Genomic DNA, 47,007 nt, shown 5'->3' with positions numbered 1-47,007 from the left:
CAGCGACGCGGTCTCGGTCATGCCGTAGCCGTTGGAGACCCGCGCCTGCGGGAACGCCTTCTGCAGCGCCTGGACCAGGCTCGGCGCGATCGCGGCCCCGCCGTAGCCCACCCAGCGGACACCGCTGATGTCGGCCTCGGCGAACTCGGGGCGGCGCAGGACCAGCGCGTAGACGGCCGGCACGGTGACCAGGAAGCTGATCCGCTCGGTGCGCAGGGAGTCGATCAACCCCGGCAGGTCGAGGGCCGGCATGATCACCGCCGTGCCGCCGACGTAGAGCGCGGTCAGCAGCTGGGAGTTGCATCCGGTCACGTGGAACAGGGGGACCGAGATCAGCGTGCGCAGATCCGAGCCGATGTCGCGGGAGATGCTCATCCCCCGGATCATGTTCTCGGCGTTGCTGAGGAAGGCCTCGTGGTCGGTCGGCACGCCCTTGGGATGCCCCGTCGTTCCGGACGTGTAGAACATCCCCGCCGGGTCGTGCAGCCCGATCTCCTCGTCGACGTACGGCTCCCCGTCGGGCAGCGGCGTGTCCGCGGCCAGGTCGACGCCGACGCCGGCGTCCTCGAGCACGAAGGCGATCTCCGGGGGCGCGGAGCGGATGTTGGGGGCCACAGCGATGCCGCCGGCCATCAGGGTGCCGAAGAACGCCAGCGTCCAATCGATGCCGGCGCCGTAGCGGATCGCGACCCGGTCCCCCTTGCCGACGCCGGCGGCGCGCAGGCCGCCGGCCACGCGGGCCGAGGCGTCCCACAGCTCGCGGTAGGTGAGCCGCCTGCCCCCGAGCTCGACGACGGCCTCGGCGTCCGGCGTCTCCTCGGCCCGGCCGCGCAGCAGGTCGACGAGGGAGGTGGGGAGATCGTCGTAGCGCGGCACACCGTCGTCGCCGACGCTGACCCCGTCGCGCGCGAAGGGGTTGTGCTCGCGCGAGATGACCCGGACCTCGCTCATCAGGCCGTCCCTCCGAAATAGCGGGCCGGGTTCTTGACCAGCATCGTGTCGATGTCGTCGTCGCTGACGCCGAGCTCGCGCAGGGCGGGCAGCACGTCGTCGTGGATGTGGGTGAAGTGCCAGTTCGGCAGCAGGGTCGCGGGGCCGGACTCCGGGTAGAAGTCGGAGTAGCAGGAGGCGTCGTGGGAGAGGACCATGCTCTCGGCGTAGCCCAGGCGCACCATCTCGGCGACCGTCTTGACCCGCTCCTCGGTCGGGCAGAAGACATCGACGCCGAAGCGGTCCATGCCGAGGATCGCGCCGGTGTCGGCCAGCCTGCGCAGGTAGTCGATGTCGGTGCTGTCGCCGCTGTGCCCGATGACGACCTTGGACAGGTCGGCGCCCTCGGACCGGAAGACCTCGATCGCCTTGTCGCCCATCTCGCCGTGGGCGTGGGTGTGCACGATCACGGGGGTGCCGGTCTCGACGTGGGCGGCGGCGACGGCGCGCATCACGCGCTCGACGCCGTGGACCAGTCCGGCCTCGTCGATGGCGCACTTGAGCACGCCCGCCTTGACGCCGGTGTCGGCGATGCCCTCGCGGATGTCCTTGACGAACAGCGCGGTCATCGGCTCGGGCTGGTCGAAGGCCAGGCCCGGGCCGTTGAAGTGAAACTGGACCGGCTCGTCGTGGTAGGTGTAGATGCCGGTCGCGACGATGATGTTGAGGTCGACCTGCTCGTTGATGCGCTGGATCCTGGGGATGTAGCGGCCGAGCCCGATGACGGTCGGGTCCACGATCGTGCGGACGCCGCGGGTGGTCACCTCCTGGAGCTTCGCGACGGCGTCCGCGACCCGCCGGTCCTCGTCCCAGGGGTCCGGGAAGTCCGGATAGTTCTGCCTGATCTCGGTGCCGATCGTGAACACGTGCTCGTGCATGAGCACCTGGCCCAACTCGTCCACGGGCACGGGTCCGCGGACGGTCTCGACACTGGTCATCGCTTGCTCCTCGGGGTTGATCGACGAAAACAGGGGGGCGGTCGCCACGTCTCAAATACCGACTGCGCGGTATCTAAACCCTGAGGGTACCGCGATGATGTGACCGCCGACACACACTCTCACCTTCCGGAGGCACCCATGAAGACACGATCGCGGCTCGTCGCAGGCCTCGCCACGCTCGCCGTCGCAGCGGCCACGCCCGTCGTCGCCGGCGGCGGAGCCGGCGCGGACCCGCAGCCGCACGCGGTCGGACCGGGCTACGACCTGCTCTTCGTCCGACACGCCCACACGACCTATCCCGTGCCGGAGCAGGAGCTCTCCCCGCTGGGCATCCAGCAGGCGAACACGCTCGTCGACTTCCTGGCCGACGAGGACATCAGGTCGGTCGACTCCTCGATCATGGTCCGCACCTACCAGACCGCCGACGGCGTCGCCGCCGACCACGACGTCCCGGTGCTGGCCGACGAGGACATCCGCGAGGTGGAGTTCGACCTCGAGGGCATCCCGCAGGCCCAGTGGAACGCGAAGATCGGCCCGATCCTCGCCTCGTGGCTGCACGGGGAGGAGCGGGACAACGGCTTCGGCGGGGAGAGCTACTACGACGTCCAGGAGCGGTGGGACCGCTGGTGGACGCAGTACGTCCGCGAGCACCGCGACGACAAGGGCACCGGCGTCGTCGTGGCCCACGGCGCGATCTTCGCGATCATGCTCCCGACCGCGTGCACCAACGAGGTCACCGGCGACTTCGCCCTCCAGAACGTCCAGTCGAACACCGGCATCGTGAAGGCCCACCTCAACCCCAACGGCACGCTCATCTGCACCGAGTGGAACGTCAACCCCGCCACCGGCGTCGGCGTGCCGGTGCCGAGCGCTCCCTGAGCGGGCGAGACCCACACCGACTGTCCAGTCGTAGGTCGGCGGCGCAACCTGTCCGGGGGGACGGGGCGCCGCCGGCGTACGGCGACGGCCGCGGCTCTCCCTCCCGCTCAGCCACGCGCCGTCGCCCGGCGTCCGGAGCTCCTCCCGCTCTCCCGGACGCACGACGAGCCCGGATCCCACGGATCCGGGCTCGTCGGTCGTCAGGGGCGGGCCGCTCGTTGCCCGGCGACGAGACCGCCACCGATGATCAGGCGCTGGATCTCGCTGGTGCCCTCGTAGAGCCGGAGCAGGCGCACGTCGCGATAGATCCGCTCGACCGGGACCTCGCGCATGTAGCCGGTGCCGCCGTGGATCTGGACGGCGAGGTCGGCGACCTTGCCCACCATCTCGGTGCAGAACAGCTTCGCCACCGAGGGGGCGATGCGCCGGTCCTCGCCGGTGACGTACTTGCGCGCCGTGTCGCGGACCAGGGCCCGGCCGGCGAGCACGCCCGTCTGCTGGTCCGCGAGCATCGCCTGCACCAGCTGGAAGTCACCGATCACGGCGCCGCCCTGGGTGGCCGAGGCCGCGTAGGCGACCGACTCGTCGAGGGCGCGCTGGGCCGTTCCGACCGCCAGCGCGGCGATGTGGACGCGGCCGCGCGCCAGCGAGGTCATCGCGGCGCGGTAGCCCATCTCGCCGGTGCCACCGACCAGCGCGTCGGGGCCGACCCGGACGCCCTCGAGCGTGACGTCCGCGGTCCACGCGCCCTCCTGGCCCATCTTCTGGTCCTTCGGGCCGACGCTCAGGCCGTCCGTGTCCGCCGGCACCAGGAAGACCGCGATCCCGTTGCCCTGCTCGGGCGCCGGCTGGAGCCGGGCGAACACGACGAAGAGGTCGGCGATCGGCGCGTTCGTGATGAACCGCTTGCCTCCGTCGAGCACCCATCCATCGCCGTCCGCGCGCGCCGTGGTCCGCAGGCCCGCAGGGTTCGAGCCCGCCCCGGGCTCGGTGAGGGCGAAGGACGCCACGACGTCGCCGGCGGCGATCCCGGGAAGCCAGCGTGCCTTCTGCTCCTCGGTGCCGAAGCCGACCAGCACCTGCCCGGCGATGCCGTTGTTGGTGCCGAACATCGACCGCAGCGCGAGCGAGGTGTAGCCGAGCTCCATGGCCAGCTCGACGTCCTGCACGAGGTCGAGGCCCAGACCGCCCCACTCCTGGGGGATCGCGTAGCCGAACAGGCCCATGTCGGCCGCCTGACGGCGTACGTCGTCCGGGATGGCGTTCGCCTGGAGGATCTCCGTCTCACGCGGCACCACCCGCTCGCGGACGAACCCGCGGACCTGCGCGACGATGTCGGCGAACACGTCATCGGGCACGGCATCGGGTGCAGCGGTCATGGCCTCTCCCTTCAGTCGGTGGCCCGGAGCGCGTCGAGGAGCATCCGGGAGAACTTCTCGCCGACCACCTCGGGCGCCGGTCCACGCTCGGGACGCCACCAGGTCGGCAGGTGGTGGACCGCACCGAAGTAGTAGTCCACGACCAGGTCGGCGTCGATGTCGGAGCGGAGCTCGCCGGACCTCTGTCCCTCGATGACCATCTCTCGGAACATGTCGTGGTAGCGCCGGCGCTCGGCCCGCACCTGCAACTCGTGCTCGGGGTTGAGCTGGTGCAGGGAGCGGAAGAAGAGCGTGGTGCTGGGGAGGTTCTCGATGGTGGTGACCACGACGTCGGCGGCGGCCGCAGCGATCCGCTCCGTGATGGGGGCCCTCGAGGCGACGAACGACTCGAGCTGCGAGAGCTGCATGCGCAGCACCCGCGCGTAGATCTCGGCCAGCAGGTCGTCCTTCGACGCGAAGTAGTGGTACATCGCGCCCTTGGTGACGCCGGCGGCGTCGACGACGTCTTGGACCGACGTGCTCTCGAAGCCCTTGGCGGCGAACAGCTCCAGCGCCGCCTCGACCAGTCGCTCGGGCACCGTCATGCCGTTGACCGTGACCGGAGGACGGCCGATGCGCCGGCTTCGGGAGCTGGCCATGCACGCCTCCTGGGACGGGGGTCGGGGAGCCTCGGGTCGATTCAGCGTATCGCGCAGGTGCCCGGCGGCTCACGCACGCGGGCGTGTCGGGTCCTCCCCCACCCGCACGAGGAGCTTGCCGGTGTAGCTGCCGCGCAGCAGGCCGCGGAACGCCTCCGGGGCGTTCTCGAGCCCGTCCACGATGTCCTCCTGGTAGCGCACGCTGCCGTCCGCGATCCAGCCGGCCATGTCCTCGAGGAAGGAGCGGTGGTGGGTCGGGACGAACTCGTCCTGGATGAACCCGCGCACCGTCAGGCTCAGGGTCAGCACCTTGCGCAGGAAGGCCGGCAGCTGGTCGGGGCCCTCGGGCGCGGAGGTGGCGTTGTACCAGGCGACGAGACCGCACACGGGGACCCGCGCGAACCGGTTGAGACGTCGTACGACGGCCTCGGTGACGTGTCCGCCGACGTTCTCGAAGTAGACGTCGATGCCGTCGGGCGTCGCCGCCTTCAGGTCCTCGTCGAAGGTCGGTGAGCGGTGGTCGACGGCGGCGTCGAAGCCGAGCTCCTCGACGAGGACGCGGCACTTCTCCGCTCCCCCGGCGATGCCGACGGCACGGGCACCCTTCACCTTGGCGATCTGGCCGACGGCGGAGCCGACCGGTCCGGTCGCCGCCGCGACGACGACGGTCTCGCCCGGCTGGGGCCGGCCGATCTCGAGCAGCCCGCCGTACGCCGTGAAGCCGGGCATGCCGAGCACGCCCAGGGCGGTGGTGACCGGCGCCGCGGCCGGGTCGAGGCGCCGGGTCTCCCTGGCCTCGACGACGGCGTGGGTCTGCCAGCCGGTGTAGGCGAGCACGACGTCGCCGACCGCCCGCTTGTCCGAGCGGCTCTCGACGACCTCGCACACCGTGGCGCCGACCATCACGTCGCCGAGCTGGACCGGAGCGGCGTACGACTTGGCCGTGCTCATTCGGCCGCGCATGTAGGGGTCGAGGGAGAGATAGATCGTGCGCAGCAGGACCTGCCCGTCGCCGAGCTCGGGGAGGTCGGCGACGGCCGTCTCGTAGCTGTCGTCCCCCGGCTCCCCCACGGGGTACGACGCCAGGCGGATCTGGGTGCTCGTCGTGGCGCTCATGCCGACTCGGCCGGCAGGTCGACGAGCTCGGCGAGGCGCGCGCGGTGTGCGCCCGGCGTGCCGAGCGCGATCTGGTCGGCCTTGGCCCGCTTGAGATAGAGGTGCGCCGGGTGCTCCCAGGTCATACCGATGCCGCCGTGCAGCTGGACGGCCTCCTCGGCCGCGTGGACGGCGATGTCGCTGCAGAAGCTCTGCGCCACCGCGGTCGCCACGTGCTGGTCCGGGTCGTCGGCCGCGACGGTGGCCGCGGCGTACACCGCGGCCGCGCCGGCCGACTCGACCTCGGCGTAGAGGTCGGCGAGGCGGTGCTTGATGGCCTGGAACCCGCCCACCACCCGGCCGAACTGCGTGCGGACCTTGAGATAGGCGAGGGTCTCCTCGAGGCACCAGCGCGCGACGCCGGCCTGCTCGGAGGCGAGGACGGCGGCCCCGGTGAGCAGGGCCCGGCGTACGGCGGGCTCGCCGCCGGCGTGGACGATCGTGGCCGCCGCACCGTCCAGGACGACGTCGGCGATCTGCCGACTCATGTCGAGCGAGACCACCGGCTGCACGCTGGCGGCGCCGGCCTCGACCATCGCGAGCGCGATCCCCGACCCGGTGTCGACGAGCACGAGGAGCACGTCGGCCTCGACCGCTCCGGCGACGCTGGTGACCGTCCCGCTCACCGCTCCGTCGGTCAGGTCGAGCGGAGCGAGGGCGTCGTCGGGCGCCGTCGAGAACGGTACGACGAGCGCTGCCGTCCGTTCGCCGGCGGCGAGCGCGCCCAACAGCTCGGCGCCGGCCTCGGTGTCCGCTCCGAGCAGGGCGGTCGTGGCGACGACCGCGCTGGTGAGGAAGGGGACCGGTGCGGCGCCGCGGCCGAGCTCCTCGGCGACGGCGGCCGCCTCGCGGACGGTGGCGCCGGCGCCACCGTGGGCCTCGGGCACGAGGAGACCGGCCAGGCCGAGCTCCTGGGCCAGGGTCCGCCACAGCGGGGCGACGATCGCCCGGTCGCCGTCGTACATGGCGGTCACGGCGCTCGGCTCGCAGCGCTCGGCGAGCAGCGCCCGCACGGTCGTGCGCGCGTCCTCCTCGAACTCGGTGGGCAGCAGGTCGAGGTTGCTGGGCTGGGTCAGCTGGCTCATCGGGCGGTCTCCTTCCAGGGACGGTCCTTGTCGACGCGGTGCTCGCCGGGCAGGCCGAGCACGCGCTCGGCGACGACGTTGCGCATGATCTCCGAGGTGCCGCCCTCGATGGAGTTCCCCTTGGCGCGCAGGTAGCGGTAGCCGGCGTCGCGACCGGCGAAGTCGACCCGGTCGGGCCGCACCATCGTCCAGCCCTGACCGTCCTCGTAGCGCAGCCCGTCCTCGCCGAGCAGCTCGAGCTCGAGACCGGTGGCCTCCTGGGCGATCCGGGCGAAGGTGAGCTTCATGGCCGAGCCCTCGGGCCCGGGCTGCCCCTGGGCCAGCTTCTGGCGCAGGCGCTGGCCGGTGACCCGGAAGACCTCGTTGTCCACCCAGAGGCGGAGCACGCGGTCGTGGAGGTCCGAGGTCCTCAGCTCCGGGCGCTCGCGCCAGGTGCGCGCGAGGACGCCGACGACACCGGTCTCGCGGACGGCCGCGCGGCCGATGGAGACGCGCTCGTTGTTGAGCGTCTGGTTGGCGACCTTCCAGCCCTGGCCCTCGGCGCCGAGCCGCTGGGTGTCGGGGATCCGGACATCGGTGAGGAAGACCTCGTTGAACTCGGCCTCGCCGGTGATCTGGCGCAGCGGCCGGATCTCCACGCCGGGGTCGGTCATGTCGCAGAGGAAGTAGGTGAGGCCGGCGTGCTTGGGGACGTCGGGATCGGTGCGGGCGACCAGGATCGCCAGGCGGGCGTTGTGGGCGCCCGAGGTCCACACCTTCTGCCCGTTGACCACCCAGCCGTCACCGTCGCGGACGGCGCGGGTCGCCACGTTGGCCAGGTCGCTGCCGGCGCCGGGCTCGCTGAAGAGCTGGCACCAGATCTCCTCACCGGTCCACAGCGGCCGCAGGAAGCGCTGCTTCTGCTCGTCGGTGCCGAAGGCGAGGATGGTCGGCGCCGCCATGCCCAGCCCGATCCCGTTGGTCTCGGGCCGGTTGGTGGGAGCACCGGCACGGCTCATCGCCTCGTCGACGATGCCCTGCAGCTGCTGCGGGAGGCCGAGCCCGCCGAGGCCCTCCGGGAACCACACCCAGGCCAGGCCCGCGTCGAATTGCGCGCGCAGGAAGTCGAGGCGGTCCATGGTCGCGGGGTCGTGCTCGTCGAGGAAGGCCGCGACCCTCTTCTCGAGGTCCGCCGACGGCCCTGCGTGGACGTCGTGGTCGAGATCCATCAGTGGTTCTCCTTCATTGCGTCGAGCCCCGCGTCGAGCAGGGGGTGGATCGAGTCTCCGACCTTGTCGAAGCCCTCGCCGACGGTCTGGCCGTGGATGTGGCGGTAGTGGATGCCCTCGAGGATCGCGGCGAGCTTGAACGCCGACAGCCCGAGGTAGAAGCCGAAGCGGGTCATGTCGCGCCCGCTGCGCTCGGCGTACCGCTCGATGACCTCGCGCTCGGTCAGGAAGCCGGGTGCGGTGGGCACGTCCGAGGTCGTGGCGCCGCCGGGCAGGGCGCCGAGGCGGTGGTAGGTCAGCATCACGGCGAGGTCGGCGAGCGGGTCGCCGAGGGTGGCCATCTCCCAGTCGAGGACCGCGGTCATCCGCTCGCCCTCGAAGAGGACGTTGTCGAGCCGGTAGTCGCCGTGCACGATGGCGGCGCCGGACTCCTCGGGGATGTCGCCGGCCAGGCGGGCGTAGAGCTCGTCGGCCGCCGGCAGGTCCCTGCTGTGGGACGCGTCCAGCTGCTTCTTCCACCGGCTCACCTGACGAGCGAGATAGCCCTGGGCCCGGCCGAAGTCGCCGAGCCCGACCGCCTCGGGATCGACCCCGTGCAGGTCGGCGAGAGTGTCGACCAGGCGGGTCGAGATCACGCGGGTGGTCTCGACGCCGAGCGACTCGAGCTCGCTGGCGTTGCGGTAGGGCGTGCCGGCGCACCGCTCCATCACGTAGAACGGCGCGCCCACGACCTCGACGTCCGCGCAGAACGCGTAGGTGCGGGGAACGGGCACCGCGGTGTCCCGCAGCGCGGTGAGGACGCGGTACTCACGACCCATGTCGTGCGCGGTCGCCAGGACGTGCCCGAGCGGCGGGCGGCGCACGATCCACTCGTCGGTGCCGTCGCTCAGCACGTAGGTGAGATTGGACTTGCCGCCGGCGATGACGGTGGCCTCGAGCGGCGCGCCCGAGCCGAGGCCCTGCTGCGAGAGCCAGCCCGAGAGGCGGTCGATGTCGAGGCCGGGGACGGCCGTGGTCATCACGGGACCACGATCGCGAGCATGTCGACGACGCACGCCGGCTTGTCGCCGCCCTCGCGCTCGATGGTGACCCGCGTGGCGACCTGGTAGCCGAGCGAGCTGGGCTTGACGGCCGTCAGCTCGACACCGGCGCGCACCCGCGAGCCGACCGGCACGGGCGAGGGGAAGCGCAGCTTGTCGGCGCCGTAGTTGACGCCCATCTTCACGCCCTCGATGCGGTAGACCTCCGCGGCGAGCATCGGGAGCAGCGACAGGGTGAGGAAGCCGTGCGCGATGGTGGAGCCGAACGGGCCCTCCTTCGACCTCTCCACGTCGAGATGGATCCACTGGTGGTCGCCGGTCGCGTCGGCGAACATGTTCACCTGGTCCTGGTTCACCGTGTGCCACTCGGAGTGGCCGAGGTGGGTGCCGACCGCGGCCTCGAGCTCCGAGATGCCGTTGAAGACCATCATGTGCGTGCCTTTCGAATTCGTACGACGGGTCAAGATGCCGTCGCGACCTGGAGGGCCGCGGACAGGTCCGGCACCAGCGCCGACAGCGCGGCGCGGGTGCAACGGGGGTTGAGGTGCTGCAGGCCGCGCAGGCCCGAGGCCCGCGCGCCGATGATGTTGATCTCGGCGTCGTCGACGAACAGCGTGCGCCGGGCCGGAACCCCCATCCGGTCCACGGCGTGCTGGTAGATCTGCGCCTGCGGCTTGCGCAGGCCGATCTCGCCGGAGATGACGACAGGGTCGAAGAGCGCGTCGATCCGCTCGCGCGGATAGGTGTGCGCCCAGCTGTTGGAGAGCAGTCCGACGCGGACGCCGCACCGCTTGAGGCCTGCGGCGAGCTCGAACATGGTGTCGTCGGGACTCATCTGCGCGAACATCCGGGAGAGCAGTCCCGCGGGCTCGACCGGCGTACCGTCGAGCGTGCGGAGCTCCGCGGCGAGCAGGTGCTCGAACTCCTCGGCCGCGAGCTCGCCGGTCTCGAGCCGGTGGATGGGCGTGGCCCACCGCACGGTGCGGGAGAGCCATTGCCGCAGCACCGCCGTGAACGACTCGGGCTCGATCCCGTCGGCGGCATGCCAGTCCCGGACGACCTCGCGCAGCGGGTTGGTGAGGACGCCGCCGTAGTCGAACAGGACGGCATCGACGAGGTTCTCGCTCATCCAGGCCCTCCGGCGTCGCTCTCGATGAGGCGCTGCAGCCGGTTCATGCCGCCCAGCCAGCGGTCGGTGTCCTGAGCGCGGCTGCGGTAGTAGTCGGCGACCTGCGGGTGCGGCAGGATCAGGAACCGGTCGTCCTGGAGGCCCTGCCACATCGCCTCGGCGACGTCGTCGGGCGTGAGCGCGCCGTCGCTGACCAGGATGTCGCGCATCGCGCCGTCCCGGGCGAGCATGTCGGTCTGCACGCCCTGCGGGCAGATCGCCTGCACGACCAGGCCGCGGTGCCGGTAGGTCGCGGACAGCCACTCGGCGAACGCGACGGCGCCGTGCTTGGTGACCGAGTAGGTCGCCGTGCCCAGTGCGGTCAGCAGGCCGGCCGCCGAGGCGGTGACGACGAAGCGTCCGCGCCCGCGCTCGAGCCAGCCGGGCACGAGCAGCCGGGCGGCCCGGACGTGGGCCATGGTGTTGACCTCCCAGCTGGTCGCCCACTCCTCCTCGCTGGCCTCGAGATCCGTCCCGCGGACCACGCCGGCGTTGGCGAACCACGCGTCGATGGTGCCGAGGTGCTCGCCCGCCGCCGCCACGAGGGCGGCGACGCCCTCCTCGGAGGCGCCGTCGCCGGGGACGGCATGTGCGCCGATCTCGGCGGCCGTCGCCTCGGTGGAGGCCGGGTCGAGGTCGTTGATGACCACCCGGGCGCCCTCGGCGACCAGCCGGGCCGCGAGGGCCCGGCCGATCCCGCGGGCGGCGCCGGTGACGACGATGCCCTGGCCCGCGACCGCCGACTGGGGCGACGCGTTCACTCGCTGCTGCCCGACAGCGTCGCGCCGCCGTCCATCACGACCATCTGGCCGGTGATCCACGACGCCTCCGGAGAGAGGAGGAAGGAGACCGTGTCCGCGACGTCGGCCGGCACGCCGAGGCGGCCGAGCGGGTAGCCGGCGACGACCTGCTCCTCGCGGCCTTCGTAGAGGGCGCTGGCGAACTTCGTCTTCACGACGGCGGGGGCGACCGCGTTGACCCGGATCGAGGGTGCCATCTCGACGGCCATCAGCTCGGTCAGCGAGGTCAGCATGGCCTTGCTGGCGCCGTAGAAGCCGATGCCCGGCGCGGGCCGGATCGCGGAGACCGACGAGACGTTGACGACCGCGCCGCCGTTGTCCTTCATCCACGCCCGGTAGACCTTCTGGGTCCACGACAGAGCGGCGATGCAGTTGACCTCGACGACCTTGCGGGCCAGGCCCAGGTCGAGGTCCATGACGGGCCCGTACGCCGGGTTGATGCCGGTGTTGTTGACCAGCAGGTCGACGCTGCCGAACCTGTCCATCGCCTGAGCGACGGCGTCGTCCTGGTGGGCGAGGTCGTCGGCCTTGCCGGCGACGGCGATCGCGACGTCGGGCCCGCCCAGCCGGGCGACGGCCTCCTCGAGGGCCTCGGGCTTGCGGGCCGTGATCACGACCCGGGCGCCGTCGGCGACGAGACGCTCGGCGATGCCGAGGCCGATCCCCCGACTGGCTCCGGTGACGATCGCGGTCTTGCCCTCGAATCGCCTGCTCATGTCGCCCACCCGCTCAGCTCAGCCGCTCGAGGACCATGGCCATGCCCTGGCCACCGCCCACGCACATCGACTCGACACCGAACTGCTTGTCGTGCCACTGCAGCGAGTTGATCAGGGTCGCGGTGATCCGCGCGCCGGTCATGCCGAACGGGTGGCCCACCGCGATCGCGCCGCCGTTGACGTTGAGCTTGTCGATCGGGATGCCGACCTGCTGGGCCGAGCCGAGCGCCTGGACCGCGAACGCCTCGTTGATCTCGAACAGGTCGATGTCGTCGAGACCCATCCCGGCGTTCTTGAGCGCCGCCGGGATCGCCTGGACCGGGCCGAGACCCATGATCTCCGGCGAGAGACCGGTCACCGCAGTGGACACGATGCGGGCCAGCGGGGTGAGGCCGAGCTCCTTGGCGCGGGTGTCGGACATGATCACGAGCGCCGCGGCGCCGTCATTGAGCGGGCACGCGTTGCCGGCAGTGACCGTGCCGTCGGGACGGAAGACCGGCTTGAGCTGGCTGACCGCCTCGAGCGTCGTACCCGGCCGCGGACCGTCGTCCGCGGTCACCGTGCTGCCATCGGCAAGGGTCACCGGGGTGATCTCGCGGGCCCAGAAGCCCTCGCCGATGCGCTGCTCGGTGAGGTTCTGACTGCGCACCGCGAACTCGTCCTGCTCCTGGCGCGACATGCCGAGCACCTGCTGGACGTTCTCGGCCGTCTGACCCATGGCGATGTAGAGGTCGGGCAGGTTGCCGTCCTCGCGCGGGTCACGCCAGACACCGTCGCCCGAAGCGAGCCGCGCGGTGACGGCCTGGGCGTCCCCGAACACCGGGTTCTGACCCTCGGGGTTGTCGGCGAACCCGTTGGCGAAGCGGCTGACCGTCTCCACCCCGGCCGAGATGAACACGTCACCCTCGCCGGCCTTGATCGCGTGGAACGCCATCCGCGTGGTCTGCAGCGACGACGAGCAGTAGCGGTTGACCGTGACACCGGGGACGTGGTCCATGCCGGTCAGCACGGCCACCGCGCGCGCCAGGTTGTTGCCGGACTCACCGGCAGGCTGACCGACGCCCAGGATCAGGTCGCCGATCTCGGCGGCGTCCAGCTCGGGGACCTTCGCCAGCGCCGCCCGCACCATCTGGGCGGCCAGCTCGTCGGGACGCATGTCCTTCAGGGAGCCCTTGCCCGCGCGGCCGATCGGCGAACGGGCCACGGACACGATGACGGCTTCCGGCATGATGCCTCCTCTTTCCAACTAAGCGGTTGCTTAGGACTGATTGCGCCCTACTCTGCCCGAGGGACCACGCAACGTCAACGGTTTGCCATGGAGCTGGCGAGGTACTGGGCGAACTTCAAGCGTAGACATTCCGACCCAGTGGTTTGTAACCTCCGTCACAGCGATGCCTGCCTTTGGGTGTCTCCGAGCAGAAACGAGGACTCACCGTGAGTGAGAACATCGAGTACCGCGCCCCGAGCCGCGCCCTGTTGTGGACCGAGGCCGTGCGCGCGAACGTCGAGGCCCATCTCTTCGCCGCCGCCCTTCCGGCGCTGGCGGCCGGCCCCCAGGGCGACGGGCACCACGTGCTCGTACTGCCCGGCCTCCTCGCCGACGACCAGAGCACCCGGCCGCTGCGCCGACTCCTGCAGGCGCGCGGCTTCCAGGCCCACGCGTGGCGGCTCGGCCTCAACATCGGACCGACCCGACGCATCCACGAGGGCATGGTCGACCGGCTCCGCGACCTGCACGACCGTGACGGCGCGCCGGTGAGCATCATCGGGTGGAGCCTCGGCGGGCTCCTCGCCCGCGAGCTCGCGCGTCTGGCGCCGGAGCACGTGCGCTCCGTGATCACCCTCGGCAGCCCGCTGCGCCTCTCCGTCGACAGCAGCGTGAACGCCAGCCACGCCAGCAAGGCGTTCCACCTGTTCCGCCCCTGGCACGTCCCGCTGTTCGACGGCCCCCGTTCGGAGGAGGAGCGCACGCCGCTGACCATGCCCGCGACCTCCGTCTACTCCCGGCTCGACGGCGTGGTGCCGTGGGCGGCCTGCCTCGACCTCGAGGGCCCGCTGCGGGAGAACGTCCAGGTCTCGGCCAGCCACCTCGGAATGGGGACCCACCCGGAGGTCGCCCGGATCGTGCTCGACCGGCTCGCCCAGCCGGTCGGCGCCTGGCAGCCGTACGCCGACTCCACCGCCGCGCTCGGATCGGGGGCCCGATGAGCATCGAGCGAGCGCAGTGCGGGGACGTCGAGATCGCCTTCGAGCGTTTCGGCTCGCCCCTGGACCCGACTGTCGTCCTGGTGATGGGTCTGGCGACCCAGATGATCGCCTGGCACGACGACTTCTGCGCGATGATCGCCGACGAGGGCTTCCAGGTCGTCCGCTTCGACAACCGGGACATCGGCCTGTCGACCCATTTCGACGAGGCCGGCATGCCCGACCTGACGCCCCTGATGAGCGGCGGACTGATCGAGGAGGCGCCGTACCTGCTGGCCGACATGGCCGATGACACGATGGCCCTCGTCGACGCCCTCGGCATCGCCCGGGTGCACGTGGTGGGCGCCTCGATGGGCGGCATGATCGCCCAGGAGGTCGCGCTGCGTCACCCGCAGCGGGTGCTCTCGCTGACCTCGATCTTCTCGACGCCCGGTCCCCGGATCGGCGCCCCGAAGCCGGAGGCCGCGGCAGCCCTGCTGTCCCCGCCGGCCACGACGGAGGAGGAGGCGGGCGAGCGTGCGGTGGCCGTCTACCGGGTGATCGGCTCCCCCGGCTACCCGCTCGACGAAGCGGGACTGACGGCTCGGGCCCGCGAGTCCTTCCGCAGGTCGAACGACCCGGCCGGCCCCATGCGCCAGCTCGCGGCCATCCACGTCTCCGGGGACCGCACCGAGCGCCTGCACGACCTGCGCGTCCCCACCCTCGTCCTGCACGGCGAGGACGACCCGCTGGTGCAGCCGGAGGGCGGGCGGGCCACCGCCGAGGCCGTGCCGGGCTCGCGCCTGGTGACCTTCCCGGGGATGGGCCATGACCTGCCCCTGGCCCTGTGGCCCGAGATCGTCAAGGAGATCGTGGCCCACGCCCGCGCGGCCGACTGACTCGAACGCGACCAGTGCCCCCGGCGGATTCCGCCGGGGGCACTGGTCGTTTTGTCGGCCCGGTGGTCGAGCCCCTCGGTGGTCGAGGCGCGACGAGCGCAGCGAGGAGCCTCGAAACCCACCGACGCCTTGGGCACGGCCAGAGGGTCGAGGCTCGGCCGCAGGCGGCCGCGCACCTCAAACACCGGCGACAACCACCGGCGATCCCGAAGCCGGACGCACGAGTGCCCCCGGCCGGTCGGCCGGGGGCACTGTGTGCTTCGACTGTCGTGCGACTAGCGGATCACTCCGGGACGCCGTTGGACGGCGGCTCCTCCGCCTCGCCGTCGTACTCCTCGACCGCGCCGTCGGCGTCGTCGGTGACGAGCGGCTTGGTCAGCGGCTTGACCTGCAGCTTGTCGATCGTCGAGATGTAGGAGCCGGTCATGCCCGAGTGGTCGTCCTCCGAGTAGGCGTAGGGCGTCGGGGACGGCCCGGCGCTCACCTTGCCCTCCTGGATCGCCTTCACCAGGCTCTCCCGGGTCGGGTCCTCACCGGCCGCGGCGAGCGCCTGGGCGATCGCGTAGGCCATGCAGTAGCCGTGCAGCGTGGTGTAGTCGAGCTCCGCGCCGTCGTTGTACTCCTTGTGGATGTCGGTGAACATCTTCGCCCACGGGTCGTCGGTCCCGACGACGGGGAGATAGTTGGCCGCGATGACACCCTGGGTGAGCGCCTCGGCGTTCTCCTTCAGGTAGGCCTTGAGGGAGAGCGGGTCGGCTCCGACGGACGAGATCACCCACTGCGGGTGGTAGTCCAGCTGGGCGGAGGTGCCCAGCGCGAGGGCGGTGAAGCCCGGGATCATGAACCCGAAGACCACGTCGCACTTGGCGGCCTGGAGCTTGCCGATCTGCGGAGCGACGTTGGTGTTGGAGGGCGAGTAGCTCTCCTTCGCCTTGAGCGCGTCGCCGCCGAGGATCTGCTCGACGCCCTTGACGCCGTCGGCACCGAGGTCGTCACCCTGACCGAACGAGCAGTACGTCTTGCCGTCGACGTTCTTCTTCGCGTAGTCGGCGAGGATCTTGCCCTCACGGAAGTAGTCCGTCTGCCAGCCGAAGGTGTTGGGGTACTTCTCCGCCTGGTTCCACGAGAGGCTGCCCGAGGAGACCATCAGGTCCGGCACCTTGCTCTGCCGGAGGAAGTCCAGCACCGCCGTGTGCGTCGGGGTTCCGAGGGCACCGGCCATCGCGAAGACCTTGTCCTGCTGGACGAGCTTGCGGGTCTTCTCCGCGGTGGTGGTCGGGTTGTAGCCGTCGTCCTCGATGAGCAGCTCGACCTTGCGGCCGTGGATGCCGCCCTCGGCGTTCACGTGCTTGAAGTAGGCGTCCATCGCCTTGCTGATCCGGGAGTAGCCCGGCGCCGCCGGCCCGGTCAGCGGCTGCGTGGTGCCGATCTTGATCGTGTCGTCCGTGACACCGGGGACGGAGCCGCCGCCCCCTCCCCCGCCGCTGCCGCCGGGGCCGCCACAAGCGGCAGCCACCAGGGCGAGGGACAGCGTCGCCGTGGCGAGCGCCGTTCGTCGTCCGGGTCGCGCCACGCGACCCGTCCCGATGGTTGTCTTCATCAGTTGCCTCCTTGCGGTTGAGCGGAACGACGGGGCAGCCGCCCGCCGAGGCGGGTCAGCAGACCCTGGATGCCACCGGGCATGGCGAGCATCACGACAATGAGGAGTAGACCGTACGCCGCGGCGGGCGCGTTGGGGTCCACCTTGAGCTCGTCCTTGAGGATCAGGTCGAGGTAGACGACCACGATGCTGCCCCAGATGGCGCCCCGCAGGCTGCCCAGACCGCCGATCACCACGGCCCCGAGGACGCTGAGGGACAGCACCAGGCCGAACGAGTGCGGGTTGGCGCCCTGGATCACCAGGCCGAGCAGGCCGCCGCCGACGCCCGCCGTGGCCGCGCTGAATGCGAAGGCGCGGACCTGCTCGCGAGGCACGGACAGCCCGCACAGCTGGGCGGAGATCTCGTGATCGCGCACCGCCGCGAGGTGCCGGCCGACGGCCGAGCGCTTGAGGTTGGCCATGAGCAGCAGCGCGACGGCCGCGCAGGCGATCGCGATCAGGGCGACAACGTGGCCGATGGTCCATCCGGCGCTCTCGAGCGACGCGGGCAGACGCGGGACCGGGATCGGCAGGCCCTGCTCGCCGTTGAACGTGTCGTGGAAGTACGTCGTCACGCCGGGCACGGCGACGCCGAGCGCGAGTGTGGCACCGGCGAGGTAGGGACCGCGCAGCCGCGCGGCGGCCACACCGATCACCGCCCCGACCAGGGTCGTGACCGCGATGGCCAGGATCAGGCCCACCACGATCACGCCGATCGAGACCTGCCCGAAGTCGTCGGTGCGCGAGGGCAGGAACTTCGCCATCGTGTAGGCGCCGATCGCCATCAGGGCGGCGTGGCCCAGCGAGATCTGACCGTTGCCGCCGACCAGGACGGTCAGGCCCAGCGCGGCGCAGATGTAGAGGGCCAGCTTCGCGACCGTCCCAGCGGTGTACTCGTCGACCGAGTAGACAGCGAGGAATCCGATCACCAGGAAGATGGCGGTCGCCGCGAGATTGCGCAGCAGGGTCGAGCTTCGCAGGACGTTCATCAGACCCTCCTCGCCTGAGCCGCACTGAAGAGGCCCTCCGGCTTGACCAACAAGATCACGATCAGCAGCACCAGCGCGGCGGGATAGAGCAGGTCGGAGCTCAGGTAGCCACTCGTGTAGGACAGCACCAGGCCGACCCCGAGGCCACCGACGACCGCGCCCACCAGGCTGTCCAGGCCGCCGACGACCGCGGCGGTGAAGCCGAGGACGAAGACGCCGTCCATCACCTGCGGGGTCAGCTCGGCCGACGTCGGGACGACGAGGATCGCCGCCACCGCTCCGGCCAGTCCCGCCACCGCCCAGCCGAGGGTGAGCATCCGGGACACCTTGACGCCCATCAGCCGTGCGGTGTCGGGCGCGAACGCAGCCGCTCGCATCCGCAGTCCCACCGGGGTCTTGGCCATCAGATAGCCGATGCCGGCCATCACGAGCAGCACGGAGCCGAGGACGAACACGTCCTGGGGCGAGACGAGCGGCGTCCCGGCGACCTGCCACTTCGAGGAGCTGAAGGCGGCATCGATGGTGCGGGTGGTCTCGACCGAGTAGGCCATGCCCAGCACCGCCTGGATCAGGATGAGCAGTCCGACGCCCACGATCACCGCGTTGAGGTGTGGCATGGACTCGGCTTTTCGGAACACCGTGAGCTGCACGAGCGCACCGATCACGAGGCCGCTCACCAGCGCGGCGAGCACACCCAGCCAGAACGACCCGGTGGCGTCGGTGACGGACCAGGCGACGTACGCCGACGCGACGGCCTGCGCTCCCTGGGCGAAGTTCAGCACTCGGGTGGCGCGCCAGATGATGACCAGGGCGAGCGCGACCGAGGCGTAGATCGCCCCGAAGGCGAAGCCGTTGACGGTGAAGAGGATGAAGCGTTCCATCTTATCGATTCCTCGCTTCCTAGAAGCCCAGGTAGGCGTGTCGGAGCTTGACGTCGGACTGCAGGTCGGCGGCGGGACCACGGGTCACGACCTTGCCGACCGAGATGACCACGCCCTCGTCGGCGATGCCCAGGGCGCTGCCGACGTTCTGCTCGACGAGCAGCACGGTCAGACCCTGTTGGTCGCGCAGGTCGCGCAGCAGCGCCATGATCCGGGCCACGATGGGAGGCGCGAGACCGAGGGAGGGCTCGTCGAGCAGCACCATCTTCGGCTTGGCGACCAAGGCCCGGCCGAGAGCCAGCATCTGCCGCTCGCCGCCGGAGAGCTGGTGGCCGTGGAAGGTACGGCGCTCGCGCAGCCGCTCGAACAGGTCGTAGACCTCGTCGATCGCGTCCGCGGTGGTCTTGGCGGCCGACGGACCGGTGCGCCACAGTCCGCCCAGCCGGAGGTTCTCCTCGACCGTCAACTCGGGGATCACCCCGCCCCCCTCAGGGACGTGGGTGAAGCCGCGCTGGATCAGGGCCTCGACGGGGAGCTTCGTGATGTCCTCGCCGTCGAAGACCACCTTGCCCGACGTCGGCCGGACCAGACCGGACAGCGACTTGAGCATCGTCGACTTGCCGGCACCGTTCGCGCCGAGGACCGCCGTGATCGTGCTCTGCTCCACCGCGACCGAGAAGTCATGGAGGACCTGGAGCCGGCCGTAGCCGGAGTTCAGTCCCTCGACCTCGAGCAGTGCTGTCATGACGTCGCCTCCTCGTCCTCGGTGAGGGCCGACTCCTCCGGCACCTCCGCACCCAGATAGGCGGCCGCGACCGCCGGGTCCGCCTGCACCTCGGCGGGCGTGCCCTGGGCCACGCACTTGCCGAAGTCGAGGACCACGACCTTGTCGCAGACCTGCATGACCAGATCCATGTGGTGCTCCACGAGCATCACCGAGCACGGGGACTCCCACTCGCGCGGCAGAGCCCGGATCAGCTCGGCCAACGGCCCGAGGTCCTCGGCGCCCAGTCCGCCCGCGGGCTCGTCCAGCATCAGCAGGCGAGGCCGGCTGATCAGGGCGCGCGCCAGGGCGACCCGCTTCTGCACCGGGTAGGCCAGCGTGCCGGCGACCCGGTCGGCGACGTCGGCGGCACCGAGCCGCTCGAGCCACTCGATGGCCTCGGTGCGCAGCCTCCGCTCGTCACGGTCGCTGCGCGGCAGTCCGAGCAGCGCCGAGCCGAAGCCGGCCTTGCGCGAGGTCGCCGCTCCGACCATGACGTTCTCCGCCGCGGTCAGGTGGGTGAACAGGCCCACCCCCTGCAGGGTGCGCGTCATGCCGTGCCGGACCAGTTGGTCGGGACGCGGCTGGAAGGGCTTGCCCTCCCAGGTCAACGAGCCGTTGCTGGGCTTCACGAAGCCGCTGATGACGTTGAAGAGCGTCGTCTTCCCGGCGCCGTTGGGACCGATCACGCCGGTGACGGTCCCCTCGGCGACCTCGAACGAGACGCTCTCCAGCGCGACGAGTCCGCCGAAGCGAACTCCCACGTCGTGGACAACCAGGCCGCTCATCGCGGTCCTCCTTCTGTCGTAGTGGGGATCAGCCGCGAAGCAGCGCCCGCACCGCCTGCCGCACTTTGCCCGGGTCGGGCGTCTCCCCCGCGATGACATCCGAGTAGACGAACGCCTCGGACATCCGCAGCGTGAGATAGGCGAGGTCGTGGACCGGCAGCGGCGGGTCGATCCGCCCGGCGGCGATCTCCTCGGCCAACAGCGCCTCGATGAGCGCCTGCAGCCGGGCTTGGAAGTCGGTGGCCTGCGTCGTGAGCAGGCGCAGCGCCCGCTCCGGCTCGCGCTGCACGAAGGTCATCATCGGCTCGGAGCTCACCGTGAACGCCGCCAGGTCGCCCAGCACGGAGGCCACCCGATTCGCACCCCGCTTGCGGCGCGAGGTCTGCACCGCCGCCTCGAAGGTCGGGAGCGTCATCGACCAGATGATCTCCGCCAGCAGCTGGTCCCGGCCGCCGACCCAGCGGAACAGCGTGGCTCGGCTGACGCCGAGATCCTGCGCCAGCTCCTGCATCTCGATTCGGCGGCCGGCCATGAAGGCACGACGCGCCTCCCGAAAGGCGGTCAATGCATCGGGTCGTGACGTGCTCTCGCTGAGCATTCGGGACAGCGGCGTCTGGCTCATGGGACTCCTCAGTGCCGTCCGAGTGTGGCACCTCGCCGAAACGGCCCTGGCCGGCATCCCGCGACGAACCGGCGACCGTGATCTGTGACGCAGGTCTCATGTCGCGCCACACTAGCGACTCCGCTCCACCCTTGCAACGTTTCGCGATCTGTTGCAACCATGCTTCTGATCTAACACCGTTTCAACCACAGCCGAGGGGATCAACGATGCAACGGACCGTCTTCGACGAGGACCACGAGAGCTTCCGCGCGACCCTGCGCGCGTTCCTCGAGGCGGAGGTGCTGCCCCACTACGAGGAGTGGTACCAGGCCGGCGTGGTCCCCCGCTCGCTCTACGGCCAGATGGCCGATCTGGGGCTGTTCGGGATCAGCGTTCCCGAGGAGTACGGCGGCGCCGGGGTCGACTCCCACAAGTTCACCGCCATCCAGTACGAGGAGACCGCCCGCGTCGGCGTCACCCTCGGCGGATCCGGCGTGCACGTCCTGCTCGCGCTGCCCTATCTCAAGATGCTGGCGACCGAGGAGCAGAAGAAGCGCTACCTCCCCAACTTCGTCACCGGCGAGGAGATGTGGGCCCTTGCCATGACCGAGCCCGGCACCGGCTCCGACGTGGCCGGGATGCGCACGAGCGCCAAGCTCGACGGCGACCACTACGTCCTCAACGGAGCCAAGACCTTCATCACCGGCGGCGTCCTGGCCGACCGCGTCATCGTCGCCTGCCGCACGAGCCCGGCCACCGAGAACGACCGCCGCTTCGGACTCTCGCTGCTCGCGGTCGACACCCACTCCCCGGGCTTCTCCGTCGGCCGCAAGCTCGACAAGCTCGGCCTGCGGACGCAGGACACCGCCGAGTTGGTCTTCGAGGACGTCCGCGTCCCGGTCGAGGACCTCCTCGGAGAGGAGAACCAGGGCTTCTCCTATCTCGGCCGCAACCTGCCCTCCGAGCGCTGGGGCATCGCGCACGGGGCGTACGCCCAGGCGAAGGCGGCGATCCGCTTCGCGCAGCAGTACGTCGAGCAGCGCACCGTGTTCGGCAAGACCGTGGCCTCGTTCCAGAACACCAAGTTCGAGCTCGCCGCCTGCAAGGCCGAGGTCGATGCCGCCGAGGCCGTCGTCGACCGCGCCCTGGAGGCCCTGGACCGCGGCGACCTCACGCCGGCCGATGCCGCCTCCGCCAAGGTGTTCTGCACCGAGGTCGCCCACCGGGTCATCGACCGGTGCCTGCAGCTGCACGGCGGCTACGGGTACATGAACGAGTACCCCATCGCGCGGCTGTACGCCGACAACCGCGTCAACCGGATCTACGGCGGCACGACCGAGATCATGAAGACGATCATCGCCAAGGACATGGGGCTGTGAGGCTCCTCGGCGACTGACGAGCCTGCGCCACCTCCGGGCCCGGCCCGGAGGTGGCGCAGTCGTCGATCAGTCCCGCAGCTCCCGCTTGAGGATCTTGCCGCTGGGGCCCTTCGGCAGGTCGTCGCGCAGCAGGATCTGGCGCGGGTACTTGTAGGCAGCCAGCCGCTCCTTGCAGTGGGCCGTGAGGTCCTCGGGCCCGGCGGTGGCGCCGGACCTCAGGACGACGTACGCGACGACCTCCTCGCCCAGCCGCTCGTCGGGCCGGCCGACGACGGCCGCCTCGACGACCTCGGGGTGCTCGTAGAGCACCTCCTCGACCTCGCGGGGGTAGACGTTGTAGCCGCCGCGGATGACGAGGTCCTTGAGCCGGTCGACGATGTAGTAGTAGCCGTCATCGTCGCGGTAGCCGAGGTCGCCGGTGTGGAACCAGCCGTCCACGATCGCCTCGGCCGTGGCCTCGGTCCGCTTGTAGTAGCCCTTCATGATGTTGTGGCCGCGGATCTGGATCTCGCCGACCTGGTCCTCGCCCGGCCCGAGGACGGAGCCGTCCTCGCCGACCACCCGCATCTCGACGCCCCAGATCGGCTTGCCGACCGAGAGCACCTTGCGCTGCTCGGCGCTGATGTTGAAGGTGGCCGTGCTCGCCGACTCGGAGAGGCCGTAGCCCTCGAGCACCACGACGCCGCCGAACTTCTCCTCGAAGGCCCGGATCACCTCACCGGGCATCGACGCGCCGCCCGAGCAGGCCGCCCTCAGCGACGACAGGTCACGGCCCGACGTGTCGTGGTGCAGCAGCGCGACGTACATCGTCGGCACGCCGGAGAAGATCGTGCACCCGTGCTCCTCGATCGCGCTCACCACCGCCTCCGCGTCGAAGCGCGGCACCAGGACCAGGGTGGCGCCGAAGCGGACGACGATGTTGAGCACGCTGGACAGGCCGAAGACGTGGAAGAGGGGGAGCACGCCCAGCGACACGTCGTCCTCGCGCACCCCGAACAGCTCGCCCGCGGTCGTGCAGTTCATGAAGAGCTGGAAGTGGGTGAGCTCGGCGCCCTTGGGCCGGCCGGTGGTGCCGCTCGTGTAGAGCAGGACCGCGGTGTCGTCGGGGGACATCGCCCGCAGCAGGCCGGTGTTCTCGGCCTCGAGCAGCTCACTGAACGCGAGCGCTCCGCCCGCCACCGGCGAGCCGGAGGGGTTGACGACGTAGACCGGCAGTCCCCCGGCGTCCTTCGCCCCGGCCAGGGCCGGCTCGGCGAACTGCTCGAAGGTCACCAGGGCCCGCGCGTCGCTGTCCTGCAGGTGGTAGGCGATCTCCGGCGCCGTGAGCAGCGGGTTGATCGGCACCGCCGTCATCCCCGCCTTCAGGATCCCGAAGTAGGCGAGGAGGAACTGGGGGACGTTGGGCAACTGGAGCGCGACCTTGTCACCCGGCTCGAAGCCGAGGGCGTCCAGCGACGCGGCGACCCTCCCGGACAGGTCGTCGACCTCGGCGTAGGTCAGCGACCGATCGCCGAAGTGCACCAACGGCTTGTCGGCGTGCTCGGCCGCCGACTGGGTGAGCATGGTGGCGAGATTGAAGGACATCGCCGGTTCACTTCCCTTCGAAGTTGTTGCGGGGGACGTCGACGAGCATCGCGTCGACCAGTTCTCGGTTGGGTCGTCAGACGGCCGCGAGCGCGGCGGCCTCGGCCACGATGTAGTCGATGATCCGCTCGAGATCCGGGATCAGCTCCGGGCAGCTGATCAGGCCGAAGTCCATGTTGTCGCGGTAGCTCTGCACGGTGATGTTGAGGCCCATGCCGTCGCTGATCATCGACACCGGGTAGTTGGCCTCCATCAGCGCACCCGCGTAGTAGAGCGGCTCGCGCGGCCCGGGCACGTTGGAGATGACGAGGTTGAACGGCAGGGCGACGGTGTCGGCCAGCCGCAGCGATGCCGCGGTCCGGGCGACGAGCTCGGCCGCCGCCGGCGCCGCGAACTGGGCGAACTCCTGCAGCAGCGCTGCCGGCAGCGCCGCGAAGTCCTCCTTGGCACGGCTCATCGACGCATGCACCGCCTCTACCCGCGCCAGCGGGTCGGTGAGGTGCGTGGGCAGCTCGGCGATCATCGCGGAGACCTGGTTGCCGGCCGTGTCGGCCTGCTCGGCGGTCCGGATCGAGACCGGGACCATCGCGCGCAGCGGCGCCTCGGGCAGCTCGTCGTGGTCGAGGAGCCACTGGCGCAGAGCACCGGCGCAGATCGCCATCACGACGTCGTTGATGGTGCAGCCCAGCGACTCCTTGATCTTCTTGACGTCGCTGAGCGGGACGGTGCCGTAGGCCCAGTTGCGCCGCGCCGTCATCGACTTGTTGAACGACAGGCGTGGGGCCGGGACCGGCGGGTTGTCCAGCATCTTCGTCCGCGCCTCGCCGAGAGCCGCGTAGCCGAAGTGCTGCATGCTCTTCTGCCACTCCGCCGCGCCCTTGAGCATGAGCTCGACGCTCTTGCCGGGGTGGCCCAGCAGGCCCATCCAGCCGCGCGTCAGCATCTCCATCTCCGAGGGCCGAGTCTCCGACGCGGGCATCTCCGCGGGCGGTTGGGGAGCCGGGCAGGACGGGTCCGGCGAGAGCAGCGTGGAGAGGATCATCCTGCCCGCCTTCCCGTCGATCGCCGCGTGGTGGAGCTTGGTGTAGATCGCGACCTTGCCACCCTCGAGGCCCTCGATGACGTAGAGCTCCCACAGGGGGTGAGCGCGGTCGAGCGGTCGCGCATGGATGCGGCTGACCTGCTCGATGAGCTGCTGCTGGTTGCCCGGCGCGGGCAGGGCGAGGCTGCGGACGTGGAAGTCGAGGTCGACGTCGTGATCGTCGTACCAGTAGGGCAGGTCGATGCCGAGTGGCACCTCGGCCAGGCGCCACCGCAACGGGGGCAGGGCCGGGATGCGGGCGGCGACGTACTCCTTCATCGTCTCGAGGTCGACCGGGCGCTCGGCCGTCGACGGGTCGAGGATGATCAACCCCCCGACGTGACCGGTCATCCGCGAGTCCTCCATGTGAAGGAACGACGCGTCGACACCACTCAGCTGCCGCATATGAACCTCCTGTGCTGCGCGCGCACGCTCTGTGCGGCCGCTCGAATCGGCCGGAAAGATGGACATTCCGACCACGCGGTTTGTATGTTAGCAAGGTCACACCCGCCTGCCGAGAGCGATTCTCCATGTCTGAGACGAACCGCGGTACCCCCACCTTCCGTCGGCCCGACGAGTTGCTCTGGCGCACCGAGCCGATGCGCGCCACCGGGGATCTGCTCGCCCTGTGGGCCAGCCTGCCGACCCTGGCGCCGCTGCGACTCGGCGACGGGCACACGGTGCTGGTGCTGCCCGGCTTCCTCGCCGACGACCTGAGCACGATCGCCCTGCGCACCCTGCTGAAGGCGCACAACTACCGCGCCGCGCGCTGGAAGCTCGGAACCAACCTCGGCCCGACCGAGCAGACGTGGGGCGGCGCGATCCGTCGGCTCGAGCGGCTCCACGAGCGCTCCGGGAAGCCGGTGACCCTGATCGGGCAGAGCCTCGGCGGCATCTTCGCCCGCGAGCTGGCCCGGCGCCATCCCGAGCAGGTGCGCCAGGTGATCACCCTCGGCTCGCCGTACCGGCTGCGCTCGACGGAGGCTCCCGAGACCACGACTGTCGGGCATCTCTACCACAGCCTCCGCGGCCTGCACACCGACGCCTTCGACCACACCGAGCCCGAGGAGGGGCGCCCGCCGATCACGGTGCCGACCACGTCGATCTACTCGCGCAGCGACGGCGTCGTGCCCTGGCAGTCGTGCGTGGACGTCGAGCGCCCGCTGGCCGAGAACGTCGAGGTCACGGCGAGCCACTGCGGCATGGGCTTCCACCCCCAGGTGCTGCGCATCGTCCTGGACCGCCTCGCGCAGGAGCCCGGCCGCTGGGCGCCGTACGCGGAGGCGCACCCCATCGCCTCCTGACCCGTCCCCGAACGCACACGAGGACCGCCCCCCTGGGGGGCGGTCCTCGTGTCGTACTGGCTCAGTACTGGCTCAGGCGTCCTTGGAGCCGGCGCCCAGGTCGAGCAGGCGCAGGGTGAGGTCGCGCTGCGCGGAGAGCAGGCGGGTGGCCATGTCGAAGTTGGCCTCGACGATCTCGCTCGGCTTGGGGAGGCGCTCGGACAGGGCCTCGTTGAGCTTCGCGAACGGCTCGGGGGTGGCCGGGAGGGCCGGGGTGGGGATCGAGTCGGCGAAGCGCTGGGCGTTCTCCGAGAGCTTGGTGACAGCCTGCTCGGCGTTCTTGAGCGCGGCGACCCACTGGTCGGCAACCTGGTTGGTGATCTCGCGGTAGGTGGACATGGATCGTTCCCTTCGGTCTGCGTTGACACCGGGATTCGGTGCTTGGTGCACCAAGCATTACGCATGGTTGCTTGGTCTGTCAAGCATCAAAATGGCTGACTGCGCAGAAATTCTCCGGCGGAGGGAAATTTCAGGTGAGGACGACGCGGACGTACTCCCCCGGCGCGTCGCAGAGGGGCGGGTACGCCGCCGAGCCGGGCTCGGTCGGCGCCGGCACCTTGTCCGGGGTGCGGGTCGAGATCCACTCGCTCCAGTGCCTCCACCAGCTGCCGGCGTGCTTCTCCGCGGCCTCGAGCCAGGCGTCGGGGTCGGTGCCGGTGATCTCGCCCGTCCAGTGCATCGACTTCCGGTGCTCGGGCGGGCGGGAGATGGCGATGGCGTGGCCTCCGCCGGCCAGCACGAAGGTCCGCTCCCCACCCACCATGGCCAGGGTGCGGAAGCAGTGCTTCCACGGGGAGATGTGGTCGGTCGACGCGCCCAGGACGTAGGTGTCGACGGTGATCTGCCGGGTGTCGAGAGGCTGGCCGAGGATGGTCACGCCGCCGGGCTTGGTCAGCCCGTTCGCCAGCGCCGTGCCGATCATGTCGCTGCCGAACTGAGCCGTCATGTTGGTCTGGTCCGAGGCCCAGTAGAGCAGCGCCAGCTTCGGCGGGCGGCGACCCATGACGTAGTTGTTGACGACTCCGCTCCAGATGCCCTCGGCCGGGCGCATCATCGCGAAGGAGCGGGCCGTGTCGGCGGCGCTGAACACGCCACGCTCGCGGGCCTGGGCCACGGCGCGCTCGCCCGTCTCCTCGTCCAGGAAGGCCATCGTGTGCGCCTCGTCGAAGTCGACCACGGCGATGCCGAGGGTCAGCGTGGCGAGGAGGTCCTGGCGGTCCACCGCCGCGAGATAGGCGGCCGTCATCAGCGCCACCTGTCCCCCACCGCACAGGCCGAGCAGATGGACCCGCTCGGAGCCGGAGATCTCGGCGACGCTCTCGAGCGCCTCGACCAGGCTGGCGACGTACGCCTCGAAGCCGACGTCGGCGTGCGAGGCGTCGGGCTGGACCCAGGAGGGCACGAACACCCGGCGGCCCTCGCGCAGGTGGGCCGCGACGATCGAGTGCTCGGGCTCGAGGTCGACGAGGTAGTACTTGTTGACCGGCGACGGGGTCAGGAGCACCGGTACGGCGTCGACCTCCTCGGTCTGCGGCAGGTACTCGATCAGCTCGTAGAGTCGCTCGCGGCGGACGACCTTGCCCGGCGTGGCCGCGATCGTCTCCCCCAGCACGAAGTCGGCTCGGTCGACGCTGCTGGGCAGCTTGGTCGGGCCGGACATGTCGCGGGCGAAGTTGGCGAAGCCGCGCAGGATGCTGGCGCCGCCGGTGTCGAGAGCCTCCTTCCACCCAGCCGGGTTGAGCAGCGGGTTGTTCGTCGGCGCGAGCGCGGCGAGCAGGTTGTCGACCGGCATCCGCAGCCGTTCACGGGTGCGCCAGTCGACATCGACCTCGTCGAGGATGTCGAGCACCGCCTCGCTGCTCGCGACATAGGAGCGCGCGACCATGTTGAGGAGCGGGTTGTCATGCCAGGCCGGGTCCGCGAAGCGGGCGTCGAGCCCGCCCACGTCTCCCTTCCGGCTCGCGATGTCGGCATGCTCGGCCATCAGCGCCGACAGGCGATCGAGGGCCACCGACGGGTCGCCCGCGAGTGCCCGGGCGAGGGTGCGCAGCTCCTCGGGAGGCAGCAGACCGCCCAGGCCCCGGGAGGCGGCGGCCGTGACGACCGCCTCGAATCCCGCTCCCGCAGAGTTGTTGACCCGGGTGTCGTCGCTCATGCCCACCTTCGCTCGGTTGTGCGGCGCGCGGACCGAAATCGAGATGCGCGCGTGACGCAGGTCACAGCCCGCTAGTCTAGGTCCACCCGAACCTGATGTCGTCGTCAAGTTCGCCTGGCGAGAGGACCCAACGATGCCGCCCAGCTCGACCACCAGCGCCCGGCCACCCGCCCTGGTCTTCGGTCTCACCGAGCCCAGCCGCGCGCTCGCGGAGCTCGGCTGGTTCATGGGCGCGCGCGCCTGGCTCGCCACGCAGTTCTCGGGCGACGGCCGCCCGGTCCTGGTGATCCCGGGCCTCAGCGCGGGCGACTGGTCCACCCGCCCGCTGCGCGGGCTGTTGCGGCAGGTCGGCTACACGCCGTACGAATGGGGCCTCGGGACCAACATCGGACCGACGCCCCAGGCGATCGCGGGCCTCGACGCCCTCATCACCACCATCCGCGAGCGGCACGACCAGCCGGTGAGCGTCATCGGACAGAGCCTCGGCGGCTATCTCGGCGCCGAGCTCGCCCGGCGCAACCCGGGCGCCGTCGACCGGCTGATCACGCTCGGCAGCCCGATGACGATGACCGACCTGCGCCAGTCGCGCGCAGGCGCGGAGTACGCCAAGCACTACGGGCGCCATCTCTCGGGCTACGACTTCGAGACCTGGCGGCGGGCACCCCGCCCCGAGATCCCCTCGACGTCGGTCTTCAGCCGCAGCGACGGCATCGTGCACTGGTCGGCGTGCCGCTACCCGGAGGACGCGTCGACCAGCAACCTCACCGAGAACGTCGAGGTGCTCAGCAGCCACATCGGGATGGCGGTGCACCCCGCCGCCGTCTACGCGGCCCTCGACCGGCTCGCGGCGCCGCTCGAGGACTGGCAGCGCTTCACGCCGCCGGCCTGGCTGGCCGGCTACTTCCCCTCCGCGCTGCGGGCGGCCTGAGCGCCGGCGCTCCCCGAAAGACGACGAAGGACCGCCCCCGAACGGGGGCGGTCCTTCGGTTCGAGGACGGACCGGGTCAGGCCTTCTTGGCCGGGGTCGTCTTCTTCGCGGCGGTCTTCTTCACGGGCGCGGCCGGAGCGGCGGGCGCCTCGGCGACGGGGGCCTCGGCCGGGGCGTCCGACTTCGCACCCGGGGTGGTGACCTCGAGCAGGCGCAGGGTCAGGTCGCGCTGGGCGGAGAGCAGACGCGTGGTGAAGTCGAAGTTGGCCTCGACGATCTCGCTGGGCTTCGGGAGGTGCTCGGTCAGCGCCTCGTTGAGCTTGGCGAAGGGCTCCGCGCCGGGGAGGCTCGGGGTCGGGATGCTCGGCATCGCGTCAGCGAAGCGCTGCGCGTTCTGGGACAGCTTGGTGACCGTCTCCTCGGCGTTCTTGAGGGCGGCGACCCACTGGTCGGCAACCTGGTTGGTGATCTCGCGGTAGGTGGACATGCTGGTACTTCCCTTCGTGGTGTGGATGGTGGCGGCGAGCGGGGGGATTCCGCTCAGGCTCCGCCGACCATCGCCTTGTAGGTCTGGATGAGCGCCGACTTCTGGGCCTGGCTGAGCGCGCTGTCGCCGGCGATGGCGTCGAGGACGCCGGTGTACTTCTTGGTCGAGCCGGTGGCGGGCAGCCAGCCCATCCGCTCGAAGAGCTGCTCCGGAGCCAGGCCCAGCCCCTCGGCGATCGAGCGCAGGATGTCGGGCGAGGGCTGGTACATGCCCCGCTCGAGCTGGCTCAGGTAGGAGTCCGAGACGTTCGTGGCACGAGCCAGCGCCCGCAGCGACACCTGCGCGATCTCGCGCTGGGCCCGCAGGTACTTGCCCAGGTCCGCCAGCGCCTCGGCGTGCTCCGACATGTCGGCCTCCTCGTCTCCACCAACAGCCGTCGTGCTGCTTGGTACACCAAGCATGACAGAGGGGTGCTTGGTGTGTCAAGCATCCAGTGCGGTCGACTTTGCGGGACGCGCCGGGGCCGCCCGTGCGTTCGTACGAGCTCGTCGGGTTCTTCCGGGCAAGCCTCGGCTGAGCCCGCCACCACGACGGGAGGCCCCGACCGAACGGCGTTCGGTCGGGGCCTCCTGGCTTCTCGGGCGCTCAGCGCAGGCGAATCGTCCTGACGGCCGAGCTCGACGGCGCGACGCTCGCGGAGCCGGCGTACTGGGCGACGAGGCGGTGCTTGCCCTTGCCGAGCTTGGCCATGCTCATCCGCAGGACGCCGTGGTGACCGGGCGCGAGGGTGCCTCGGGCCACGACCCGGCCACCCCGGGCGAGGTCGCGGACGACGACCTGACCGGTGGGCGACGTGCTGGCGCCGACGGTGACCGTGGCCTTGCCCCTCCTGCCGGCCGACACCTTGTACTTCGCGGTGGTGGCCGAGGAGACCTGCGCGACCGTGCCCGTGCCGGGGCCACCCGCGCCACCGGGGCCGCCGGGGCCACCGGGGCCGCCCGAGCCGCCCGAGCCCGTGGCGAAGAGCGGGACGTACGGCGTCACGAACGCCTTGTCGCCGCCGTGTCCGTTGACCTTGAACGCGACCTGCAGGTGGTCACCGGAGGTGGAGACGGGGCACGGGGCGATGCCGGCGGTCCGCTCCCAGCAGTTGGGGGCGGGCGTGGCGGTGCCGTTCAGTCCGCGGGTGGCGACGACGGGGACCTGGAACTCGAAGACCTGCCCGCGCTTCAGGGTGATCGCCTGCCCGCCGGCCGAGGCGATCGCGATGCCGCCGTTCACGCCCCGGGTCAGCCCGACCGGGTCGGTGGTGAACGTCGGGGTCGGGTCGTCGATGGCGTTGATGCCCCAGCGGACGGGCTCGTCGGGATAGCCGAACGCCGTCTCGTCGAACATCAGCTCCGGTACGACGGCCACGCCGCTGCTGCACGGCAGCCCGACGAGGCCGATGTAGCCGTGCAGGAGGAACGGCTCGCCGACCTTCGGGACCTGGCCGGTCGGCGACCACCAGCCGACGGACGCGGTGACGCCCGGCGACTGCTGTCCGGTGTAGCAGTCGTAGATCGTGTCGGACTCACTGGTGCCGTCCTGCCACTCGCCCGCCGCGTGGGCGGGTGAGGCGAACGCCAGCAGTGGTGCGGTGATGAGGGTCGCCGCGAGGGCGAGCAGCGAGGTGCGGTTTCTGTTCTTCGAGGTCATGGCGGGGACGCTAGGAGGCCGCTCGTCCCGTGGAGAACGGCGTGTTGTCCTCAGTTCGGTCCCGGTCCTTGTCCCCGTCGGTGTCCCGGTCGTGTCCCTGACACGGGCCGGCCGAGGGCCGGCCGGTGAGGTCAGTCGACGAGGACCCCGTCGCGCGCCACCACGGCGCCGGCCTTGAGCACCAGCCGGCCGGACGGCGGGGAGACGACGATCTCGCCCAGCGCCTGCCCGGGCAGGACGACGAGGTCCGCCGGGTCGCCGACGCGGACCTCGTTGGCCGCAAGGCCGAGGCCGGCACGCCCGAGCCGGTTCGTCAGGCTGAGCGCGAACTCGAGGTCCACGTCGCGCCGGAAGTAGGACTTGTAGGCCAGGAAGGTCGCCCGCGACAGCATGTCGCCGTCGCCCCAGGGCGACCACTGACTGCGGGAGGAGTCCGAGCCCAGACACATGCCGACCCCGACCTCGTGGAGGGTGAGGACGTCCGGCACCGGCAGGAGGCCGTGGACCCCCACCGCGACGGTGATGCCGGCCTCGGCGAGCACGGTCCCGGCCGCCTTGGTGGCCTCCCGGTCGAGGTAGGCGAGGCTGAACACGTCGCAGAGCGTGACCTTGCCCTGCATGCCGAGGGCCACCGTGCGCTGGGCGATCTGCTTCATCAGCCACAGCCCCAGCTCGCCCTCCTCGTGCATGTGGAAGTCGACCTTCGCGCCGTGCTTGTCGGCCAGGCCGAAGACCGTGTCGAGCACCTTGCCCGCATCCCCGTCGACGCCGGCCGGGTCCAGGCCGCCGACCGCGTCGGCCCCCTCGCGCAGCGCCTCCTCGAGCAGGGCGTCGTTCCCGGGCCGGCGAAGAAGGCCGAGCTGGGGGAAGGCGACGACCTCGATGTCGGCCGCGGCCGCGAGCTCCTGCTTCAGCGCGAGCATGGCGTGCACGCCCTCCAGGCCGATGGCGGGATCGACGTCCGCGAAGGCGCGCAGGTGGGTCGAGCCGTGGGCGACGCACTCCCGCATGAAGGCACCCGCCCGGGTGTGCACCGGGGTGCTCACCTCGGCCCACTGCCGCAAGGTGTCCTCGAACATCTGGTCCATCGAGATCTCGACCGAGTCGCGCCGCGACCAGGGCTCACCCCACAGGCTCTTGTCGGCGTGGCAGTGGCCGTCGACGAAGCTGGGCAGCACGATCTTCCCGGCGACGTCGACGACCTCGTCCGCGGGCAGTCCGGGATCCGCGCCGGTGCTCGGCACGATCTCGGCGATCACGCCGTCGGCGAGGTGCAGGTCGTGCTGCTTGTCGTCGCCGTCGATCCGGCAGTTGAGAAGGGTGGTGCGGGTCAACGCTTTGTCCTTTCGGAGGAGGTGGAGCGCGGGGGTGCCCGGTCAGGACATGCGCTTGAGGGCTTGCTGCTCGAGCTGGGCTGCCACGTGGTAGGCGACCAGTGAGGCGAAGAGGACGACCACCACTCCGGCCCAGACGAAGTTGTAGTCGGAGACGGTGGCGGCCACGGTCATCGCGGCCCCCAACCCGTTGCCGGTGGCCAGCCACTCGGCCACCATCGCGGCGCCGATCGACAGCGGCAGCGCCACCTTGATCGAGGCCAGCAGCGCCGGAAGGCTGTGCGGTAGGTAGAGCTTGCGCAGCGTCGTCACCCGCCCCGCCCCGGCGGCGGCGAACAGGTCGGTCGCGCTTGCGGGCACGGCGCGCATCGCGACCAGCAGGTTCACCAGGGTCGGGAAGAAGGTCATGATCGTCACCAGCACGGTGATCGCGAGCAGGCCGCGGCCGAACACGATGGCGAGCAGGGGCATCGCGGCCACGATCGGCACCGATCGCAGGGCGATCGAGACAGGCATCAGCGCCTTGTCGACGAACGGCCACTGGAAGGCGAGCACGGCCATCACCACCGCGGCGAGGAGGCCGATCACGAACCCGATCCCGGCGTCGAAGACGGTGCGGCCCAGCATCTCGGCGAGGTAGCCGAGCGCGCTGCTGCGCTGATCGTCGGAGGTGGTGATCAGCTGGGTGGTCTCGGAGGTGAGGTACGGCAGCACCGTGCCGGGGCCGCGGGCGACGTACTCGCCACCCGGGATGACCTGGACGGCGGCCCACCAGACGGCCAGGACGCTGACGGCGGTGCCGGTGAGCACCACGACCAGCCGCAACGGCACCTGGCGCCAGCCGCCCGTCGCCGCGTGGTCGGCCCGCGCGCCGAGCACGGTGGCGCGCACCCGTGACCACGGGAGCGCCAGGTGCGCGAGGAGGGGGATGGCGGCGTAGGCGACCGCCGCGATCGCGGTCGTCACCAGGGCCAGGCCCCAGACCCGCTCGACCTGGAAGGATCCCTGGGCCTGGATCATGGCCACGCCGAGCCCCTGGGTGCCGCCCATGTACTCCCCGATGATCGCGCCGAGGATCGCACTGGGCGCGGCGATCTGCAGCCCGGCGACCAGTTGCGGGATCGCGGCGGGGATGCGCACCTTGCGGATCGCGGTCCAGGAGGAGCCGCCGGCGGCGCGCACGATCTCGACGGACGAGCGGTCGACCGAGCGCAGGCCGAGGATGGCCGCGACCGTGGTCGGGAAGATCACCGCCTGCGCGGCGAGGATCACGCCCGGGGTGTCGCCCTGGAAGGCGATCGCCAGGACCGGCGCGACGGCGATCAGCGGCAGTGCCACCGCGCCGACGGCGACCCGTTCGATCAGCGCCTGCGCGCGGCGGAACGGCAAGGTGAGCACGACCAGGCCGATGGCGATCGCGTTGCCCCAGAGGAAGCCCTGGAGGGCGGTGCTGATCGTCACCCCGGCGTTGCGGGGGTAGTAGTCGAGGTCCTCGCGCATCTGCCGCACCACCTCGAGCGGCGAGGGCAGCACGGACTCGAGCCGGTCGAGACCGGACAGGAGCCACCAGACCGCGACGAGGAAGACGACCGACAGGAGCGGTACGACGGACCTACGGACCGCGTTGCGCACACGCACGGCTCAGCCTCCCTCGGTCCCGGCGAAGAGGAGCTCGCTGAGGCGGTCGCACAGACGGTGGAAGCGGGGATCCTTGAGGATCTCCGGGGTCCGTGGGCGGGGCAGGTCGACCGGCACGACCTCCAGCACCCGCCCCGGCCGGGGCGACATCACCACGATGTTGTCCGAGAGCAGGACCGCCTCGGGGATGCTGTGCGTGACGAGCACGGTCGTCGTACCGCGCTCCGACCAGATGCGCTGGAGCTCGAAGTTGAGACGCTGGCGGGTGAGGTCGTCGAGAGCTCCGAAGGGCTCGTCGAGCAGCAGGAGCTCCGGCTCGACGACGAGGCTGCGAGCGAGCGCGACCCGCTGCCGCATGCCGCCCGAGAGCTGGGCGGGCCGCGACCGCTCGAAGCCGGAGAGGCCGACCAGCTCGATCAGGTCGGCCACCCTGGTCGCGATCGTCCTCTTGTCGAGCCCGCCCGCGATCTCCAGGGGTAGCCGGATGTTGGCCTGCACCGTGCGCCAGGGCAGCAGTGCCGAGTCCTGGAAGGCGACCCCGATGCCGTGGCGGCGGCGCAGCTCGGCCGGCGTGACCCCGTGGACCCGGGCCGTTCCCGCGCTGGGGGTGTCGAGGTCGGCGAGGATCCGCAGCACCGTCGACTTCCCGCATCCCGAGGGACCCACGATGCTGACGAACTCACCGCGCCGTGACGTGTAGCTGAAGTCACCGACGGCGAGGACCGACCGGCGGTCGTCCGTCGCGAAGGACTTCGTGATCGACTCCAGGCCGATGCCGTCGGTGGCCGCTGCGGTCACGGTCGCGGTGCTCACTTCAACAGCTCGTTGGTGAACATCGACGGGTCCGCCTTGATGTCGATGAAGCCGAGGCTCTCGATCGTCTGCGCGATCAGCTCGTCGGTCATCCAGAACTGGGGGTGGGTGTCGCCGGCCGGCCGCTCGATGAACGGCTTCATCGCCTCCAGCGACTTGGTCTGGTCCTCGACCTTGAGACCGGTGTCCTTGCCGTACTTGTCCACCGTCACCTGCGCCGCCTTCGCCGGGTCGGCGAGCGCCTTGGCCCAGCCGTCCTGCGAGACCTCGAGGAAGGTGCGGACGCGGTCGGCCGCCTTGTCGTCGGCGAGCGTCTCCTCGGTCACCATGATGACGTTCTGCATCCGGTTGAAGCCGTAGTCGGCCAGCGGCATCACGGTGGCCGGGTGCCCCTGCTGCTCGAGGGAGACCGGCTGGTTGGAGGCCAGGCCCCACAGGGCGTCGATCTCGCCGGCGACCAGCGGCGCCGGGTCGAACTGGATCGGGACGAGCTCGACCTTGGAGGTGTCGACGCCGTTCTGCTTCATGAACACCAGCGCGGTGTTCTTGCCGGCCAGGGTGATGCCGAGCCGCTTGCCCTCGATGTCCTTGGGCTGGGTGATCGGCGCGCTGGACAGGGAGACCCAGCACTCCGGGCTGCGCTGGAGCAGCGCGCCCACCATCTTGATCTTCGACCCGGAGTGGATCGCGTTGGCGACGTTCTCCGGGATCGCCTCGATCCCGACCAGGGCCTTGCGCGAGGCGACGAGCGGGATGACGGCCGAGTTCGGCCCGCCCGGGATGAAGTTCGGCCGGAGCCCGGCGTCGGCGTACAGCTTGTCGTGCTCGGCGACGAACAGCCCGGCGTACTCGGTGTTCGCGATCCACGGCAGCTTGACGTCGAATGCGTTGCTGCCGCCCGCGGACCCTTCGTCGGCTCCGCACGCGGCCAGCAGCGGAACGCCGCCCACCGCGCCGGCGGCCAGCAGGCCGAGCGTCGAGCTGTTCCGCAGGAAGGACCTGCGCGACATACCGGTACCTGTGATGACTCGACTCATGGCGCTCCGATCTCCCGTGCGGCTGCACGGTTGTTGATGAGGGTGGTGAGGGTGAGGGCGCGCCGGGCCCCGGTGACCGGCACCTGTTGACGGAAGAGGCCTTCGATGACGTCGGGGCTGGCGGTTCGCGCGAACTGCGAGACGCTCGACATCACCGCCTCGATGTGGCTGACCATGAGCGTCTCGGCCGCGTCGGCGTCCCTGCCGCGGACGGCGTCCGCGATGGCGCGGTGCTCGTCGTGGCCGATACCGGCGTTGCCCGTGCGCATGCCGACCATGAAGATCAGCCGCTCGAGCGCGGCCCGTCGCCGGTCGAAGGCGACCTCGGTGAGGGCGACGAGCTGCTTGTTGTGGGAGATCCGGCCGATGTAGGAGTGGAAGTCGATCCGGTCGTGCCAGTTGTCGACCTCGAGGACATCGGCCTCCGCGGCGGTCAGCTGGTCCAGTCGCACCAGCTCGGGCTCCGTGGCCCGCAGCGCGGCGGCGCGCACGGTCTCCCGCTCCAGGCCCCGACGCGCGGCGAGCAGGTCGAGCAGCTCCTCCGGGTCCCGGATGTACAGGGCCTCGTCGAGTTGGGTCGCGCGCCGCGCCTCGGTGAGCATCGAGCTGGCGAGGGCACGCCCGGCCGTGGTGAGCTCGCGGCCCTTCTTGCCCACGACCCGCGACAGGTCCTGCGCGTCCAGCTCGCCGAGGATCCGGCTGATCGTCGACTCGCTGACGTCGAAGCCGCCGTCCACGACGCTGCGCCACAGCGTGCGGGCACCCACCGGGCCGTCGTGCCGCGCCATCTCGGCGAGGACGACGTCCACCAGTGATTCGGTTCCATGCACCGTGATCCACCCCACATCCGGCTGTTGTGACGAACGTAGAAGAGGTCTACGGTGTCTGTCAATAGTGACGTACGCCTGTCAGCACTGACAGATATCAAGGAGCAAGCCGTGGCAGCACCGGGACTTCAGCACCACCTCCACGTCGGCCTCGAGCACACGGCGCGGTACGCCGTGCTGCCGAGCGACCCCGCCCACTGCGCGGTGATCGCCGCCCACCTGGACGACGCGACGCAGGTCGCCCGCAACCGGGAGTTCGAGAGCTGGCGCGGCACGCTGGACGGCGAGCCCGTGCTCGTGACGTCGACCGGAGTCGGCGGGCCGTCCACCGCGCTGGCCATCGAGGAGCTGCGTGCCGTCGGCGTCGACACCTTCGTCCGGGTCGGCACGTCGCTGACCTTCCAGCCCTCGGTCCGCACCGGCGACCTCGCCCTGGCCACCGCAGCGATCCGCGACGAGGGCACCACCCGTCAGTACGTGCCGGTGGAGTTCCCCGCCGTGGCCGACCCCGACGTCGTCGCCGCACTGCGCGCCGCCGCGACCGAGCGGGACGCTCCGCACCACGTCGGCGTCGTCCACACCAAGGACTCGTTCTACGGCGAGGTCGAGCCCGACCGGATGCCGATGGCGAGGCACCTGCGCGAGCGCCTCGACATGTGGGCGGCGCTCGGCGTCCTGTGCTCGGAGATGGAGATGGCGACCGTGCTCACCGTCGCGCGGACCCTCGGCGCCCGGGCCGGCGGGCTGGTGCTGATGTGGGGCGACGACGTCGATCCCACCGCGCCGCCGTCGCTGGCCGACCTGCACGGCACGGCCGTGGGTGCCGTCGCCCGGCTGATCGCGGACCGACGCGCATGACAGGACCGCACGGCGTCGTCCCGATCCTCATCGACTGCGACACCGGCATCGACGACGCCCTCGCGCTGCTGTACGCCGCCGCCCACGGCGCCGACCTTCGCGCCTGCACCGTGACGCACGGCAACGTGCCCGTCCCCGCCGGCGCCCGCAACACCCTCACCGTGCTGGACGTCGCCGGCCTCGACACCGTCCCCGTGCACACCGGGGCGACCCGGCCGCTGGCCCAGCCCCTCGACGTCGCCCACCACGTGCACGGCGAGGACGGGCTCGGCGACGCGGGCGTCACCTGGTCCCCCCGCTCGCCCGCCGGCGATCTCGCCCCCGCCGAGATCGTGCGCCTCGCCCGCGCCCACCCCGGCGAGCTCACCCTGGTCGCGATCGGCCCCCTGACGAACCTCGGCATCGCCCTGCTGCTCGAGCCACGCCTGCCCGAGCTCGTGGACCGGGTCGTCGTGATGGGCGGCGCGGTCGGCGTACCGGGGAACGTGACGGAGTACGGCGAGGCGAATGTCTGGCATGACCCGGAGGCGGCGCAGCTGGTCGTGGACGCCGCGTGGGACGTGGTGTTCGTCGGCCTTGAGACCACGATGCCGCACCCGATGTCGCCCGACGTGCTGCGCCGGATCGAGGCCGGCACCGACCCCCGCGCCCGCTTCGCGTGGGCGATCCTGCAGTGCTACCTGGACTTCTACGAGGAGCGCCTGGGTGTCCGCTCGTGCGTTCCCCACGACGCCCTGGCGGTCGCCGTCGCACTCGATCCGGAGCTCGCGACGTACCGGACCGTCCCGGCCTTCGTCGAGACCGGGCGCGGTCCCACCCGAGGCACCCTGGTCGCCGACCTGCGCCCCGGGAGTGCCGACGCCGGGGCGGATGCCACGGCCGCGGGCATCATCAGGATCGTGGAGACCTTCGACATCGACACCTTCCACGAGCGCCTGCTCAAGAGCCTGGGGGCCTGAGCGTGCCTGGATCAGGGGCCGTCACCGTCGTCGGCAGCGCCAACCTCGACCAGATCGTGCGCGTCGTGCGGCTGCCCGCGCCGGGCGAGACCGTCACGACGACCGGGCTCCGCGAGGGCCCGGGCGGCAAGGGTCTCAACCAGGCGGTCGCCGCGGCCCGCTCCGGAGCCGCGGTGACCTTCGTCGGCGCCGTCGGTCGCGACTCCGGGGCCGATCTGCTCCTGGGCCACCTGCGCGACAACGCCGTGAGCACGCGGCACGTCGCGCGGGTGGACGGCCCCACCGGCAGCGCGATCGTCATGGTGGACGACGAGGGCGAGAACGCCATCCTCGTCACCAGCGGAGCCAACGGACAGGTCCCGCCGCTCCCCGACGGGACCGACGAGTGGCTGGCGTGCGACGTCGTCCTCCTGCAGCTGGAGCTCCCCTCGCGGACCGTGCTGCAGTGCGCCGTCGCGGCGCGCTCCCGCGGAGTCCGGGTCCTGCTCAACGCAGCCCCGGCCGCTCCTCTCCCCGACGGCCTGCTCGAGGCGACCGACCTGCTGGTCGTCAACGAGACCGAGTGCCGCACCCTTGCCGGCGTCGAGAGCCTGGAGTCGGCGGCCCACGAGCTGGCTCGGCGGGTTCCCGTCGTCGTGGTCACACTCGGCGCGCGCGGCGCGATGTGGTTCGAGGACGGCCGGCTTCGCGGGGAGCTCCCACCCCCGGCGGTCTCCCCCGTCGACACCACGGGGGCCGGCGACGCGTTCTGCGGCGCCCTCGCCGCCCGGCTGGCGGCCGGCGACACCGTGGAGGAGGCGGTCCGGTTCGCCCTCGTCGCGGGCGCCTTGAGCACGCAGGGTCACGGCGCCGACACCGCGCCGACACTCGCCTCCGTCCGGTCCGTCCTGGGTGTGACGCAGCGCGGCCGCTGAGAACGGGTTCCGCCGTGCGCGGAGCCGCCCGTCCGCGCCCAGCGGAGTTCTGCGCTTGACCTTGACGCTACGGCAGGGTTGCACGCTTCCTGCATGACCACAGCACCAGCCATCGAGATCGCCGGACTCACCAAGTCCTACGGCGACCATGCCGTCCTCCGGGGCGTCGACCTGAGCGTCCCGCCCGGCAGCATCTACGCGCTGCTGGGCTCGAACGGGGCCGGGAAGACCACCCTGATCAAGATCCTGTCGACACTGCTCCACGCCGACGACGGCCGCGCGTCGGTCGCCGGGCACGACGTCGCGGACCAGCCCCGCCGCGTGCGGGAGTCGATCAGCCTCACCGGACAGTTCGCGGCGGTCGACGAGATCCTGACGGGCAGGGAGAACCTCGTCCTCGTCGCTCAGCTGCGTCACCTGCGTGAGCCGCACGCGATCGCCGACGACCTGCTGTCCCGCTTCGACCTGTCGGACGCCGGCGGGCGCCGCGTCGCGACGTACTCCGGCGGGATGCGGCGCCGCCTCGACATCGCCATGAGCCTGGTCGGCGACCCGCCCGTGCTCTTCCTCGACGAGCCCACCACCGGGCTCGACCCCCAGTCGCGGATCGAGGTGTGGCGCACCGTGAGCGAGCTCGCCGGCCGCGGCACCACGGTGCTGCTGACCACGCAGTACCTCGAGGAGGCCGAGCAGCTCGCGGACCGGATCGCGATCCTGCACGACGGCCGGATCATCGCCGACGGGACGCTCGCCGACCTCCAGGCGCTGCTGCCGCCGGCGGCGGTGGAGTACGTCGAGAAGCGGCCCACCCTCGAAGACATCTTCCTCACCATCGTCGGGAGCAACTCATGATCGACACCCTCGTCCTCACCCGGCGCTCCCTGCGCCACATCCTGCGCAGCCCCGACACGATCGTGACCACCGCGATCACGCCGGTCGCGATGCTGCTGCTCTTCGTCTACGTCTTCGGCGGGGCGATCGACCTCGGCGGCGATGCCGACCAGTCGTACGTCGACTACCTGCTGCCCGGGATCCTGCTGATCACCGTCGCCTCCGGTGTCGCCTACACGTCGTACCGGCTCTTCCTGGATCTGCAGGGCGGCATCTTCGAGCGGTTCCAGTCGATGCCGATCACGCGCTCGGCGCCCCTGTGGGCGCACGTGCTGACCTCCCTGGTGGCGAACCTGGTCGCGCTGGCCCTCGTGGTCCTCGTCGCCCTGCTCATGGGCTTCCGCTCCGGCGCCGGACCGCTGGCCTGGCTCGGTGTCCTCGGCATCCTGGTCCTGTTCACCCTCGCGCTGACCTGGCTCGCCGTCACCGCGGGTCTGGCGGCGAAGTCCGCGGACGGCGCCGGCGGGTTCGCCTATCCCCTGCTGTTCCTGCCGTTCCTCAGCTCGGCCTTCGTCCCGACCGACGGCATGCCGGGGCCGGTGCGCTGGTTCGCCGAGCACCAGCCGGTCACCTCGATCGTCGACACGCTGCGCCACCTGTACGCCGAGCAGCCGCTGGGTCAGGACGTCTGGACCGCGCTCGCCTGGTGCGTGGGCCTGCTCGTCGTCGCCCACCTTCTCGCGATGCGCACCTACCGCCGCAGAATGAGCGCATGCTGACCATCAGCCAGCTCGCGTCGTACGCCGGCGTCACGGTCCGCGCCGTCCGGCACTACCACGCCAAGGGCCTGCTGCCCGAGCCGGAGCGCGACCACTCCGGCTACCGGCGCTACGACGCGGCGGCCGTGGTCGAGCTCATCCGGATCCGCACCCTCGCCGAGGCCGGCGTCCCGCTCTCCCGCGTCCAGGAGCTGCTGGTCGCCGACGACGCGGCCTTCGGCACCGCGGTGGAGGAGATCGACCGGCGTCTGCGGGCCGAGATCCGCGAGCGCCAGCAGCACCGCCGGCGGATCGCGCTGCTCGCCGCCGGGGAGAGCCTCGCGCTCCCGCCCGAGGCGGTGGCGTATCTCGAGCGCCTCCGCGCGGTCGGCGTCTCCGAGGAGATGGTCGCCGCCGAACGCGACGCCTGGATCCTCGTCGCCGCCCAACTGCCCGAGCAGATGCCGTTCTACATGGAGATGAAGTCCCAGCAGCTCGACGACCCGCGGCTGCGCGAGCTCTACCGCGACCTCACCGACGTGGTCCACTGGCCGGCCGACGACCCCCGCCTGGACGACGTCGCCGACCGGCTGGCCGAGGAGTTCGACGCAGTGCCCGAAGAGGCGTGGGACGACGGCGCCCTCCCCGACGACCTCGCCGCCCTCCTCGACGGGGTCTTCGTCACCTCGGTCCCCGGCGCCCGCAGGATCCTGCGCCGCCTCGAACACCACGGCTGGAACGGCTGGACGAACATCCGCCCCATCTCCTCGAGCTAGCAACTGGCTCAGCGACGGGCGGGCCGTGCCCGGGACGGGCAGATCGTGCTCGTGTCGCCTGCGGATCACGGCCCCGGCGACATCGCTGGCCGGGGGGTGGTGCCGGAGGCGGATCCGGCCGGCCGGCGCTCTGGTCGTTGGATCGTTGGGTCGGTGGGTCGGTGGGTCGGCCGGTCGGCTGGGTGCTGCCCGTGGACGTCATACGTTGCGCGCCCTCCAGGCCACGATTCGTATGACATCCGGGCGCACAACGCAGAAAGCCGGCCTCGCGGGCCGGCCTTCTGTGCTGGTGGAGGTGAGGGGATTCGAACCCCTGACCTTCTCATTGCGAACGAGACGCGCTACCAACTGCGCCACACCCCCAAGCGAGGAGAAACGGTAGCACCCGGCTCGCGCGCGTTCCGAATCGGGATGCTCAGTCGCGGTCCTCGTCGGCCAGACCCGCCGGGCGCGGGTTGTCGTCGCCGTGCGGTCCCTGGTCGACGTTCGAGCTCCCGCGCGGCTTGGGCGGGTCGTCGAAGACGGTCGACTGGCTGCGGGAGGCCTCCCCGGATAAGGGGCTGTCGTCGACGATCTCGTCCGGATCGGCGAACTGGGTGTCCGGCGAGACGGCGGTCGCGGAGTCGCCGTACCTCTTCTCCTGCTCCCGTGCCTGTTGAGCGGCCTGCCGGTCGGCGCCGGTGCCCTGATCCTCGGTGCCTGAAGTCATGGCCGGGCCGTACCCGCCGGCGGGCCGGGCATCCGGGACGGGTCAGCTGCCGGTGGCGCGGCGCTCGGCGTCGGCGGCCGCGTCGCTCTGGGCGCGCTGGGCGTCGGCCTCGCGGGCCAGCTGCGAGTCGGCCTCGTTGCGGCCCGAGCTCCACACGCCGGTGGAGTCGAGGTCGATGGTGCGGACCGTGCGGCCGGCCGGGGCCTTGGCGACGTACGTCGGCAGCGGGACCGGGACGGGCGTCCAGCCCTGCGGGGCGGCGTCGGCCGGAGCCGACTCGTCGACCTGGGCGGTGACGACGGGGATCTCGTCGGTGTCGTCACGCAGCTCGTCGACGGGCGCTACCTCGTTCTCGGCCGGGTCGGCGTCCTCGGCGGCGATCATCTGGTCGGCCAGGGTGGTGCGTCGCTTGCGGACCTGGCTCGAGCGAGCGGCCCTCTCGCGTTTGACCATGAGTCGGCAGGCCACCAGCCAGGCGACCATCAACCCGCCGGGGATCGCGACCCACGGCCAGGCGACGATCTTGCCGACGGCCAGGGCCGAGACGACCACGAGGGCGAGCAGGAGCAGGTTGAACACCCGGCGGCGGCGCCGGGCGGCGCGCCGCGCGGTCTCTCGCTGGGCCGGACGATCCGCGGGACGAGCAGCGGGAAGAGCAGCGGGACGGGCAGCACGCGGCGCAGGGGTGGGCGCCGCGGGCTCCTCGTCGCGGGTCTCGGGGGCGGACTTCTCCCGGGCGGGCCGGCCGGCGGCGACCAGCTCGGCCTCGGTGGACGACACTGCCTCGCGCCGGGCGAGCACCCGCAGCCGGTCGGAGAAACCCTCGACCGAGCGGCTGGAGGCGTCCTCCTCATGGCGCCGCAGCGCCATCGGGACGAGGTAGACCGCCCACGCCACGAACAAGGCGACGAAGATCAGCGAGCTCAGGTCCACACCGAGAGGTTAGGAGCGCTACCTCAGCGCGGTGCGCATGTCCATCGGTGTGTCACAGATTGATTCGTGTGACGCATGTGATTTGACCGCTCCCCCCGAGCAGCGAGGCTACGAGCCACCCTCGACGGATTGCTCGAGCCGGACGAGGACGCCGCGCGGCGCCTCCTCGCGGGTGACGGCGAAGATGCGGTGGTCGCGCCACTCGCCGTCGATGTGCAGGAAGTACGGCGCGTAGCCCACCTCGCGGATGCCGAGCTTCTCGACCACCCGCAGGGAGTTGGAGTTCTCGGGGCGGATGCAGATCTCGATGCGGTGCAGGCCGCCGAGGAAGAAGCAGTGGTCGATCACCATCGCCACCGCGCGCGGAATGACGCCGCGGCCCGCGAACTCCTGGTCGATCCAGTAGCCCACCGACGCGAACTGCGCCGAGCCGCGGACGATGTTGTTGACGCTGACCTGCCCGGCGAATTTCCCGTCGACCTCCACGACGAAGGGGTACGTCGTCCCGCGCCGCGCGGCCCTGCGCAACCGCTTCACCAGCGCATGGAAGGACGTCGGCCGCGCGTCGGACCCGGGCGGGGCGGTGGCGTCCCACGGCCCCAGCCACATCGCGTTGCGCCGCCGGGCCGAGCGCCAGGCGCGGGCGTCGCGACGCGCGATCGGGCGCAGCCGCACCACCGGGTCGGTGCCGGAGACGAGCTCGTTGGGCCAGGCGCGTCCGGGCACGCCGACGACCATCCGCTCCCGCCGACCGCTCTCGGCGCTCTCGGCGCTCGCGGCGCTCGCGGCACCCGGGGCCCGGTCGTCGCTCAATGGTCGCTCCCGACGATCTGCTCGACCGCGTGCACGACGACCGGCTCGAGGACGGCGAGCGCGTCCTTCACGCCGCCCCGCGAGCCGGGCAGGTTGACGACGAGGCAATGACCCGCGACACCGGCGAGACCGCGCGAGAGCACCGCGGTCGGGACGCCCTTCGTCACGCCCGCGGCGCGGATCGCCTCGGCGAGGCCGGGGATCTCGCGGTCGAGCAGCGGCCGGGTCACCTCGGGGGTGCGGTCGGTCGGGGTGAGACCGGTGCCGCCGGTGGTGAGCACCACCCGGGCGCCATCGCGTACGGCGAGCGCGATCGCCGCGCCCACCGGCTCGCCGTCGGGGCGGACCACGGGATCGCCGACCGAGAACCCCCACGAGCGCAGGGCCTCGACGATGAGCGGGCCGGTCGTGTCGTCGTACACGCCGGCGGCGGCGCGGTTCGACGCCACGACCACCACGGCCGGGAAGCTCATCGCGACCAGTCCCCCGACTTGCCGCCGGTCTTGGTCTCGACCCGGATGTCGGTGATGACGGCACCCTTGTCGACGGCCTTGACCATGTCGACGACGGTGAGGGCGGCGACCGACACGGCGGTCAGCGCCTCCATCTCGACGCCGGTGCGGTCGGTCGTCTTGACGGTCGCGGCGATCTCGACGGCGTCGTCGGCGACGCTGAGGTCGACGGTGACGCCGGAGATCGACAGCGGGTGGCACAACGGGATCAACGCCGGCGTCTGCTTGGCGCCCATGATCCCGGCGATGCGGGCGACCGCGAGCGCGTCGCCCTTGGGCACGCCCTCGCCGCGCAGCAGGCCGATCACCTCGGGCGAGACGAGCACCCGTCCGGCCGCCGTCGCGACCCGGTGGGTGACGTCCTTGGCCGACACGTCGACCATCCGCGCCGCTCCGGACGCGTCGACGTGGGTCAGCCGCGGCTGCTCGTCAGGCATGGAGATCCTCCTTCGGCCCGGGGGACAGGACTTCGACGGCGGTGCCCTCGGGAACCAGCCTCCCCGTCGCGGGTACGACGAGCAACGCGTCCGCCGCGGCGAGCAGCCGTTGCGAGTGGCCGGCGTGGCCGCGCAGCGGGCGGATGCGGCCGTCGCGGCCGAGCACGCCGGGCAGGACGACGGTCCGGTCGCCGCCGGGGACGTCGGCGGCCAAGGGGGCGGTGGCGGGGCGCCACGGCGTCCCGGCGAGCGCGTGCAGCAGCGGGACGACGTACAGCAGGAAGGAGGCGTAGGCCGCGATCGGCGTGCCGGGCAGGGTCACCACGGGCACCCGGCGGCCGTCGGAGGCGACGACCGCGCCGCAGCCCTGGGGGCGGCCGGGCTTCATCGCGACCGGCCCGAACCAGAAGCCGGGCTCGCCACGCAGGGCGGCCTTGACGACGTCGTGGTCGCCGGCGGAGATCCCGCCGGTGGTGACCACGACGTCGGCGGCCTCGGCGACCGCGGCGAGCTGGGCGCGGAAGCCGGCGGGGTCGTCGGGGACGGGCCCGAACGCCGCCGCCTCCACACCGGCCGCCCGCCCGGCGGCCACCAGGGTCGGTGAGTTGCTGTCGGGGACGTGGCCCTCGACGAGCTCGGCGCCGGTCGAGACCACCGCGAGCCGCGGTCGTGCGCACGCGCTCACCTCCGTGGAGCCGACGGAGGTGAGGAGACCGAGCTGGGCCGGTCCGAGGCGGGTCCCTGCCAGCAGCGCGATCTCGCCGGCGCGGACGTCCTCGCCCTGGCGGCGGATGTGACGCCCCGGGGGTGCGGTCTGCAGGACCCGCACCGGATCCCCGCCGGTGGTCCACTCGAACGGGACGACCAGGTCGGCGCCGGGCGGGACGGGGGCGCCGGTCATGATCCGGATCGCCGCTCCGGCCGGCAGCTGCGGGGCGACGTCCCCGGCAGCCACGACGCCGGTCACCGGGAGCTCGGCGGGCGGCGTACCGACGTCGCCGGCGCGGACCGCGAACCCGTCCATCGCGGCATGGTCGAACGGCGGGACCGACCGGACAGCCACGACGTCCGCGGCCAGCACCCGGCCGAGGGCGTCGCCCAGCGCCAGCGTCTCGGTGCGGCGCAGGCGGGTCACGCCGGCGAGGACCCGCGCGCGATGCTCCTCGACCGACGAGGCGACGACCGGGTCAGTCATCCGTCCCCGAGAGGATCTCGCCCTCGGGGACCCGGTGCGCGCCCTTCCCGTCCAGCTCGACGGAGCCGACGACCTGCACGCCGTGCCCGAAGGTCCAGTCGCCCTCGACCTTGAGGGCGGTGGCCTTCGCGAGCGACGGCGCCCCCTCCGGGAAGCGCTTGTCGAACTCGCCGACCACCCGGTAGTGCTCGGGGTCGAGGTCGACGTACGGCACGTCGGTGGCGACCTGGGTCAGCGCGAAGTCGGCACCGATCTCGTAGACGTCGGA

General features: G+C 71.4%; 50 protein-coding genes, 1 tRNA gene and 1 pseudogene. 12 read left to right on the top strand and 40 right to left on the bottom strand.

Going from position 1 to position 47,007, the window contains the following annotated elements; all coding sequences use genetic code 11:
• Together FHP29_RS22315 and FHP29_RS20475 are read right to left on the bottom strand one after the other, a co-directional pair.
• On the bottom strand, positions 1-951 hold a 951-nt coding region (locus FHP29_RS22315), incomplete at its 3' end, for a class I adenylate-forming enzyme family protein (protein WP_205014289.1).
• Positions 951-1,928: a phosphotriesterase family protein gene (locus tag FHP29_RS20475; RefSeq protein ID WP_139624697.1), complete on the bottom strand. Its 978-nt coding sequence runs from the start codon at positions 1,926-1,928 to the stop codon at positions 951-953. The genes FHP29_RS20475 and FHP29_RS22315, both read right to left, overlap by 1 nt.
• A gap of 138 nt (positions 1,929-2,066) precedes the next feature.
• Between FHP29_RS20475 and FHP29_RS20470 the strand changes: the two genes are divergently transcribed.
• Positions 2,067-2,807, top strand: a complete 741-nt coding sequence (locus FHP29_RS20470; RefSeq protein ID WP_139624696.1) for a histidine phosphatase family protein — start codon at positions 2,067-2,069, stop codon at positions 2,805-2,807.
• 200 nt (positions 2,808-3,007) lie between these two features.
• Here FHP29_RS20470 and FHP29_RS20465 read toward each other — a convergent pair whose 3' ends face one another.
• The 11 genes from FHP29_RS20465 to FHP29_RS20415 all read right to left on the bottom strand — a co-directional run bounded on the left by FHP29_RS20465 (position 3,008) and on the right by FHP29_RS20415 (position 13,224).
• Complete coding sequence (locus FHP29_RS20465; RefSeq protein WP_139624695.1) at positions 3,008-4,186, bottom strand: acyl-CoA dehydrogenase family protein; 1,179 nt, start codon at positions 4,184-4,186, stop codon at positions 3,008-3,010.
• 11 nt (positions 4,187-4,197) lie between these two features.
• The gene (locus FHP29_RS20460; RefSeq protein ID WP_139624694.1) at positions 4,198-4,824 is read right to left on the bottom strand and encodes a TetR/AcrR family transcriptional regulator; all 627 of its coding nucleotides are present in this window, start codon (positions 4,822-4,824) and stop codon (positions 4,198-4,200) included.
• A gap of 69 nt (positions 4,825-4,893) precedes the next feature.
• Entirely contained in the window at positions 4,894-5,940 is a 1,047-nt protein-coding gene (locus FHP29_RS20455) for an NADP-dependent oxidoreductase (protein ID WP_139624693.1), read from the bottom strand.
• Positions 5,937-7,064 (bottom strand): acyl-CoA dehydrogenase family protein, encoded by a 1,128-nt coding sequence (locus FHP29_RS20450; RefSeq protein ID WP_139624692.1) that lies wholly within the window; start codon positions 7,062-7,064, stop codon positions 5,937-5,939. Before FHP29_RS20450 ends, FHP29_RS20455 begins: the two co-directional genes overlap by 4 nt.
• Positions 7,061-8,272 carry an acyl-CoA dehydrogenase family protein gene (locus FHP29_RS20445; protein WP_139624691.1) on the bottom strand — a complete coding sequence of 404 codons (1,212 nt, stop codon included), beginning with the start codon at positions 8,270-8,272 and terminating at the stop codon, positions 7,061-7,063. The genes FHP29_RS20450 and FHP29_RS20445 overlap by 4 nt, the downstream gene beginning before the upstream one ends.
• Positions 8,272-9,291, bottom strand: coding sequence for a phosphotransferase family protein (locus FHP29_RS20440; protein WP_139624910.1), 1,020 nt, complete (start codon positions 9,289-9,291; stop codon positions 8,272-8,274). Before FHP29_RS20440 ends, FHP29_RS20445 begins: the two co-directional genes overlap by 1 nt.
• Complete coding sequence (locus tag FHP29_RS20435; protein ID WP_139624690.1) at positions 9,291-9,743, bottom strand: MaoC family dehydratase; 453 nt, start codon at positions 9,741-9,743, stop codon at positions 9,291-9,293. Before FHP29_RS20435 ends, FHP29_RS20440 begins: the two co-directional genes overlap by 1 nt.
• Before the next feature lie 29 nt (positions 9,744-9,772).
• Positions 9,773-10,441: an HAD family hydrolase gene (locus tag FHP29_RS20430; protein WP_139624689.1), complete on the bottom strand. Its 669-nt coding sequence runs from the start codon at positions 10,439-10,441 to the stop codon at positions 9,773-9,775.
• Entirely contained in the window at positions 10,438-11,241 is an 804-nt protein-coding gene (locus tag FHP29_RS20425; protein ID WP_139624688.1) for an SDR family oxidoreductase, read from the bottom strand. The genes FHP29_RS20430 and FHP29_RS20425 overlap by 4 nt, the downstream gene beginning before the upstream one ends.
• On the bottom strand, positions 11,238-11,996 hold the full coding sequence (locus FHP29_RS20420) for an SDR family oxidoreductase (RefSeq protein WP_139624687.1): 759 nt from the start codon (positions 11,994-11,996) through the stop codon (positions 11,238-11,240). The genes FHP29_RS20425 and FHP29_RS20420 overlap by 4 nt, the downstream gene beginning before the upstream one ends.
• 13 nt (positions 11,997-12,009) lie before the next feature.
• On the bottom strand, positions 12,010-13,224 hold the full coding sequence (locus FHP29_RS20415; protein WP_139624686.1) for an acetyl-CoA C-acetyltransferase: 1,215 nt from the start codon (positions 13,222-13,224) through the stop codon (positions 12,010-12,012).
• A gap of 206 nt (positions 13,225-13,430) precedes the next feature.
• Between FHP29_RS20415 and FHP29_RS20410 the strand changes: the two genes are divergently transcribed.
• Positions 13,431-14,204: an alpha/beta fold hydrolase gene (locus tag FHP29_RS20410; RefSeq protein WP_139624685.1), complete on the top strand. Its 774-nt coding sequence runs from the start codon at positions 13,431-13,433 to the stop codon at positions 14,202-14,204.
• Complete coding sequence (locus tag FHP29_RS20405) at positions 14,201-15,079, top strand: alpha/beta fold hydrolase (protein ID WP_139624684.1); 879 nt, start codon at positions 14,201-14,203, stop codon at positions 15,077-15,079. The genes FHP29_RS20410 and FHP29_RS20405 overlap by 4 nt, the downstream gene beginning before the upstream one ends.
• Before the next feature lie 283 nt (positions 15,080-15,362).
• Here the strand turns inward: FHP29_RS20405 and FHP29_RS20400 are convergent, their stop codons facing one another.
• The 6 genes from FHP29_RS20400 to FHP29_RS20375 are packed head-to-tail and all read right to left on the bottom strand — an operon-like array spanning position 15,363 to position 20,671.
• Positions 15,363-16,679: an ABC transporter substrate-binding protein gene (locus FHP29_RS20400; RefSeq protein WP_139624683.1), complete on the bottom strand. Its 1,317-nt coding sequence runs from the start codon at positions 16,677-16,679 to the stop codon at positions 15,363-15,365.
• Positions 16,679-17,707, bottom strand: a complete 1,029-nt coding sequence (locus FHP29_RS20395) for a branched-chain amino acid ABC transporter permease (protein WP_139624682.1) — start codon at positions 17,705-17,707, stop codon at positions 16,679-16,681. Before FHP29_RS20395 ends, FHP29_RS20400 begins: the two co-directional genes overlap by 1 nt.
• Positions 17,707-18,588, bottom strand: coding sequence for a branched-chain amino acid ABC transporter permease (locus tag FHP29_RS20390; protein ID WP_139624681.1), 882 nt, complete (start codon positions 18,586-18,588; stop codon positions 17,707-17,709). Before FHP29_RS20390 ends, FHP29_RS20395 begins: the two co-directional genes overlap by 1 nt.
• 19 nt (positions 18,589-18,607) lie before the next feature.
• Complete coding sequence (locus FHP29_RS20385) at positions 18,608-19,333, bottom strand: ABC transporter ATP-binding protein (protein WP_139624680.1); 726 nt, start codon at positions 19,331-19,333, stop codon at positions 18,608-18,610.
• Positions 19,330-20,139: an ABC transporter ATP-binding protein gene (locus FHP29_RS20380; protein ID WP_139624679.1), complete on the bottom strand. Its 810-nt coding sequence runs from the start codon at positions 20,137-20,139 to the stop codon at positions 19,330-19,332. The genes FHP29_RS20385 and FHP29_RS20380 overlap by 4 nt, the downstream gene beginning before the upstream one ends.
• 28 nt (positions 20,140-20,167) lie before the next feature.
• Positions 20,168-20,671 (bottom strand): QsdR family transcriptional regulator, encoded by a 504-nt coding sequence (locus FHP29_RS20375; protein WP_240044638.1) that lies wholly within the window; start codon positions 20,669-20,671, stop codon positions 20,168-20,170.
• Between the two features lie 296 nt (positions 20,672-20,967).
• Between FHP29_RS20375 and FHP29_RS20370 the strand changes: the two genes are divergently transcribed.
• The gene (locus FHP29_RS20370; protein ID WP_139624678.1) at positions 20,968-22,119 is read left to right on the top strand and encodes an acyl-CoA dehydrogenase family protein; all 1,152 of its coding nucleotides are present in this window, start codon (positions 20,968-20,970) and stop codon (positions 22,117-22,119) included.
• 66 nt (positions 22,120-22,185) lie between these two features.
• Here FHP29_RS20370 and FHP29_RS20365 read toward each other — a convergent pair whose 3' ends face one another.
• Together FHP29_RS20365 and FHP29_RS20360 are read right to left on the bottom strand one after the other, a co-directional pair.
• Positions 22,186-23,703 carry a long-chain-fatty-acid--CoA ligase gene (locus FHP29_RS20365; RefSeq protein WP_139624677.1) on the bottom strand — a complete coding sequence of 506 codons (1,518 nt, stop codon included), beginning with the start codon at positions 23,701-23,703 and terminating at the stop codon, positions 22,186-22,188.
• A gap of 76 nt (positions 23,704-23,779) precedes the next feature.
• Positions 23,780-25,189, bottom strand: coding sequence for a WS/DGAT/MGAT family O-acyltransferase (locus FHP29_RS20360; protein WP_158296660.1), 1,410 nt, complete (start codon positions 25,187-25,189; stop codon positions 23,780-23,782).
• Positions 25,190-25,314: 125 nt separating this feature from the next.
• Here FHP29_RS20360 and FHP29_RS20355 point away from each other — a divergent pair, with 125 nt between their 5' ends.
• Positions 25,315-26,088, top strand: coding sequence for an alpha/beta fold hydrolase (locus tag FHP29_RS20355; protein WP_139624675.1), 774 nt, complete (start codon positions 25,315-25,317; stop codon positions 26,086-26,088).
• A gap of 72 nt (positions 26,089-26,160) precedes the next feature.
• Here the strand turns inward: FHP29_RS20355 and FHP29_RS20350 are convergent, their stop codons facing one another.
• Both FHP29_RS20350 and FHP29_RS20345 read right to left on the bottom strand, forming a co-directional pair.
• Complete coding sequence (locus FHP29_RS20350) at positions 26,161-26,466, bottom strand: hypothetical protein (RefSeq protein WP_139624674.1); 306 nt, start codon at positions 26,464-26,466, stop codon at positions 26,161-26,163.
• Positions 26,467-26,596: 130 nt separating this feature from the next.
• Positions 26,597-28,282 carry a PHA/PHB synthase family protein gene (locus FHP29_RS20345; RefSeq protein ID WP_158296659.1) on the bottom strand — a complete coding sequence of 562 codons (1,686 nt, stop codon included), beginning with the start codon at positions 28,280-28,282 and terminating at the stop codon, positions 26,597-26,599.
• 133 nt (positions 28,283-28,415) lie between these two features.
• Between FHP29_RS20345 and FHP29_RS20340 the strand changes: the two genes are divergently transcribed.
• On the top strand, positions 28,416-29,210 hold the full coding sequence (locus tag FHP29_RS20340; protein WP_139624672.1) for an esterase/lipase family protein: 795 nt from the start codon (positions 28,416-28,418) through the stop codon (positions 29,208-29,210).
• Positions 29,211-29,286: 76 nt separating this feature from the next.
• Here FHP29_RS20340 and FHP29_RS20335 read toward each other — a convergent pair whose 3' ends face one another.
• The 9 genes and pseudogenes from FHP29_RS20335 to FHP29_RS23315 form a co-directional block, all read right to left on the bottom strand.
• Positions 29,287-29,697, bottom strand: a complete 411-nt coding sequence (locus FHP29_RS20335; RefSeq protein WP_139624671.1) for a hypothetical protein — start codon at positions 29,695-29,697, stop codon at positions 29,287-29,289.
• A 53-nt stretch (positions 29,698-29,750) separates the two neighbouring features.
• Positions 29,751-30,104: a helix-turn-helix domain-containing protein gene (locus tag FHP29_RS20330; RefSeq protein WP_139624670.1), complete on the bottom strand. Its 354-nt coding sequence runs from the start codon at positions 30,102-30,104 to the stop codon at positions 29,751-29,753.
• A 238-nt stretch (positions 30,105-30,342) separates the two neighbouring features.
• On the bottom strand, positions 30,343-31,395 hold the full coding sequence (locus FHP29_RS20325) for an Ig-like domain repeat protein (protein WP_139624669.1): 1,053 nt from the start codon (positions 31,393-31,395) through the stop codon (positions 30,343-30,345).
• Between the two features lie 131 nt (positions 31,396-31,526).
• On the bottom strand, positions 31,527-32,729 hold the full coding sequence (locus tag FHP29_RS20320) for an amidohydrolase family protein (protein ID WP_139624668.1): 1,203 nt from the start codon (positions 32,727-32,729) through the stop codon (positions 31,527-31,529).
• Between the two features lie 42 nt (positions 32,730-32,771).
• A complete protein-coding gene (locus FHP29_RS20315; protein WP_139624667.1) occupies positions 32,772-34,367 on the bottom strand; it encodes an ABC transporter permease in 1,596 nt (531 codons plus the stop codon).
• Positions 34,368-34,370: 3 nt separating this feature from the next.
• Positions 34,371-35,180 carry an ABC transporter ATP-binding protein gene (locus FHP29_RS20310; protein WP_139624666.1) on the bottom strand — a complete coding sequence of 270 codons (810 nt, stop codon included), beginning with the start codon at positions 35,178-35,180 and terminating at the stop codon, positions 34,371-34,373.
• Entirely contained in the window at positions 35,177-36,190 is a 1,014-nt protein-coding gene (locus FHP29_RS20305) for an ABC transporter substrate-binding protein (RefSeq protein WP_158296658.1), read from the bottom strand. Before FHP29_RS20305 ends, FHP29_RS20310 begins: the two co-directional genes overlap by 4 nt.
• A 23-nt stretch (positions 36,191-36,213) precedes the next feature.
• Positions 36,214-36,819: a FadR/GntR family transcriptional regulator gene (locus FHP29_RS20300; RefSeq protein WP_420813454.1), complete on the bottom strand. Its 606-nt coding sequence runs from the start codon at positions 36,817-36,819 to the stop codon at positions 36,214-36,216.
• A 30-nt stretch (positions 36,820-36,849) separates the two neighbouring features.
• A pseudogene (locus FHP29_RS23315) lies at positions 36,850-37,005 on the bottom strand (hypothetical protein); the annotation flags it as partial.
• A 150-nt stretch (positions 37,006-37,155) separates the two neighbouring features.
• On the opposite strand from FHP29_RS23315, the gene FHP29_RS20295 reads away from it, so the two are divergent.
• The 6 genes from FHP29_RS20295 (at position 37,156) to FHP29_RS20270 (ending at position 42,140) form a co-directional block, all read left to right on the top strand.
• Entirely contained in the window at positions 37,156-37,902 is a 747-nt protein-coding gene (locus tag FHP29_RS20295) for a nucleoside phosphorylase (protein WP_139624663.1), read from the top strand.
• Positions 37,899-38,861: a nucleoside hydrolase gene (locus FHP29_RS20290; protein WP_139624662.1), complete on the top strand. Its 963-nt coding sequence runs from the start codon at positions 37,899-37,901 to the stop codon at positions 38,859-38,861. The genes FHP29_RS20295 and FHP29_RS20290 overlap by 4 nt, the downstream gene beginning before the upstream one ends.
• Positions 38,862-38,863: 2 nt before the next feature.
• Positions 38,864-39,775, top strand: coding sequence for a ribokinase (locus FHP29_RS20285; protein WP_139624661.1), 912 nt, complete (start codon positions 38,864-38,866; stop codon positions 39,773-39,775).
• A gap of 93 nt (positions 39,776-39,868) precedes the next feature.
• Positions 39,869-40,627 carry an ABC transporter ATP-binding protein gene (locus FHP29_RS20280; protein ID WP_139624660.1) on the top strand — a complete coding sequence of 253 codons (759 nt, stop codon included), beginning with the start codon at positions 39,869-39,871 and terminating at the stop codon, positions 40,625-40,627.
• Complete coding sequence (locus FHP29_RS20275) at positions 40,624-41,385, top strand: ABC transporter permease (protein ID WP_139624659.1); 762 nt, start codon at positions 40,624-40,626, stop codon at positions 41,383-41,385. The genes FHP29_RS20280 and FHP29_RS20275 overlap by 4 nt, the downstream gene beginning before the upstream one ends.
• Complete coding sequence (locus FHP29_RS20270) at positions 41,379-42,140, top strand: MerR family transcriptional regulator (protein ID WP_139624658.1); 762 nt, start codon at positions 41,379-41,381, stop codon at positions 42,138-42,140. Before FHP29_RS20275 ends, FHP29_RS20270 begins: the two co-directional genes overlap by 7 nt.
• A 287-nt stretch (positions 42,141-42,427) precedes the next feature.
• Here the strand turns inward: FHP29_RS20270 and FHP29_RS20265 are convergent.
• The 8 genes from FHP29_RS20265 to FHP29_RS23030 all read right to left on the bottom strand — a co-directional run.
• Positions 42,428-42,503, bottom strand: a tRNA-Ala gene (locus FHP29_RS20265).
• Positions 42,504-42,555: 52 nt separating this feature from the next.
• Positions 42,556-42,849: a hypothetical protein gene (locus FHP29_RS20260; RefSeq protein ID WP_139624657.1), complete on the bottom strand. Its 294-nt coding sequence runs from the start codon at positions 42,847-42,849 to the stop codon at positions 42,556-42,558.
• A gap of 42 nt (positions 42,850-42,891) precedes the next feature.
• Positions 42,892-43,782: a divisome protein SepX/GlpR gene (gene sepX, locus FHP29_RS20255; RefSeq protein ID WP_139624656.1), complete on the bottom strand. Its 891-nt coding sequence runs from the start codon at positions 43,780-43,782 to the stop codon at positions 42,892-42,894.
• A gap of 108 nt (positions 43,783-43,890) precedes the next feature.
• Positions 43,891-44,595: a GNAT family N-acetyltransferase gene (locus FHP29_RS20250; protein WP_240044637.1), complete on the bottom strand. Its 705-nt coding sequence runs from the start codon at positions 44,593-44,595 to the stop codon at positions 43,891-43,893.
• Positions 44,592-45,068 (bottom strand): MogA/MoaB family molybdenum cofactor biosynthesis protein, encoded by a 477-nt coding sequence (locus tag FHP29_RS20245; protein ID WP_139624655.1) that lies wholly within the window; start codon positions 45,066-45,068, stop codon positions 44,592-44,594. Before FHP29_RS20245 ends, FHP29_RS20250 begins: the two co-directional genes overlap by 4 nt.
• A complete protein-coding gene (gene moaC, locus FHP29_RS20240; protein ID WP_139624654.1) occupies positions 45,065-45,544 on the bottom strand; it encodes a cyclic pyranopterin monophosphate synthase MoaC in 480 nt (159 codons plus the stop codon). The genes FHP29_RS20245 and moaC overlap by 4 nt, the downstream gene beginning before the upstream one ends.
• Positions 45,537-46,739 carry a molybdopterin molybdotransferase MoeA gene (locus tag FHP29_RS20235; RefSeq protein WP_139624653.1) on the bottom strand — a complete coding sequence of 401 codons (1,203 nt, stop codon included), beginning with the start codon at positions 46,737-46,739 and terminating at the stop codon, positions 45,537-45,539. Before FHP29_RS20235 ends, moaC begins: the two co-directional genes overlap by 8 nt.
• On the bottom strand, positions 46,732-47,007 hold a 276-nt coding region (locus FHP29_RS23030; protein WP_240044636.1), incomplete at its 5' end, for a UTP--glucose-1-phosphate uridylyltransferase. The genes FHP29_RS23030 and FHP29_RS20235, both read right to left, overlap by 8 nt.

It is taken from the genome of Nocardioides albidus, from assembly GCF_006335005.1.
Lineage (GTDB): Bacteria > Actinomycetota > Actinomycetes > Propionibacteriales > Nocardioidaceae > Nocardioides > Nocardioides albidus.
The sequence above is the reverse complement of the archived record's forward strand: the minus strand, read 5'-3'. Positions and strand labels throughout refer to the sequence as shown.

Bases quoted from the DNA above. Each gene is read 5' to 3' on its own strand.
- FHP29_RS20475 (WP_139624697.1), bottom strand. From the start codon at position 1,928: ATGACCAGTGTCGAGACCGTCCGCGGACCCGTGCCCGTGGACGAGTTG.
- FHP29_RS20470 (WP_139624696.1), top strand. From the start codon at position 2,067: ATGAAGACACGATCGCGGCTCGTCGCAGGCCTCGCCACGCTCGCCGTC.
- FHP29_RS20465 (WP_139624695.1), bottom strand. From the start codon at position 4,186: ATGACCGCTGCACCCGATGCCGTGCCCGATGACGTGTTCGCCGACATC.
- FHP29_RS20460 (WP_139624694.1), bottom strand. From the start codon at position 4,824: ATGGCCAGCTCCCGAAGCCGGCGCATCGGCCGTCCTCCGGTCACGGTC.
- FHP29_RS20455 (WP_139624693.1), bottom strand. From the start codon at position 5,940: ATGAGCGCCACGACGAGCACCCAGATCCGCCTGGCGTCGTACCCCGTG.
- FHP29_RS20450 (WP_139624692.1), bottom strand. From the start codon at position 7,064: ATGAGCCAGCTGACCCAGCCCAGCAACCTCGACCTGCTGCCCACCGAG.
- FHP29_RS20445 (WP_139624691.1), bottom strand. From the start codon at position 8,272: ATGGATCTCGACCACGACGTCCACGCAGGGCCGTCGGCGGACCTCGAG.
- FHP29_RS20440 (WP_139624910.1), bottom strand. From the start codon at position 9,291: ATGACCACGGCCGTCCCCGGCCTCGACATCGACCGCCTCTCGGGCTGG.
- FHP29_RS20435 (WP_139624690.1), bottom strand. From the start codon at position 9,743: ATGATGGTCTTCAACGGCATCTCGGAGCTCGAGGCCGCGGTCGGCACC.
- FHP29_RS20430 (WP_139624689.1), bottom strand. From the start codon at position 10,441: ATGAGCGAGAACCTCGTCGATGCCGTCCTGTTCGACTACGGCGGCGTC.
- FHP29_RS20420 (WP_139624687.1), bottom strand. From the start codon at position 11,996: ATGAGCAGGCGATTCGAGGGCAAGACCGCGATCGTCACCGGAGCCAGT.
- FHP29_RS20415 (WP_139624686.1), bottom strand. From the start codon at position 13,224: ATGCCGGAAGCCGTCATCGTGTCCGTGGCCCGTTCGCCGATCGGCCGC.
- FHP29_RS20405 (WP_139624684.1), top strand. From the start codon at position 14,201: ATGAGCATCGAGCGAGCGCAGTGCGGGGACGTCGAGATCGCCTTCGAG.
- FHP29_RS20400 (WP_139624683.1), bottom strand. From the start codon at position 16,679: ATGAAGACAACCATCGGGACGGGTCGCGTGGCGCGACCCGGACGACGA.
- FHP29_RS20395 (WP_139624682.1), bottom strand. From the start codon at position 17,707: ATGAACGTCCTGCGAAGCTCGACCCTGCTGCGCAATCTCGCGGCGACC.
- FHP29_RS20390 (WP_139624681.1), bottom strand. From the start codon at position 18,588: ATGGAACGCTTCATCCTCTTCACCGTCAACGGCTTCGCCTTCGGGGCG.
- FHP29_RS20385 (WP_139624680.1), bottom strand. From the start codon at position 19,333: ATGACAGCACTGCTCGAGGTCGAGGGACTGAACTCCGGCTACGGCCGG.
- FHP29_RS20380 (WP_139624679.1), bottom strand. From the start codon at position 20,139: ATGAGCGGCCTGGTTGTCCACGACGTGGGAGTTCGCTTCGGCGGACTC.
- FHP29_RS20375 (WP_240044638.1), bottom strand. From the start codon at position 20,671: ATGGCCGGCCGCCGAATCGAGATGCAGGAGCTGGCGCAGGATCTCGGC.
- FHP29_RS20370 (WP_139624678.1), top strand. From the start codon at position 20,968: ATGCAACGGACCGTCTTCGACGAGGACCACGAGAGCTTCCGCGCGACC.
- FHP29_RS20365 (WP_139624677.1), bottom strand. From the start codon at position 23,703: ATGTCCTTCAATCTCGCCACCATGCTCACCCAGTCGGCGGCCGAGCAC.
- FHP29_RS20360 (WP_158296660.1), bottom strand. From the start codon at position 25,189: ATGCGGCAGCTGAGTGGTGTCGACGCGTCGTTCCTTCACATGGAGGAC.
- FHP29_RS20355 (WP_139624675.1), top strand. From the start codon at position 25,315: ATGTCTGAGACGAACCGCGGTACCCCCACCTTCCGTCGGCCCGACGAG.
- FHP29_RS20350 (WP_139624674.1), bottom strand. From the start codon at position 26,466: ATGTCCACCTACCGCGAGATCACCAACCAGGTTGCCGACCAGTGGGTC.
- FHP29_RS20345 (WP_158296659.1), bottom strand. From the start codon at position 28,282: ATGAGCGACGACACCCGGGTCAACAACTCTGCGGGAGCGGGATTCGAG.
- FHP29_RS20340 (WP_139624672.1), top strand. From the start codon at position 28,416: ATGCCGCCCAGCTCGACCACCAGCGCCCGGCCACCCGCCCTGGTCTTC.
- FHP29_RS20335 (WP_139624671.1), bottom strand. From the start codon at position 29,697: ATGTCCACCTACCGCGAGATCACCAACCAGGTTGCCGACCAGTGGGTC.
- FHP29_RS20330 (WP_139624670.1), bottom strand. From the start codon at position 30,104: ATGTCGGAGCACGCCGAGGCGCTGGCGGACCTGGGCAAGTACCTGCGG.
- FHP29_RS20325 (WP_139624669.1), bottom strand. From the start codon at position 31,395: ATGACCTCGAAGAACAGAAACCGCACCTCGCTGCTCGCCCTCGCGGCG.
- FHP29_RS20305 (WP_158296658.1), bottom strand. From the start codon at position 36,190: ATGTCGCGCAGGTCCTTCCTGCGGAACAGCTCGACGCTCGGCCTGCTG.
- FHP29_RS20300 (WP_420813454.1), bottom strand. From the start codon at position 36,819: ATGCTCACCGAGGCGCGGCGCGCGACCCAACTCGACGAGGCCCTGTAC.
- FHP29_RS20290 (WP_139624662.1), top strand. From the start codon at position 37,899: ATGACAGGACCGCACGGCGTCGTCCCGATCCTCATCGACTGCGACACC.
- FHP29_RS20280 (WP_139624660.1), top strand. From the start codon at position 39,869: ATGACCACAGCACCAGCCATCGAGATCGCCGGACTCACCAAGTCCTAC.
- FHP29_RS20275 (WP_139624659.1), top strand. From the start codon at position 40,624: ATGATCGACACCCTCGTCCTCACCCGGCGCTCCCTGCGCCACATCCTG.
- FHP29_RS20270 (WP_139624658.1), top strand. From the start codon at position 41,379: ATGCTGACCATCAGCCAGCTCGCGTCGTACGCCGGCGTCACGGTCCGC.
- FHP29_RS20260 (WP_139624657.1), bottom strand. From the start codon at position 42,849: ATGACTTCAGGCACCGAGGATCAGGGCACCGGCGCCGACCGGCAGGCC.
- FHP29_RS20245 (WP_139624655.1), bottom strand. From the start codon at position 45,068: ATGAGCTTCCCGGCCGTGGTGGTCGTGGCGTCGAACCGCGCCGCCGCC.
- moaC (WP_139624654.1), bottom strand. From the start codon at position 45,544: ATGCCTGACGAGCAGCCGCGGCTGACCCACGTCGACGCGTCCGGAGCG.
- FHP29_RS20235 (WP_139624653.1), bottom strand. From the start codon at position 46,739: ATGACTGACCCGGTCGTCGCCTCGTCGGTCGAGGAGCATCGCGCGCGG.